At 73.4% G+C, this 56,112-nt stretch carries 50 protein-coding genes, 1 tRNA gene and 3 pseudogenes; 29 read left to right on the top strand and 25 right to left on the bottom strand.

Features of this window, described 5'->3' with window-relative positions; genetic code table 11:
- Nucleotides 1-54: 54 nt before the first annotated feature.
- From FB457_RS36560 to FB457_RS30215, 5 genes and pseudogenes are all read left to right on the top strand, one after another.
- Nucleotides 55-183 (top strand): annotated as a pseudogene (locus FB457_RS36560) (hypothetical protein); the annotation flags it as partial.
- Between the two features lie 271 nt (nt 184-454).
- Nucleotides 455-874: a TCP-1/cpn60 chaperonin family protein gene (locus tag FB457_RS36555; protein WP_486589194.1), complete on the top strand. Its 420-nt coding sequence runs from the start codon at nt 455-457 to the stop codon at nt 872-874.
- 77 nt (nt 875-951) lie between these two features.
- On the top strand, nt 952-2,193 hold the full coding sequence (locus FB457_RS30225; protein WP_145783906.1) for a DNA polymerase III subunit delta': 1,242 nt from the start codon (nt 952-954) through the stop codon (nt 2,191-2,193).
- A gap of 102 nt (nt 2,194-2,295) precedes the next feature.
- Complete coding sequence (locus tag FB457_RS30220; protein ID WP_145783904.1) at nt 2,296-3,894, top strand: alpha/beta hydrolase; 1,599 nt, start codon at nt 2,296-2,298, stop codon at nt 3,892-3,894.
- A gap of 81 nt (nt 3,895-3,975) precedes the next feature.
- A tRNA-Thr gene (locus tag FB457_RS30215) sits at nt 3,976-4,052 on the top strand.
- A gap of 115 nt (nt 4,053-4,167) precedes the next feature.
- Here FB457_RS30215 and FB457_RS30210 read toward each other — a convergent pair.
- Nucleotides 4,168-5,189: pseudogene (locus FB457_RS30210) on the bottom strand (LLM class flavin-dependent oxidoreductase).
- Nucleotides 5,190-5,256: 67 nt separating this feature from the next.
- Nucleotides 5,257-6,003 carry an SDR family oxidoreductase gene (locus FB457_RS30205; protein WP_145783902.1) on the bottom strand — a complete coding sequence of 249 codons (747 nt, stop codon included), beginning with the start codon at nt 6,001-6,003 and terminating at the stop codon, nt 5,257-5,259.
- A 62-nt stretch (nt 6,004-6,065) separates the two neighbouring features.
- Between FB457_RS30205 and FB457_RS30200 the strand changes: the two genes are divergently transcribed.
- Entirely contained in the window at nt 6,066-6,413 is a 348-nt protein-coding gene (locus FB457_RS30200) for a MerR family transcriptional regulator (protein WP_047020045.1), read from the top strand.
- A 57-nt stretch (nt 6,414-6,470) separates the two neighbouring features.
- Here FB457_RS30200 and FB457_RS30195 read toward each other — a convergent pair whose 3' ends face one another.
- The 5 genes from FB457_RS30195 to FB457_RS30175 form a co-directional block, all read right to left on the bottom strand.
- The gene (locus tag FB457_RS30195; RefSeq protein ID WP_145783900.1) at nt 6,471-7,754 is read right to left on the bottom strand and encodes an MFS transporter; all 1,284 of its coding nucleotides are present in this window, start codon (nt 7,752-7,754) and stop codon (nt 6,471-6,473) included.
- Nucleotides 7,751-8,239 carry a MarR family winged helix-turn-helix transcriptional regulator gene (locus FB457_RS30190; RefSeq protein ID WP_047016507.1) on the bottom strand — a complete coding sequence of 163 codons (489 nt, stop codon included), beginning with the start codon at nt 8,237-8,239 and terminating at the stop codon, nt 7,751-7,753. Before FB457_RS30190 ends, FB457_RS30195 begins: the two co-directional genes overlap by 4 nt.
- Complete coding sequence (locus tag FB457_RS30185) at nt 8,236-9,042, bottom strand: Crp/Fnr family transcriptional regulator (protein ID WP_486589186.1); 807 nt, start codon at nt 9,040-9,042, stop codon at nt 8,236-8,238. The genes FB457_RS30190 and FB457_RS30185 overlap by 4 nt, the downstream gene beginning before the upstream one ends.
- A gap of 70 nt (nt 9,043-9,112) precedes the next feature.
- The gene (locus FB457_RS30180; protein WP_186462068.1) at nt 9,113-9,994 is read right to left on the bottom strand and encodes a helix-turn-helix domain-containing protein; all 882 of its coding nucleotides are present in this window, start codon (nt 9,992-9,994) and stop codon (nt 9,113-9,115) included.
- Between the two features lie 111 nt (nt 9,995-10,105).
- The gene (locus FB457_RS30175) at nt 10,106-11,830 is read right to left on the bottom strand and encodes a sigma-70 family RNA polymerase sigma factor (protein WP_186462067.1); all 1,725 of its coding nucleotides are present in this window, start codon (nt 11,828-11,830) and stop codon (nt 10,106-10,108) included.
- A 323-nt stretch (nt 11,831-12,153) separates the two neighbouring features.
- On the opposite strand from FB457_RS30175, the gene FB457_RS30170 reads away from it, so the two are divergent.
- Nucleotides 12,154-14,049, top strand: a complete 1,896-nt coding sequence (locus tag FB457_RS30170) for a collagenase (RefSeq protein ID WP_047020042.1) — start codon at nt 12,154-12,156, stop codon at nt 14,047-14,049.
- Nucleotides 14,050-14,414: 365 nt separating this feature from the next.
- On the top strand, nt 14,415-16,520 hold the full coding sequence (locus FB457_RS30165) for a tetratricopeptide repeat protein (protein ID WP_052770333.1): 2,106 nt from the start codon (nt 14,415-14,417) through the stop codon (nt 16,518-16,520).
- Between the two features lie 3 nt (nt 16,521-16,523).
- On the opposite strand, the gene FB457_RS30160 is transcribed toward FB457_RS30165, so the two are convergent.
- Nucleotides 16,524-17,426 carry a carbohydrate kinase family protein gene (locus tag FB457_RS30160; RefSeq protein WP_164492537.1) on the bottom strand — a complete coding sequence of 301 codons (903 nt, stop codon included), beginning with the start codon at nt 17,424-17,426 and terminating at the stop codon, nt 16,524-16,526.
- A 225-nt stretch (nt 17,427-17,651) separates the two neighbouring features.
- Complete coding sequence (locus FB457_RS30155) at nt 17,652-18,530, bottom strand: LysR family transcriptional regulator (protein ID WP_047016504.1); 879 nt, start codon at nt 18,528-18,530, stop codon at nt 17,652-17,654.
- A gap of 75 nt (nt 18,531-18,605) precedes the next feature.
- On the opposite strand from FB457_RS30155, the gene FB457_RS30150 reads away from it, so the two are divergent.
- Entirely contained in the window at nt 18,606-19,271 is a 666-nt protein-coding gene (locus FB457_RS30150) for a dihydrofolate reductase family protein (protein WP_047016503.1), read from the top strand.
- Here the strand turns inward: FB457_RS30150 and FB457_RS30145 are convergent.
- The 5 genes from FB457_RS30145 to FB457_RS30125 all read right to left on the bottom strand — a co-directional run bounded on the left by FB457_RS30145 (nt 19,247) and on the right by FB457_RS30125 (nt 23,240).
- A complete protein-coding gene (locus FB457_RS30145) occupies nt 19,247-19,969 on the bottom strand; it encodes a YoaK family protein (protein ID WP_145783896.1) in 723 nt (240 codons plus the stop codon). The genes FB457_RS30150 and FB457_RS30145 overlap by 25 nt on opposite strands.
- Nucleotides 19,966-20,340, bottom strand: coding sequence for a GlcG/HbpS family heme-binding protein (locus FB457_RS30140; protein WP_486589193.1), 375 nt, complete (start codon nt 20,338-20,340; stop codon nt 19,966-19,968). The genes FB457_RS30145 and FB457_RS30140 overlap by 4 nt, the downstream gene beginning before the upstream one ends.
- Nucleotides 20,274-20,783 (bottom strand): MFS transporter, encoded by a 510-nt coding sequence (locus FB457_RS30135; protein WP_486589185.1) that lies wholly within the window; start codon nt 20,781-20,783, stop codon nt 20,274-20,276. The genes FB457_RS30140 and FB457_RS30135 overlap by 67 nt, the downstream gene beginning before the upstream one ends.
- A gap of 290 nt (nt 20,784-21,073) precedes the next feature.
- The gene (locus tag FB457_RS30130; protein WP_145783892.1) at nt 21,074-21,484 is read right to left on the bottom strand and encodes a Rid family hydrolase; all 411 of its coding nucleotides are present in this window, start codon (nt 21,482-21,484) and stop codon (nt 21,074-21,076) included.
- 106 nt (nt 21,485-21,590) lie between these two features.
- Nucleotides 21,591-23,240: a gamma-glutamyltransferase family protein gene (locus FB457_RS30125; protein ID WP_047016500.1), complete on the bottom strand. Its 1,650-nt coding sequence runs from the start codon at nt 23,238-23,240 to the stop codon at nt 21,591-21,593.
- Nucleotides 23,241-23,530: 290 nt separating this feature from the next.
- Here FB457_RS30125 and FB457_RS30120 point away from each other — a divergent pair, with 290 nt between their 5' ends.
- The 5 genes from FB457_RS30120 (at nt 23,531) to FB457_RS30105 (ending at nt 27,388) form a co-directional block, all read left to right on the top strand.
- Nucleotides 23,531-24,490, top strand: coding sequence for a hypothetical protein (locus FB457_RS30120; protein ID WP_486589184.1), 960 nt, complete (start codon nt 23,531-23,533; stop codon nt 24,488-24,490).
- The gene (locus tag FB457_RS36550; protein WP_486589183.1) at nt 24,481-25,002 is read left to right on the top strand and encodes a hypothetical protein; all 522 of its coding nucleotides are present in this window, start codon (nt 24,481-24,483) and stop codon (nt 25,000-25,002) included. Before FB457_RS30120 ends, FB457_RS36550 begins: the two co-directional genes overlap by 10 nt.
- A gap of 141 nt (nt 25,003-25,143) precedes the next feature.
- Entirely contained in the window at nt 25,144-25,869 is a 726-nt protein-coding gene (locus FB457_RS30115; protein WP_145783890.1) for an iron-containing redox enzyme family protein, read from the top strand.
- Between the two features lie 92 nt (nt 25,870-25,961).
- Complete coding sequence (locus tag FB457_RS30110) at nt 25,962-27,056, top strand: NAD(P)/FAD-dependent oxidoreductase (RefSeq protein ID WP_486589182.1); 1,095 nt, start codon at nt 25,962-25,964, stop codon at nt 27,054-27,056.
- Nucleotides 27,057-27,058: 2 nt separating this feature from the next.
- A complete protein-coding gene (locus tag FB457_RS30105; protein ID WP_047016498.1) occupies nt 27,059-27,388 on the top strand; it encodes a Rieske (2Fe-2S) protein in 330 nt (109 codons plus the stop codon).
- A gap of 91 nt (nt 27,389-27,479) precedes the next feature.
- Here FB457_RS30105 and FB457_RS30100 read toward each other — a convergent pair whose 3' ends face one another.
- The 3 genes from FB457_RS30100 to FB457_RS30090 form a co-directional block, all read right to left on the bottom strand.
- Nucleotides 27,480-27,932, bottom strand: coding sequence for a protein-tyrosine phosphatase family protein (locus FB457_RS30100; protein ID WP_047016497.1), 453 nt, complete (start codon nt 27,930-27,932; stop codon nt 27,480-27,482).
- 75 nt (nt 27,933-28,007) lie between these two features.
- The gene (locus FB457_RS30095) at nt 28,008-29,807 is read right to left on the bottom strand and encodes a bifunctional metallophosphatase/5'-nucleotidase (protein ID WP_047016496.1); all 1,800 of its coding nucleotides are present in this window, start codon (nt 29,805-29,807) and stop codon (nt 28,008-28,010) included.
- A gap of 213 nt (nt 29,808-30,020) precedes the next feature.
- Nucleotides 30,021-30,965: a sigma-70 family RNA polymerase sigma factor gene (locus tag FB457_RS30090; protein WP_145783889.1), complete on the bottom strand. Its 945-nt coding sequence runs from the start codon at nt 30,963-30,965 to the stop codon at nt 30,021-30,023.
- 104 nt (nt 30,966-31,069) lie between these two features.
- Between FB457_RS30090 and FB457_RS30085 the strand changes: the two genes are divergently transcribed.
- The gene (locus FB457_RS30085) at nt 31,070-31,882 is read left to right on the top strand and encodes an NAD(P)H-binding protein (RefSeq protein ID WP_145783887.1); all 813 of its coding nucleotides are present in this window, start codon (nt 31,070-31,072) and stop codon (nt 31,880-31,882) included.
- Between the two features lie 174 nt (nt 31,883-32,056).
- Nucleotides 32,057-32,887: an SAM-dependent methyltransferase gene (locus FB457_RS30080; RefSeq protein ID WP_173534850.1), complete on the top strand. Its 831-nt coding sequence runs from the start codon at nt 32,057-32,059 to the stop codon at nt 32,885-32,887.
- 251 nt (nt 32,888-33,138) lie between these two features.
- Here FB457_RS30080 and FB457_RS30075 read toward each other — a convergent pair whose 3' ends face one another.
- Nucleotides 33,139-34,392 carry an ROK family transcriptional regulator gene (locus tag FB457_RS30075; protein ID WP_047016493.1) on the bottom strand — a complete coding sequence of 418 codons (1,254 nt, stop codon included), beginning with the start codon at nt 34,390-34,392 and terminating at the stop codon, nt 33,139-33,141.
- Between the two features lie 170 nt (nt 34,393-34,562).
- On the opposite strand from FB457_RS30075, the gene FB457_RS30070 reads away from it, so the two are divergent.
- From FB457_RS30070 to FB457_RS30045, 6 genes are all read left to right on the top strand, one after another.
- On the top strand, nt 34,563-36,056 hold the full coding sequence (locus FB457_RS30070; RefSeq protein ID WP_047016492.1) for a sugar ABC transporter ATP-binding protein: 1,494 nt from the start codon (nt 34,563-34,565) through the stop codon (nt 36,054-36,056).
- Nucleotides 36,053-37,105 (top strand): ABC transporter permease, encoded by a 1,053-nt coding sequence (locus FB457_RS30065; RefSeq protein ID WP_047016491.1) that lies wholly within the window; start codon nt 36,053-36,055, stop codon nt 37,103-37,105. The genes FB457_RS30070 and FB457_RS30065 overlap by 4 nt, the downstream gene beginning before the upstream one ends.
- Nucleotides 37,102-38,154, top strand: a complete 1,053-nt coding sequence (locus tag FB457_RS30060; RefSeq protein ID WP_047016490.1) for an ABC transporter permease — start codon at nt 37,102-37,104, stop codon at nt 38,152-38,154. Before FB457_RS30065 ends, FB457_RS30060 begins: the two co-directional genes overlap by 4 nt.
- Nucleotides 38,151-39,395 (top strand): substrate-binding domain-containing protein, encoded by a 1,245-nt coding sequence (locus tag FB457_RS30055; RefSeq protein ID WP_145783886.1) that lies wholly within the window; start codon nt 38,151-38,153, stop codon nt 39,393-39,395. Before FB457_RS30060 ends, FB457_RS30055 begins: the two co-directional genes overlap by 4 nt.
- Nucleotides 39,395-40,264, top strand: a complete 870-nt coding sequence (locus FB457_RS30050) for a sugar phosphate isomerase/epimerase family protein (protein WP_047020036.1) — start codon at nt 39,395-39,397, stop codon at nt 40,262-40,264. Before FB457_RS30055 ends, FB457_RS30050 begins: the two co-directional genes overlap by 1 nt.
- Nucleotides 40,265-40,466: 202 nt before the next feature.
- Entirely contained in the window at nt 40,467-43,571 is a 3,105-nt protein-coding gene (locus tag FB457_RS30045) for a ThuA domain-containing protein (RefSeq protein ID WP_186462066.1), read from the top strand.
- A gap of 70 nt (nt 43,572-43,641) precedes the next feature.
- On the opposite strand, the gene FB457_RS30040 is transcribed toward FB457_RS30045, so the two are convergent.
- Nucleotides 43,642-44,454 (bottom strand): LysM peptidoglycan-binding domain-containing M23 family metallopeptidase, encoded by an 813-nt coding sequence (locus FB457_RS30040; protein WP_486589181.1) that lies wholly within the window; start codon nt 44,452-44,454, stop codon nt 43,642-43,644.
- Between the two features lie 51 nt (nt 44,455-44,505).
- The gene (locus FB457_RS30035) at nt 44,506-44,919 is read right to left on the bottom strand and encodes an Ohr family peroxiredoxin (RefSeq protein WP_145783884.1); all 414 of its coding nucleotides are present in this window, start codon (nt 44,917-44,919) and stop codon (nt 44,506-44,508) included.
- Between the two features lie 90 nt (nt 44,920-45,009).
- Between FB457_RS30035 and FB457_RS30030 the strand changes: the two genes are divergently transcribed.
- The gene (locus tag FB457_RS30030) at nt 45,010-45,576 is read left to right on the top strand and encodes a TetR/AcrR family transcriptional regulator (protein ID WP_047016486.1); all 567 of its coding nucleotides are present in this window, start codon (nt 45,010-45,012) and stop codon (nt 45,574-45,576) included.
- A 73-nt stretch (nt 45,577-45,649) separates the two neighbouring features.
- Here FB457_RS30030 and FB457_RS30025 read toward each other — a convergent pair whose 3' ends face one another.
- Nucleotides 45,650-47,101, bottom strand: coding sequence for an MFS transporter (locus tag FB457_RS30025; protein ID WP_145783882.1), 1,452 nt, complete (start codon nt 47,099-47,101; stop codon nt 45,650-45,652).
- A gap of 98 nt (nt 47,102-47,199) precedes the next feature.
- Between FB457_RS30025 and FB457_RS30020 the strand changes: the two genes are divergently transcribed.
- On the top strand, nt 47,200-47,814 hold the full coding sequence (locus FB457_RS30020) for a TetR/AcrR family transcriptional regulator (RefSeq protein ID WP_047016484.1): 615 nt from the start codon (nt 47,200-47,202) through the stop codon (nt 47,812-47,814).
- 25 nt (nt 47,815-47,839) lie between these two features.
- Here the strand turns inward: FB457_RS30020 and FB457_RS30015 are convergent, their stop codons facing one another.
- From FB457_RS30015 to FB457_RS30005, 3 genes are all read right to left on the bottom strand, one after another.
- A complete protein-coding gene (locus FB457_RS30015) occupies nt 47,840-48,721 on the bottom strand; it encodes a phosphatidylinositol-specific phospholipase C/glycerophosphodiester phosphodiesterase family protein (protein WP_047016483.1) in 882 nt (293 codons plus the stop codon).
- Nucleotides 48,722-48,923: 202 nt separating this feature from the next.
- Complete coding sequence (locus FB457_RS30010) at nt 48,924-50,585, bottom strand: acyl-CoA dehydrogenase family protein (RefSeq protein WP_145783880.1); 1,662 nt, start codon at nt 50,583-50,585, stop codon at nt 48,924-48,926.
- Entirely contained in the window at nt 50,569-51,210 is a 642-nt protein-coding gene (locus FB457_RS30005; protein ID WP_145783878.1) for a TetR/AcrR family transcriptional regulator, read from the bottom strand. Before FB457_RS30005 ends, FB457_RS30010 begins: the two co-directional genes overlap by 17 nt.
- A 79-nt stretch (nt 51,211-51,289) precedes the next feature.
- Between FB457_RS30005 and FB457_RS30000 the strand changes: the two genes are divergently transcribed.
- The 4 genes from FB457_RS30000 to FB457_RS29980 all read left to right on the top strand — a co-directional run bounded on the left by FB457_RS30000 (nt 51,290) and on the right by FB457_RS29980 (nt 54,714).
- Nucleotides 51,290-51,760: a GNAT family N-acetyltransferase gene (locus FB457_RS30000; protein ID WP_173534849.1), complete on the top strand. Its 471-nt coding sequence runs from the start codon at nt 51,290-51,292 to the stop codon at nt 51,758-51,760.
- 85 nt (nt 51,761-51,845) lie between these two features.
- Nucleotides 51,846-53,036, top strand: a complete 1,191-nt coding sequence (locus FB457_RS29995; RefSeq protein WP_047016480.1) for a helix-turn-helix domain-containing protein — start codon at nt 51,846-51,848, stop codon at nt 53,034-53,036.
- 124 nt (nt 53,037-53,160) lie between these two features.
- A complete protein-coding gene (locus FB457_RS29990) occupies nt 53,161-53,577 on the top strand; it encodes a recombinase family protein (protein ID WP_047016479.1) in 417 nt (138 codons plus the stop codon).
- 366 nt (nt 53,578-53,943) lie between these two features.
- A complete protein-coding gene (locus tag FB457_RS29980) occupies nt 53,944-54,714 on the top strand; it encodes a hypothetical protein (protein WP_145783876.1) in 771 nt (256 codons plus the stop codon).
- A 7-nt stretch (nt 54,715-54,721) separates the two neighbouring features.
- On the opposite strand, the gene FB457_RS29975 is transcribed toward FB457_RS29980, so the two are convergent.
- A complete protein-coding gene (locus tag FB457_RS29975) occupies nt 54,722-55,465 on the bottom strand; it encodes an SDR family oxidoreductase (RefSeq protein WP_486589180.1) in 744 nt (247 codons plus the stop codon).
- Nucleotides 55,466-55,570: 105 nt separating this feature from the next.
- Here FB457_RS29975 and FB457_RS29970 point away from each other — a divergent pair.
- Nucleotides 55,571-55,926 (top strand): annotated as a pseudogene (locus tag FB457_RS29970) (SAM-dependent methyltransferase).
- Nucleotides 55,927-56,112 lie beyond the last annotated feature (186 nt).

Below are 56,112 nucleotides of genomic sequence, written 5' to 3'. Positions count from 1 at the left end.
CGCGGGGCCGGGGGCGCGGGAGCCGGCGGCGGGGCCGGCGCCGCTTCCGGTCCCGTGGCCACCCGCGACGGCGCCACCGTCGCCGACGCCGTCCGGCTCTCCGACCCGTACGCGAACCTCGGCGCCTCCCTCGTCCGCCGGGCCGCCACCCGCACCCGCCGCGCCGCGGGCGACGGCACGACGACGACCATCGTGCTCACCCGGGCGCTGTTCGAGGCCGGGCTGCGCGCGGTGACCGCCGGGAGCGGGTCGCGGGGGCGGTGGCGGCGGTACGGGCGGCGCTCGCGGAGGGCGTCACGCCGGGCGGCGGCACGGGGCTGGCGGGAGCGCGGGAGGCGGTGGACGCGCTGCTGGACGGTACGGGGCCGGGGAGCCCGGCGCGTACGGAGCCCGCGCGAACCCCGCCCGGCGGGACCGCCGCGCGCGCCCTGTCGCCGACGAGCGGGCGGGGGCCCTGGCCGTACGGGCCGCCCTCACCGCTCCGCTGCGGCAGCTCGCCGACAACGCCGGCGCCGACGGCGTCCGGGTCGTCGCCGAGACGGCCGCGCTCCCGCCGGGCCACGGCTGGAACGCGGACACCGGCACGTACGGCGATCTGCCGGCGGCCGGCGTCCTCGACCCGGTCCGCGTGCCCCGTACCGCGCTGGAGAACGCCGCCTCCGTGGCGGGGCTGATGCTGACCGCCGGCGCCCTGGTGGTCGACCGGGCGCCGCGCGACCCGGACGCGCTCAGCTGGCGCCGCCGGGGCCACGGCCACCACCACGGCACGGGCCACGGCACGGGCCACGGCCACGGCACGGGCCACGGCCACGGCACGGGCCACGGCCACGGCCACGGCCACGGCAAGGGTCACCAGCACGGGCACCATCACTGAGGGACCGGGGAGCGGCCGGCGGCCGGCTGTCAGTGGCGTGCAGCACAATGGTCGGCGGACGACGGAGGGACGGTGCCATGGCGGTGTGGGACGAGCTGGTCGGGCAGCAGCGGGTCGGCGAGCAGTTGGCCGCCGCCGCCCGCGCCGCCGACGCCCGGGTCACGGCGGAAGCCGGCACCGCCGCCCCCGGCGGCCACCCGGCAGCGGCCGCCGGGCCCCACTCCACCTCCGCGATGACGCACGCCTGGCTCTTCACGGGACCGCCGGGCGCCGGCCGGGCGACGGCGGCCCGCGCGTTCGCCGCCGCCCTCCAGTGCGTCAGCCCCGACCGCGTGTCCGCCGGCCCCGGGTGCGGCTTCTGCGACGGCTGCCACACCGCCCTCGTCGGCACCCACGCGGACGTCACCGTCGTCGCCACCGACCTCCTCACCATCGGCGTCAAGGAGACCCGGGAGCTGGTCCGCCGCGCCCAGCTCGCCCCCTCCGGCGGCCGCTGGCAGGTCCTCGTCGTCGAGGACGCCGACCGCCTCACGGAGGGCGCGGGCAACGTCCTGCTGAAGGCCATCGAGGAGCCCGCCCCGCGCACGGTGTGGCTGCTCTGCGCCCCGTCGCTGGAGGACGTGCTGCCCACGATCCGCTCCCGCTGCCGCCACCTCTCCCTCAGCACCCCCGCGGTCGCGGCGGTCGCCGCGGTCCTCGTCCAGCGCGACGGCATCACCCCCGCGGTCGCCGAGTCCGCCGCCCGCGCCGCCGGCGGCCACCTCGACCGGGCCCGCCGGCTGGCCACCGACGACCGCGCCCGCGAACGCCGGGCGGCGGTGCTGCGGATACCGCTCCGCGTCGACGACATCGGCGGCTGCCTGCGCGCGGCGCAGGAGCTGGTCGAGGTCGCGGCGGACGCGGCGAAGGAACGGGCGGAGGAGCTGGACGAGCAGGAGACGGAGGAGATGCGCACGGCGCTCGGCGCGCAGCCCGGCGGCCGGATGCCGCGCGGCACGGCGGGCGTGATGAAGGACCTCCAGGAGCGCCAGAAGCGCCGGGCGACGCGCAGCCAGCGCGACAGCCTCGACCTGGCCCTCACCGACCTCGCGGGCTTCTACCGGGACGTGCTCGCGCTCCAGCTCGGCGCGGTGGCCGACGCCTCGCTGCTGCCGTGCGCGGACGTGGGGGACGGGCTGCGGCGGATCGCGGAGGACAGCAGCGCGGAGATCACGCTGCGGCGGATCGACGCGATCATGGAGTGCCGGGACGCGCTGGAGCGGAACGTGGCGCCGCTGCTGGCTTTGGAGGCGATGACGGTGACGCTGCGCAAGCCGTAGGGAACGCGAAGCAGCGCCCGGACACCCCACGCCCCCGCGTCACTCGTACGGGGAGAGGGTGACCGGGTGGAGGCCCCTCCTCCAGCGGTTACGCTCAGGCGCATGGAATTCCGCAGCCTGTTCCGTACGGCCGCACCCGTCGCCGCGCTGCTGGTGCTGATCACCGCCGCCGGGTGTGACTCCGCCGGATCCGACGACGGCGGCACGGGGACCGGCGGCAGCGGGGCCGACGCCGCCCGCGCCGGCAGCGTCAGCAAGGTGCTCCAGCCGCTCCCCGCGAAGATCCCCGCGGACCTGAGGCCGTACTACGAGCAGAAGCTGCGCTGGACCGAGTGCGACGACGCCCCCGGCTTCGCCTGCACGACGCTGCGCGTACCGATGGACTACGCCGAGCCGGACGGCGGGGACCTGAAGCTGGCGGTGGCCCGCAAGGAGGCCGAGGACCCCGGCGAGCGCCTGGGCTCGCTGCACGTGAACCCGGGCGGCCCGGGCGCCTCGGCGATCGAGTTCATGCAGGACTTCGCGGGCATCGGATATCCGGCCGACGTCCGGGCCCGGTACGACATCGTGGCGATGGACCCGCGCGGCGTGGGCAGCAGCCAGCCGGTGAAGTGCCTGACGGACAAGGAGTTCGAGGCGCACACCCAGGTCGACCAGACGCCCGACGACGAGGGCGAGGTCGAGGCGCTGACCGCGTCCTTCGACCGCTTCGCCCAGGGCTGCGCGAAGCGCGCGGGTGACCTGCTGGGCCATGTCTCGACGGAGGAGGCGGCCCGGGACATGGACGTGTTCCGCGGCGTCCTCGGCGACAGGAAGCTGACGTACGTCGGCGCCTCGTACGGCACGATGCTCGGTGCCACTTACGCGGGCCTCTTCCCGCAGCGCGCCGGCCGCCTGGTCCTCGACGGCGCGATGGACCCGTCCCTCACCTCCCGGCAACTGAACCTCGACCAGAACGCCGGCTTCACGACCGCCTTCGACTCCTTCGCCGAGGACTGCGTCCAGCGCTCCGACTGCCCGCTGGGCACGGGCAGCGCCGAGGAGGCGGGCACGCAGCTCCGCGACTTCCTGGACCGCCTCGACGCGAAGCCGGTGCCGACCGGCGAGCAGCGGGCGCTGGGCGAGCCGCTGGCGACGATGGGCGTGCTGATGGCGATGTACCAGGAGGACTTCTGGCCGCAGCTCCGCGACTCCCTGGCGGACGCGATGGAGCGCAAGGACGGCAGCGGGCTGCTGGCGCTGGCGGACATGTACTTCGAACGCGAGCCGGACGGCTCGTACGGCAGCATGATGTACGGCTTCGCCGCCGTGAACTGCCTCGACCAGCCGCCCCCCTTCGAGACCCCGGCGGACGTCGAGAAGCTGGTCCCGGACTTCGAGGCGGACTCCCCGGTCTTCGGCCGCGACTTCGCCTGGGCCGCCCTGAACTGCGCCGACTGGCCCGTCACCGCCACCGGCGAAGCCAACCGCATCGAGGCCGCGGGCACCGACCCGATCCTGGTCGTCGGCACCACCCGCGACCCGGCGACCCCGTACGTCTGGGCGGAGAGCCTGGCGGCCCAGCTCAAGGAGGGCGTGCTGCTGACGTACGAGGGCGACGGCCACACGGCGTACGCCCGGGGCAACGGCTGCATCGACGAGGCGGTCGGCACCTACCTCCTGGAAGGCACCCCGCCCCAGGACGGCAAGCGCTGCCGGTAGCCCACTCCCCAAACCGCGTGCGGAGGACCCCGGGGAACTGTGTAAACTTGTCGCCGTTGCCAGGGCCCCGGCCCGCAACCTGCCGCCTTAGCTCAGTCGGCCAGAGCGACGCACTCGTAATGCGTAGGTCAAGGGTTCGATTCCCTTAGGCGGCTCCATCGGACCCCAGCTCAGAATCTCTCTGAGCTGGGGTTTTGGCGTGATCGGCGAAGCGGACGCAAGGTTGTCGCGCGGGACCACCGCCCATGCCGCTGTGACCTGGCCTTTTTCTCCTCAGGCGAGGAGCTGGGCGAGTCGGGCCATCTCCGTGGGCGGGTCGATCACCGGCTGGATGAGGAGTTCGTCGACGCCTGCCTGTTCCAGGGACGTGAGGCGGGCGAGGAGGTCGTCGCGGGTGCCGACGAGGGCCAGGGCGTGCATCAGCGAGGGCAGGATCAGGTCCCGGTCCCGCGGTGCGATGCGGCAGAGGTAGCCGGGGTAGAGCCTGGTGTACCGGTCCGGCGCGGTGGCGGTGGTGCCGCGGCGGTGCAGGAGGCGGCGTACCGCCTCGCGTTCGTCCGGGCCGAGGTGTCCGGTGACGTCCGGTGTGTCGGCGGCGAAGGCCAGCAGCGACATGACGAGGTGGCCTGTCGCGTCCCGGGCGGCGGGGCCGGTGGAGTCCTCGTCCTCGTCGAGTACGTGGAGCGCGGTGATCAGGTACGAGTCCCCGGAGGGGCCCGGTTCGCGGGAGGAGGCGTCGCGGCGGGCGGCGTGCAGCGCCTGCCAGGCGGCGGGGTCGAGCAGGCCGAAGGAGATGAGGCCGGTGCCGCGACGGCGGCCGCCCTGGGTCCGCGTAACGCGGCCACGACGAACTCGATCGGGTCGGTGGTGTTCACGTGCGCCCCGGTGTGCAGGAACCGGATGTCGCCGGCCCGGTCTCCTTCGCGGTACGCGGCCGGGCGTCCGGCGCACAGGTCCTGCAGCGCGGCGACGAAGTCCTCCAGCTCCGCCGCTTTGGTGGGCTGCATGCCCAGGGTGCGCCTGGCCGTGTTGCCGGTGCCGACCCCGCAGATGATCCGGCCCGGGGCCAGGGCGTTGAGGCTGGCGAACGCGCTCGCCGCCGCCGGGGCCGAACGCAGCGCCGGCGAGGTGACGCCGATACCGGGCCTGATGCGGCGGGTGGCCCGCGCGCAGAGGCTCAGGGCGACGAAGGGGTCCCCGTGGACCATCGGGGTGTCGTAGACCCAGAAGCTGTCCAGGCCCAGCTCCTCCGCCCGTACGGCGAGATGCTCCACCCCGGGGTGCGCGGCGACCACGACTCCTGCACGCGTCCGGCCTTCAGGACACGGGGATCCGACCGGACGGTTCCTACCCGCGGGCCGGTCAGACGACGCCGGCGCGGATCTCGTCGTAGAGGCGGGTGGGGTCCTCGGCCAGGGATTTTTTGACGTGGGTGCTCCAGGCGTCGGCCAGGACTTCCGCTCCGCCTGCCTCGATGCCGTCCAGGCCGGCGCGGGCGACCGGGGCGGGGTCGCCCTTCGGGCCGGTGTAGGCGGCGCTGAAGTCGGTGTCCACCGCGCCCAGATGGAGGGCGGTGACCAGGGTGTTCTGTGCCGCCAACTCCATGCGGACGGCGTTCGTCAGGGCCCACTGGGCGGCCTTGGAGGCGTGGTAGCCGTTGGTGCCCGGGTAGGCGAACCAGGACTGTGCGGACAGGACGTTGAGGATCGCGCCGCCGCCGTTGGCCGCCAGGGCCGGGGCGAAGGCGCGTACGACGTTGAGGGTGCCCCAGAAGTTCGTCTCCATCTCCGCGCGTACGGCGGCGAGGTCGCCGGTGACGAGATCGGTCCAGTGGCTGACTCCCGCGTTGTTCACGACGAGCGTCACGTCGCCCGCCGCGTCGGCGGCTGCCGCCGCCTGGGCGGGGTCGGTGACATCCAGCCGCAGCGGTACGACGCCGGGGAGGTCGACCGACTCCGGGCGCCTGGCTGCCGCGTAGACGCGGGTGGCGCCGCGCTCCATGAGCTGCTGGGCGAAGAGGCGGCCCAGGCCGCGGTTGGCGCCGGTCACCAGGGGGACCGAGCCGTCGAGGCGGAGGCCGGGGGAGGGGCGGGTGTGTGGTGTGGTCATGCCGGTACGCTAAGACCTACCGTTGACGTCAGGTGCAAGTCCTGTGCCGGAGAGAGGTGCCCGTGCGTATCGGAGAGGTCGCCAGGCGCTCCGGAGTGAGCGTCCGGGCGCTGCGCTACTACGAGGAGCAGGGGCTGCTCACGCCCGCCCGCAGCCCCGGCGGGCAGCGCGAGTACGCCGACGACGCCGTCGACCGGGTCCGCTTCTTCCAGCAGCTCTACGCGGCCGGGCTGCCCAGCCGCCGCATCGCCGAGCTGCTTCCCTGCATCGACACCGGCACCACGACCGGCGAGCAGCGTGCCATGCTCGACGCCGAACGGGCCCGGATCAGGCAGCAGATAGACGAGTACACCGCCGCCCTCGCCCGCCTGGACGAGATCGTCGAGGCCGCCGCGGAGCGCCGCGCCTGAGCACCGTCACGCGCGGCCCGGGCGCGGCGTTCGGTGCCGCCCACGCCTTCTGTGTGGTCAGGAGGCCGGCTGGGTGGCGGCTTCGGGCGCGGCCGGGGGTTGCGCTTCCGCCTGCGGGGTGCGGTAGGCCCTGAGGGGGGTGTTGGCGGCGGCTATCGCCGCTATCGCCGCCACCGCCGCCAGGCCGCCCGTGACCAGGGAGACCGTCGCCGAGGTGGCGGAGGCGACGAGGCCGCCGCGGAAGTTGCCGAGTTCGGGTCCCGCCACGCCGATGACGTGTTCCACCGACGAGACCCGGCCGCGGTAGGCGTCCGGGGTTTCGAGCTGGACCAGGGCGCTGCGGGTGACGACCGAGACCGTGTCGGCGGCGCCCGCCACGGCGAGGCAGGCGAGGGCCGGCCAGAGGGGTCCTGCCAGGCCGAAGCAGGCGAGGGCCGCGCCCCAGACCGCCGCCGCTATCAACTGGACCAGGCCGCCGCGGCGGACGCGGGTGACGGTGCCGGAGAGCAGCCCCGCCGTGATGCCGCCGACCGCGACGGCGGAGAGGAAGAGGCCGAGGGTCTGCGGATCGCCGTCGAAGCGGACCTCGTTGACGAGCGGGAAGAGCGCGACGGGCATCGCGAGGAGCGTGGCCGACAGGTCGGTGGCCAGTGAACCCCAGAGCGTGTGGCGGCGCAGGACGATGCGCCAGCCGCCGCGTTCCGCCCGGCGTCTGCCGCCCTTCTCCCGTACGCCCTCGGGGTGCATCGGGGGCAGGCGGAGGACCGCGGCCGTCGCGACGGCGATCGCTGCGGCCTGGGTGGCGTACGCGGCGGGGAGGCCCCAGCGGGCGATGATCAGCCCGGCCGCCGCCGGTCCCGCGAGCATGGCGAACTGGAAGGAGACGTTGTTCAGCGCCAGGCCCGCCGCGACCTGGTCGGCCGGCAGCAGGCGGACCGGGAAGGTGCGCCGGGCGGGGGCGCCGAGGGCGGCGAAGACGGTGCTGAGGGCGACCAGGGCGAGCAGGAGGACGACGTTCCTGTTGTCCGCCAGCGCCTGGGCGCACAGGGCGCCCGCGGCCAGCAACTGGCCCGCCGTCGTGGCCCGTACGAGCGTGCGGCGGTCCACGGTGTCGGCCAGGGTGCCGCCGAGGAGGCCGAAGAGGATCATCGGGACGCCGGTGGCCAGGCCGATGGCGCCGGTGCCGACGGGGCTGCCCGTCAGGTCCCAGACCTGGGCGAGCACGGCCACGAGGGTGATCTGGGCGCCGAGTTGGGAGGCCGATGTGCCGATCCACAGGGCGCGGTACGGGGGACTGCTGCGCAGCGGGCGGGTGTCGAGGAAGCGGACGCGCCGTCTCATCGGGGTGGCTCGGCGAGGTGGTCCTCGATGCGCTCGCGCATCGAGCGGTCCGCCAGCGCCGCCCGTACGTCCTCGACCACCGCGGTCATCGCGTACGGCAGTGTGTCGTTCAGCTCGGCGACTGCCGCGTGCGTCGCGCGCCACTCCGCCTCCAGGAACGGGACGAGCGACCGGCCGCGTTCGGTCAGCTCGATCCGCCGGGTACGGGCGTCGGGCCCCGGCTCGGAGGTGACCAGGTCCTCCTTGCGCATGGCGGCGATGGTCTGGCTCACCGCGGAGTGGGAGCGGTGCAGCGACTCCGCCAGCTCGCGGATGGTCAGCGGCCCGGTGTGGGCGAGCCGGATGAGCGGATACGCGAAGCGCGGGCGTACGCCCTTGATGCCGCGGTCGGCGTAGACCTGCTCGATCTCGGCGTCGAGGCCGGCGAGGAGCGTGTGCAGGGACTGCCAGGGGTCGGGCAGCTTGGTGGGGTCCGCAGATGTCACAGCGCTAATATAACAGCGCTGTGATAAATGAGGAGTGCCCTCAGAGCAGTGCCGTCGCCGCGATCACCGCTCCTCCCGCCACCAGGCACCCCACCGCCCACCGCATCCAGCGGTACTTCGCCGCCAGGATCGCCCCCAGGTCGTACGACTGCTCCAGCAGCCAGCGACCCGGGTCCCGGGTCCCGGGTCCCGGTACGGACGATGCCCTGCTCGCGCAGGAGCCGCAGCGCCTTCGCGACGGCCTCCCGGGTCGAGCCCACGGAGGCGGCGAGGTCGTGCTGCGGCAGCGGCAGGTCGATGGTCACGCTGCCGTCCGGGTGCCGGCGGCCGGTGCGCCGGGCCAGTTCCAGGAGCCGTACGGCCAGCCGCTGGAGCACGTTCTCCGAGGCCAGCGACCGCCGTTCGCCGTCGGAGCTGCGCAGCCTGGAGCTGAGCTGTCTGAGCACCAGCGCGCTGACCGCGGGGCTGGCGCCGCGGAACCGGTCGCCGGGAATCACCGCGGTGTCCACGGCCCCCAGCGCCGTCACCGTGGCGCTGCGCGGCCTGCGGTCGACTGCCGCCAGATCGCCGACCAGCCCGCCCGCGCCGCGCAGCGCGAGGATGGGCCGGTGGCCGCGCTCGGTCGCCACCGAGACGACCGTCCAGCCGCGGAGGAGGGCGACGACGTACGAGGTGGGGGCGCGCTCGGGGAGGAGCACGTCGCCGCTCGCGTAGCTCCGCGGTACGCCGAGTGCCAGCAGCGCCGCCCGCTCGTCCGGCCGTAACCCATCGAGCAGGGGCTGTTCCCGTTCGATGAGACTCAAGCCGACCGCCTTGGACCCATGAATTCCCCGCCCCGAAACGACAGCACGCCAGGGAACGGGCAGGCGCACGTCAATGCGGCACGGGCGGGTACCCGGCGCGGAAGGCGCCCGGCGGCATGCCCACGCGGCGGGTGAAGAGCCGGGTGAAGTGCCCGGGGTCGGCGTAGCCGATGCGGCGGGCGATGGCGGCCACCTTGAGGTCCGTGGTGGCGAGCAGGTCCTTGGCCGTGTTCAGCCGGGCGCCGAGGACGAAGTCCTTCGGGCTGCACCCGGTCGTGTACTGGACCTCCTCGCGCAGTTCGGGCAGCGGCAGCGCCAGCCGGCGGGCGTGCTCGGCCACGGAGACCGGCAGGTGGGCGGCGCGGGCGAGTTCCTCGACGACCCCCGGTGGCCCGGGCGGCGGTTCGGTGCGGGAGCGGCGCAGGACGGCGAGGAGTTCGTGGAGTCCGGCGGCGGAGGTGGCGTCGTAGGCGGGCTCGGACTCGTTGCAGACGGTGGCGAGTTTGCGGATCGTACGGTGCGCGGGGGCGCCCGTGGCGAGGGGGACGACGGCGTCGGCCGGGGCGGGGACGAGGCCGCGCTGGGCGCAGGCGGCGAGTGCCGGGCCGCCGAAGCCGGCGAAGGCCACCGTCCACCCGGGCTTGCCGGGCCCGTAGCAGTGCGGGACGCCGGGCAGCAGCCAGAGCAGCGCCGGCGCCCCGATGCGGATCCGCTCCCGCCCGCCCCAGGAGAACCAGCCGGAGCCCGCGAGCAGGACCAGCGCGACGTGGTGCTCCACCACCCGCGGGCCGACGCCGCGCGGCGGCAGGTCCTGGACGCCGAGGGCGGTGCAACTCACGCCCGCGTACCGCTGTATCGCCGTCAGCACCGGCCGCCGCCGCCACCGCTCCCGGCGCTCGTATCCCGGGGCCCAGTCGGCGCTCCCGGCGTCGCGCCGCGCAACGCTGCTCATGCCTCTCCCGTACGGACTCGGTGATCGGGTTCCTGGAGGGGAGGAGTGCGTACGGGCCCGGGCGTCCCGCGACTTTGCCCGCGCTTTACCAAGGGTCCTCGTGGCCGCCGGTCAGTAGCCGAAGGCGGGGCCCCGGTAGCGGAAGCGGAGCGAGGGAGTCGCCTCATAGTTCGCGGTCGTGCCGATGTCCGGGGCGTGCGGGCGGCCTTCGGCGGCGGCGCGCCAGTCGTCGAGGCCGAGGAACTGCCCGGAGGAGTCCCGCTGGGTGAAGACCACCTTGTCGTCGTCCTCCAGGAAGTACTTCCAGTGGGCGGTGGACGCGTCGGACAGGCAGGCGCCCGGCCGCTGGCTGACCGGGGCGCCGTCGGCATCGGTGCCGGAGTGGGTGAGGCACATGCCGGTGGCGTGGTTGCGGATGCGTACCTCCTGGACGGGGGGCAGGGAGACGAGGAGTTCCCACTGCTGGCTGCGGCCGCCGTCGCAGTCGGCCTCGTACGGCTGGTCGCCGGCGGCGGCGCCGATGTCCATGCAGCGGCCGGTGGCGGCGACGGGCAGGGCGGTGCGGTCGTCGGCGGGCGGGGACCAGTCGGGCGGGGGGCCGGTGTCGTCGCCTGCGGGGGGCCGGCCGTCGGAGGCGGTCGGCTTGCGGGCCGGATCGCCGTCTCCGCCGCGGTTCTCGGCGGCGTCGGGTCCCTCGGTGCGGTCGGCAGAGGCGGTGGGCGGGCCGGCGTCGTTCTCCCCGGGCTCGGATCTGCTGCGCTCCCCGGTGGGGGTGGGGGCGGCGGTCGTCAGGGTGGGGGCGGGCGGTGGCGGCGGGGGGTCACCGCCGCCGGGGAAGGTGGTGGAGCCGGTGACGACGATGGCGAGGACGGCGGCGCCGACGGCGGCGGTCTTGACGGCCGCGGCGAGCCCGGTGGAGGCGGAGGCAGCGGTGGCGGTGGCAGCGGTGGCGGTGGCGGCGCCGCCGGTGGCGGAGGCGGTGGCGCCGAGGGTGGCCGTACCGCCCGCACCATCCGCCCCGTACGACGCCCCCGTCCACAGCAGCAGCCCCGCCGGAAGCGCCGCGCTCAGCGAGCTGTTCAGCTCCCGCAGCTCCGCGCTCGTCCGGCGGCACCGGCGGCAGACCGCCAGGTGGTGCTCGAGTCCGCGCTGCCCGCGGCGCCGCCGTCCCCCGCGCCGTACCGACGCGGCCAGCAGCCCGGTGTAGTGCCGGCACTCCGCCGGCGCCCCGGCGGCCCCCGCGCGCTCCGCCAGATACGCCTCGCGCAGCCCCTCCCGCGCCCGCGCCGTGAGCGACGTGACGCCGCTCGCCGTCAGGCCCAGCAGCGGCGCGATGCGGTCCGGCGACTCGCCCTCGACCGCCGAGTGCCACAGCGCCGTCTGCCACCGCTCCGGCAGGCTGCGGAACGCGCGCAGCACCAGGTTCGCGTCCTCCCTGCGCAGCGTCCCCTCCTCGCTGCTCTCCACCGTCGGCGCCCGCGTCAGCCAGCCCTCGAAGTCGGCGGACAGCTCGGTGCGCCGGGCCGTACGGGACCACGCGGCCGCGGTCCGCCTGACGGCCGTCAGCAGGTACGGCCGCCACGGCCCGTCGGGACCGCCGCCGCCGCGCAGGGCCCGTAGCGCGCCCGCGAAAGCCTCCGACGTCAGGTCCTCCGCGGTGTGCGGGTCCCGCGTGCAACTGCGCGCGTACGCCAGCACCGCGGCGCGGTGCCGCCGGTACAGCTCGTCGAGCGCCGCGTCGGCGGCGCCGGGGAGCGCGTCGCGTATCAGGGCGGTCAGGTCGGCGTCGCCGGGGGCGGCGCCGGACGCGGGGAAGGCGGTGGGGCTGTCGGACATGGCGGTCATTCCATGAGGGAGGAGAGGGCGAAAGAACGCTTGCCGGGGAGAGAGCGGGCCGCGGGCCGCCCGTCCCGCGACGATGCGAATCCGTTATGCGGCGGGGGTGTTCACGCATCAAAAGTGCAAGTGCCCGCGGTGACAGGGGCCTTGGCGCGCCATGTGACGTGTGTAATTTTACATGGCACCAAGCCTCGTGTGCATGACAGCCAGTCGCTTCCGGCCGTCCCGCGCACGCGGAACGTACGAACTCGGAGGCTCACTTGACAGCCAAACCCCCCATGTCGAGAACGGGGTTCTTCCTCCTGGTGGTCGCCCTGGTGATGTGTCTGGGGGCGGGGTACGCACGGCTCGCCCCCGCCGCCGGAGCCACCGCCGCGCCGGGCGGGGCGCCCGCGCCGGCGTCGGCCCCCGCCCCGAAGCAGTCCACCCCCGACGCACTCGCGGCCGCCCTCGCGCCGGCCGACCCGATGACGACCGCCGAACTGAAGGCGGACGCCGCCCTCCTCCCGCCGCGGGAGGCCGGCACGGACGCCGCCGCGCGCAGGCTGGCCCGTACGGCAGCGGACCCCGGGGCGGCCGCGTGCGATGTCGCGGACTTCGCGTCCAAGACCGGCGGCGCGCTGGTCGACCAGATCAAGGCGTCGGAGACGGCCTGCGTCAACACGCTGTTCGGCGTCACCGGCGCCGACGCCCGCGCGCTCTTCCAGGAGTCGCAGATGGTCACGGTCGCGAACGCCTACCGTGACACCGCCGCCTCGTACCAGGGCGACAACAGCGCGTCGATCACGCAGATCGTGCTGTACCTGCGCGCCGGCTACTACGTGCAGTACGGCGACCCCGAGGGCGTCGGCGAGTACGGCCCGGCGCTCAAGACCGCCGTCCAGGCCGGCCTGGACGCCTTCTTCGGCTCCTCCCGCGCGTACGACGTGACGGAGGCCAACGGCCAGACGCTCTCCGAGTCGGTCATCCTGATCGACAGCGCCACGGAGAACGCCCGCTACCTGAACGTCGTCAAGAAGCTGCTGACGGACTACGACTCCTCGTACGACGCGTTCTACTGGATGGTCAACGCCGTCAACAGCGCCTACACCGTGATCTTCCGCGGCAACTGGGTGCCGGAGTTCGTCGACGCGGTGGCCGCCGACCAGAGCCTGCTGACCCTCCTGCGGGACTTCGCGACGAACCACAAGGACTTGATCGGCACCGACAAGCAGTTCCTGACCACCAACGCGGGCCGCGAACTGGGCCGGTTCCTCCAGCACGACAAGCTCCGCGGGGCGGTCCGCCCGCTGGCGAAGGAACTCCTCGGCGCCACCTCCCTCGACGACCCGGCCACCGCGGCGCTGTGGGTCGGCGTCGCGGAGATGACGGACGCGTACGACAAGGAGAACTGTGACTTCTTCGGCACGTGCGACCTTCAGGAGCGCGTACGTGAGGCGGTGCTGCCGGTCGCGCACGCGTGTGCCGGCAGCCTGGAGATCGTGGCGCAGAAGCTGACCGACGAGCAGCTTGAACAGTCCTGCACGAGCATGCTCGGGCAGGACGAGTTCTTCCACGGCGTGGCCAAGGACAACGGGCCCGTGGCGGACGACAACAACATCAAGCTGGAAGTCGTCGCCTTCGATTCCAGCCTCGACTACCAGACCTATGCCGGGGTCGTCTTCGGCATCGACACGAACAACGGCGGCATGTACCTGGAAGGCGACCCGGCGAAGGAGGGGAACCTGCCGCGGTTCATCGCCTACCGCGCGGAATGGGCCGACGAGTTCGAGATCTGGAACCTCAACCACGAATACACGCACTACCTCGACGGCCGCTTCAACATGTACGGCGACTTCGAGGAGAACATGAAGACGCCGACGGTCATGTGGGTCGAGGGCTTCGCGGAGTACATCAGCTACGCGTACCGCGACCTGCCCAACGAGAAGGCGATCGAGGAGGCGGGCAAGAACACCTACGCCCTCAGCACGCTCTTCGACACCACCTACGAGAACAGCGACACGACCCGCACCTACCAGTGGGGCTACCTGGCGGTCCGCTATCTCCTCGAATCCCACCCGGAGGACGTGGCGACGCTGCTGGGCCACTACCGCACGGGCGACTGGGAGTCGGCACGCACGCTGCTGACCACCACGATAGGCAACCGCTACGACGCGGACTTCGCGGACTGGCTGAAGAAGTGCACCACCGGCGCCTGCACTACCCCGACGCCCTGACGCGCACCCCCCCCCACCCCCGGTGCTCCGCCCGCGACAAACGGGCGGGGCACCGCTCAGGGCGGCTGACAATCCCCTGGTTGCGGGCGGTGCTCTGTGCGACAGTCGCACAGGAGTCGTAAGCCGTGTATGCGACGTATGCCTGAGATGGTGAGCGTGCCAGTCACTCATTCGAGTGTTGGCAGTTGCCAGAGGGATATGCCAGCCCAGGTGTGGCTACAGTCGGATTCGATCTTGACGACCCTGGGGGTATCCGGATGCCACCGTCCGACGGTCATGCGCCATGGGGGCGGAGTGACACGCGCAACGAGCTGTCCGGGACCGTCCACGGGCCCAGTCTTCAGGCGGCCACCATCCGCGGGGACGTGTACCTCGGTGCCGCGCAGCGGCAGCGGCCGCCCGTTCCCCGGCAGCTTCCGCCGCGGCCCCGGTACTTCACCAACCGCGAGGCGGGGCTGGAGGTGCTCGACCTCGCGCTCGCGCGGGCGCGCAGCGAGGACTCCTCCGCGCTCGTCTCCATCAGCGGGCTGCCCGGGGTGGGGAAGACGTCTCTCGCGCTGTCGTGGCTGCACCGCCACAGCGACGACTTCGCCGACGGCCAGCTCTACGCCGGGCTGGAGGGGCACCGGGCAGGCGAGCCGACCAGTCCCGCCCACGTGCTGCCCCGGTTTCTGCAGGCGCTCGGCGTGGCTCCCGAGCACGTCCCCGTCGACCTCGCCGGGCAGATGGCCCACTTCCGTACGGTCACGGCGGACAGACGTGTCGCCGTCCTCTGCGACAACGCCCTGTCGGCCGCCCAGATCCGCCCCCTGATGCCCGCGTCCGCGGGCAGTGTCTGCGTGGTGACCAGCCGGTGGCATCTGCGGCCCCTGGTGCTGGACGGCGCGGAGTTCGTGCGGCTCGATCCGCTGGACACGGATTCGGCCATAGAACTGCTGGGCAACATGGCCGGGCACGATCGCGTCGCGGCCGATGCCGCCGCCGCCCGCGAGCTGGTCCTCTCCTGCGGCCGCTTCCCGCTCGCGGTCTGCGTCAGCGCGGCGCTGCTCGTCGCGCGGCCCGGCTGGAGCGTGGCGACGGCGGTGACGGGCCCCGCCGTCGGGTCTCATCTCACGGAAGCAGACGAGGAGGTATCCATGAAGACCAGACTCGACGAGGTGTACACGGCGCTCCCCGGCGACGCCGCGCGGCTCTACCGCCGGATGGGCCTGCACCCCGGCAGTGAGTTCGACGTGGGCGTCGCCGAGGCCGCCGCCGCCGTACGTCCCGAGATCCCCGCGCCTGCCGACAGCCTGGCGACCCTGGTGCACGCGAACCTCCTCGGCATGGACCACCCCGGCCGGTACCACTTCCACGACCTCATCCACGAGCACGCCAGGCACCGGGGCGAAGCGGACGACGACCTCGACCTGCGTGCGATGACCGAACGGCGGATCATCGACCACTATCTCGCCACCGCGGACAGCGCCGATCACGTCGTCTATCCCCAGCGCCGGCGCCCGGCGCCGGAATACCGGTTCCCGCCTGAGGAGAGCCGTACGTTCGCGGACTTCGCCACCGCACTCGGGTGGTTCGAGACGGAACTCGGCAACCTCATGGCCGTCCTGCGGCTCGCCTCGGCGCGCGGTCACGACGCAGCCGCCTGGCAGATCGTGGACGCCATGTGGGGTGTGTTCATCTACGCGCGCTACCACCGCGACTGGATCGCCAGCCACCGGATCGGCGCCGAGGCCGCCCGTGCGTGCGGTCACCGCCTCGGCGAGGCGAGGCTGCGGACCGGCCTCGGAGTGGCCCTGCGGGACACCGGCCGGTACGAAGACGCGCTCGTCGCCTTCGGCCAGGCGCTGGAGCTCCGCCGCGAGATCGGCGACCGCAGGGGTGAGGCGCTGGTCCTGCACAACGTGGGCCTCGTCCACCTGCAACAAGAGGAACTCGGCCGGGCGGGCGAGCTGTTCCGTACCGCACTCGCCATCCGGGAGGATGTGGGGGACACCCGCGGAACCGCGCGGGAGCACTCCGCCATCGGCGAGGTGGAAAGCCTCCTCGGGCACCATGACGACGCCGTCCGTCACCTCACGCAGGCTATGGACCTGATCGAGGGGACGGCGGACCTCAACTCCGAGATCCCCGCGCGCCGCCGCCTCGGGCAGGCGTATCTGCGCGCCGGTGACCGCCCGGCCGCGCGCGCCCAACTCGAAACCGCGCTGGCCGAACTCCGCGGCGCCGGCGCGGTCTTCGACGAGGGCACCCTGCGCGAAACCCTCGGAGAGATCGCCGAGCAGGAGGGGAATCCCCTTTCGGCCCGGGGCCACTACGCCCGGGCCGAAGAGGTCTACCGCAAGCTCGGCGCCCTCCCGCACGCGGAGCGCGCCGCCGGACACCGGCGCCGCCTTGATCCCGACGCCGATCCCGACGCCGATCCCGGCGCCGGGCCGGACGGACCCGCGGATCCCGCGCCGGCGCCGCACTGACGCCTAGCGCCAGGTGCCGACGCGCGTACGCAGCGGGTAGACCCGGCGCAGAGCGGCCAGTTCCCTGTCGGTGAGGAAACCCTCCGCCGCCGAGCCGGCCCCGACCTTCCAGCCGGCGAAGAGAACGGCCGACTCCAGCGCCTCCACCGGCTTGCCCGAGGTGAGCCAGCCGTGCAGGAAGGAGGCGAACAGCGCGTCCCCGGCGCCGTCCGTGTCGCGGACCGGCCGTGGCGTGACGGCGCCGATCTCCACCAGCCGCCCGTCCTGGAGCCCCATGACGCAGCCGTCCTCGCCGCGTCCCACCGCGGCGATCCGGCATCCCGGGTAACGGCGGAAGACCTCCCCGATCCACTCGGCGCACGTGCCCGGCAGCCGCTCGTGGCTGCAGAAGAGCACGTCGGCCACCTCCAGCCACGGCCGGTGGCTCTCGTCGTCCAGATCGGCCGACACATGCAGGTCCACGGCCACCGGCAGCCCCAGCAGTTCCTTCGCCGGCCGCAGGAAGGGCTCGCCGAACGGCCGGTTGGTGATCACCGCCAGATCCGCGTCCACCCCCTGCTCGATGAAGCGCTCCATCGGATAGTCGCCCGAACCGCCCACGGCCCAGGCATTGCGTGCCACGCGGCCGCTCGGGTCGGTGAGGATCATGGTCTTGGCCGTCTCCGCCACGTCGACGACTCCCCGTCCCTTCAGTCCCCGCCGCTCCATGGCCTCCCGGATCACGGCTCCGGCTTCGTCGGTTCCCACGAGCGTGCAGACGTGTGCCTCACTCCCCAGCTTCCGTAACGCGCCGGCGACGTTGTACGCACCTCCCACGACGGTGCAGCGCATCCATGAAGCGCTGCGGTACGCGCTGTATTGCAGCGGAAATTCCTCGACGGGCGCAGTCATCGCCAGCCTCGTCATTCCCACGATGACAAACCGCGGCATAATCGATCTCTTCTCCCCCAGATTGCGGCATCGGGCCGGGTATCCGGCCCGCGCATCCGAGTCTGCGGGAGATGACCAGAGTGTTTCCTTGCAGCCCGCTTGCAGAATTGCTGCAGGCCCGCCGTGACGCCCGTAGAACTCCCTCGCGAGAGGAGGGAGTTCGCCGCCGAGGCGGTGATATGGAAGACGTTCGTGTCGAGACTACTGTGCCGTGAGTTCCGCCGCTGCCATGTGAAGCGCTTCCACGAGCGTCGTCGCCCCCGGCGGGTCCGGCGGGTCGCCGTACGTCGCCGCGTAGATCCGGCGCTCCGCCCCCGGGATCTCCGTCGCGTGGATTCCCTCCCCCCGGTGGGCCGCAAGGGCCAGGCCCGGGAGGGTGGTCACGCCGATGCCCGCCGCGACGAGGGCCTGGACCACGACCATGTCGTCGCAGAACGAGTCGATCCGCGGGGTGAAGCCGTGGGTCGCGCATATGGCGGTCAGTTCGTGCCGGCAGCGTTCGCAGCCGCCGATCCACGGCGAGCCGCGGTGATCGGCCACGCTGTCGTCCGGGCGCCGGCTGATCAGGTGGACCGGGTCGTCCGCCACGTGGACGAGGCGGAAGCCGTCGTCCTCCAGCGGGGCGTGGGCGTAGCGGAAGACGAGGGCCACGTCGGCGTCTCCCCGGCGGAGCATCTGCAGTGCCTCGACCGGGTGGCGGTCGGTGATGCTCAGTGCCATGCCCGGGTGGGCTTCGGCCAGCGTGCGGGCCGCCCTCGGGACGATCGTGCTGAGTACGGAGGCGTTGGCGGCCAGGCGTACGCGACCGGCGCGCAGGCCCACCTGGGCGGCGAGTTCGCCGGCCGCCGCGTCGACGCGGCCGACGATCTCGGTGGCGCGGCGGGCCAGCAGTGCGCCTTCCGGGGTGAGGCGGATGCCACGGCCCGTGCGCTGGACGAGCTTCGCGCCCGTCGCCGCCTCCAGCCGGGAGAGGTGGTGGCTCACCGACGGCTGCGAGTAGTGGAGTTCACGTGCGGCTTCGGTCACCGAGCCGTGGCGTGCCACCGCCGCGAGCACTTTCAGATGGACGAGGTTCAGCACTCATCAAGAATATTGATGTGATCTTCGATGTTCTGGCATTGGACGTCATCCCCCGGTCCCGGACATGCTCGCCCCATGGCCAACCTCAGATGTCACATCTCCCTCTCCCTCGACGGCTACGTCGCCGGACCGGACCAGAGCGTCGAGAACCCCCTGGGCGTGGGCGGAGAGGCCCTGCACGACTGGGTCGTGCCGCTCGCCGGCTGGCGCGAGGCGCACGGCGGCGAAGGCGGTGAGGTCAACGCCAGTTCGCAGGTCTTCGCGGAGACCGTCGAGAACATCGGCGCCGCCGTCATGGGCCGCGGCATGTTCGGGCCGATCGGCGGCGGGCCCTGGGCCGAGGACGAGCAGTGGAACGGCTGGTGGGGCGACGAGCCGCCGTACCACTACCCGGTGTTCGTCGTCACCCACCACCCGCGCCCGGCCGTCGAGATGGCCGGCGGGACCACGTTCCACTTCGTCACCGACGGCATCGAGTCCGCGCTCGCGCAGGCGAAGGAGGCGGCGGGCGGCAAGGACGTGATGCTGTGGGGCGGCGGCCGGATCGCCGGGCAGTATCTTTCGGCCGGCCTGCTCGACGTGCTCGAACTGCACGTCGTCCCCGTCCTCCTCGGCGGCGGCTCCCGCCTCCTCGACGGCGTGGACGTCAGCCGCGTCCGTCTGGAGCAGGTCCGCGCCGTCGAGGGGGAGGGGGTCACCCACCTCAAGTACCTGGTTCATCCCGTACGTACCGGCGGCTGACCCGGCCGTACGCACAGCGCCGTCGCCACCGGCAGCGGCACCGCCGCCGCCTTCGGCGCGTAGGCCAGGAGCACCCCGCCGAGCAGGCCCCCCACGAGCAGCGCCGCCAGGACCGCGGTGCGCAGGGCGGCGTGCCGGCGGTCGCCCTGCGTCAGGCCGGAGATGAGCGACGTCAGGGTGCCGGTGACGAACGTCGTCGTGATGCCCGCCCGGTCGAGCCCCCGGGCCGCCGCCGTCTGTACGCCCATCGCCGTCGCCGACGCGGCGATCAGCCCGGCGCCGGCGGCGGTGCCGGGGGCGGCGTCCGTCGCGACCCAGCCGGCGAGGAACACCGCGTGCAGCGCCAGCCCCGCGCCGAGCACCCGCGCGGAGCCGGCGGGGCGGGTGCGCAGCAGGCGGAAGCCCGCGAGCATGCCGAGGGCGAAGCCCGCGAACGAGGCGGTGCAGCGCAGGACGTCGCCGCGCAGCACCTCCTGCCACGACTCGTCGGACGTGGCCGCCATGCCGACGAGCACCAGGTTGCCCGTCATGTTCGCCGTGAACACCCCGCCCAGGCCCAGGAACGAGATCGCGTCCGTGATGCCCGCCGTGACGGTGAGCAGGATCAGGGCCGTGTCCGTGCGGAGGGTGGCTCCGCGCCCGCGGGAGACGGCCGCCGGGCGGGCCGCCGCCGTCGTTGTCGCCGCTGTCGTCGTCACGCCGCCCCGGTCGCCACCTTCCGCTCGAACGCCGCCAGCGCCGCCGCGCCGACCGCCTTGTCCTGGTCGCCGTTGCCGCCGCTCACCCCCACCGCGCCGACGACCTCGCCCTCGTACGCGATCGGGAACCCGCCCACGAACGCCGCGAAACGTCCCGGGTGCATGTGCTGGATCCCGAACGCCTCGTTCCCGGGCAGCGCCGGGCCCTTCGGCTCCTCGTTGAAGAGGTGCGTCGCCCGCTGGTGTCCCGCGGCCGTGAACGCCTTGGCGATGGCGATCTCCACGCCCGTGAGCCGCGCGCCCGTCATGCGGTGCAGGGCGATCGGGTGGGCGCCGTCGTCGGCGATGCAGATGGTCTGCCTGACGCCGATCCGCGCGGCCTCCGCCTCGGCGGCTTCCAGAGCAGCCCGCCGGTCGTCGGCCCGAGCGCCTGCCCGGCGCCGTTGGCCGCCGCCCACAGCGACAGCGCCCGCCCGCGCCGCCCCTCCCCGAGCACCTGCACCACCAGCACCATCACCACGGGCAGCACGGGCGCTGCGGCGAGTCCCTGGAGCATCCGGAAGGCCACGAGTACCGGCAGGCTCGGCGCCAGCGCGGCCCCGGCGGAGCCGGCCAGCACGCCGGTCATCGCCCAGCACAGGACGCGGCGGTGCCCGAACCGGTCGCCGAGCCAGCCGGAGACGGGCATGAGGGCGGCGAGGGTCACGGGGAAGGCGGTGGCGACGAGCACACCGCGGCTGAGGGGGGCGTCGAGGTCGGCGAGGATGGAGGTCATCGGGACGTTGACGACGGTGTTGGCCATCGTGGTGGTCACGGTGGCGGTCAGTAGGGGCAGCAGCCCCCACCGGCCGGCCCGCGAGCGGGCGGGCGCGGCCGTGGCGGCCGATACGGATCCGGGGGCGGACGCGGGCCCGGACACGGCGCCGGTCGCGGGTGCCGCCCCGGGTTCCGGGGCGGTCGCGGGGCCGGGCCCGGACGGGCCTCCGGGGACGGACTCGGGCCCGGCGGCCGACTCGGGGCCGCCTGCGGCCTCCGGCGCGTTCGCCGGCGTCGCCCCCGCGGGGCGCTTCCGTCCTTCCGCCCGGCGCCACGCGCGGACGGGCTTCATGGGCGTACGGCCGCCGTCAGTTCGACCTCCACCGGCGCCCCCGACGGCAGCGACCTGACCCCGATCGCCGACCGCACCGGCAGCCCCGCCGCGGGCGCGGCCCCGCGGAGCCCCGCGGTGGCGCCGTCCGCGACGGCCGACAGGTCGGTGAACCCGTCGGCGCACGCCACGTACACCGTCATCCGCAACAGCCGCCGCAGCCGCCCCACGTTGCCGTCCAGCGCGGCGACGATCGCCGCGACGGCGTTGCGCGCCGCGAGCCCGGCGGCGTCGAAGGCCACCGCGGGCGCGACGTCGCCGCCGACGAGGCCGGTGACGGTCAGCCGGCCGCCGACCCGCGGCGTCATCCCCGCGCTGAGCGCGAGCCCGCCGTCGACGACGGCGGCGCGGTAGTCCCCCTGCGGCACGGGCGCGGCGGTTCCGTTCCCGGTCCCGCCCGGCGCCCCCGATCCCGTACGACCCGACTCGCCGGCCTCCGGCGCCGCACCAGCGGCTCCCGGAACCGCATCCCCCTCAGACACCGAGCGCCACCCCGTCCTGCCGCGGGTCCGCGCCGCCCAGCAGGCAGCCCCGTTCCCGGTCCGCCGTGATCACCATCGCGCTGCCGCCCCCGCCCCACGGCCCCGCGTCGGTCACCGCGTGCCCGCGCTCCCGCAGCCCCGCCAGCACCTCCGCGCCCAGCCGCGACTCGCACCGCAGCTCCTCCGGCTGCCCGAGGACGTCCGCGTCGCTGCCCGGGTGGATGAAGAACCGCGGTGCCTCCACCGCCGCCTGCGGGTCCCTCCCGTGGTCCACCAGGTGCGAGATGAGCTGGGTGTTCCACTGCACCTGGCCGTCGCCGCCCGGGGTGTTCCCGACGTGCTCCAGTCCTCCCGCCGCGTCCGTGACGATCCACGCGTTCAGCGTGTGCAGCGGCCGGCGGCGCGGCCGGACCGCGTTGGGGTGGCCGGGTATGAGGTACGCGCCGCGGCCCAGGCGGTTGTTGAGCAGCACGCCGGTGCCGGGGAGCGTGACCTTGGAGCCGAAGGTGAACGCCAGCGAGTGGATGTAGCTCACCGCCCGCCCGTCCGCGTCCACGGCGGCCATCGACGTCGTGTCGCCGTCCGCGGGGCCCGCCGCGCCCGGCGGCGCCCCGCCGCGCGCGAGGCGTTCGCGCGCCGCCGCGACCGCGGCGGGCGTCAGCGTCTCCCGCCACACCTCGGTGTCGCTCGCGCAGCGCTCGACGCGGTCCGCGAAGGACAGCCGGGCCGCCGACGCCAGCAGGTGCACGGCGTCGGCGCCGAGCGGGGCGAGGGCGCCGAGGGTGCCGTCGCAGAGGGCGAGTTGCTGGAGGGCCATCCAGCCGGGGCTGGGGGGCGGGGTCTGGTGCACGGTACGGCCGCGGTAGGCGGTGCTGATCGCCGGCTGCGGTGCCACATCGCCGCAGAGCGCCCATTCCTCGCCGCTGAACGGCGCGCCCGCCGCGCGCAGGGCGGCCACCGCCCGCTCCGCGAACGCGCCGGTGTAGAAGGCGGCGGGGTCCGCGGCGAGGGTGCGTATCGTCGCGGCCAGGTCGGGCTGTGCGAGCCGGTGGCCGACGGCGGGCAGGCGACCGGCGGGCAGCAGGTTCCGCAGCGCGTCGGGGTCGGCGGCGAGGAACTGCCGGACCTCCGCGATGTCGCCCCGGGTCTTCGCGGTGCAGGGCAGGCCGCCCTCGGCGGCGCGGGCGGCGGGGTCCCACAACTCGGCGAGTTCGCGGGTGGCGCCGGTGGCGTGCAGGGCGGCGAGGGCGGCGGGCGCGCCGGGTACGGCGACGGAGAGCGGTCCGGCGAGCGGCACGGCGTCGTGGCCCTGGGCGGCGTAGAAGTCGAGGTCCCCGCCGTCCGGACCGTAGCCGCTGCCGCAGACCGTCCACACCCGGCCGTCCGGCTCCCGTACGACGGCGAAGGCGTCGCCGCCGACGCCGCACTGGCCGGGCAGCGCGAGCCACGACATGGCGGCCATCGCCAGCGCCGCGTCCACGGCGTTGCCCCCGTCGCGCAGCACGGCGGCGCCGGCGAAGGTCACGGCGGGGTGCGCGCTCGCGGCCATGCCGCCGGCGGAGAGCACGGGGGTACGCGGCGGGCGCCGCTGCTCAGGCTGCTGCTGGACGGACGGCTGCTGCGACTCGTACGACTCGGCCATACGGCGAGTATCCGCCCGGCCGATCCGAAGATCCATGTGCAATCTGCCCCCGGATCCGGCGACCGCCTTGTGCGTACCGCACATGCGGGACCCCCGGCAACGGCCGGGACCCCGCCGGGAAACGACGCGGAAACTCCGGGGTCTTCCCGCCCGCACAGTGCACAAATAATGTGCCGGACAATGTGCACCCTCCCCCTGTGGCCTGGCAGAAACGGTCGCCAGAGTGCCGCACAACCATCGGACTTCGGTAGTCCGGCAGCAGTGCCGGGCGCCGGGTAGGGAGTGCGGACGTGGAGCTCACTGCTGCGCACTGGACGTATCTCGCGGGGGTTGTCGTCATCATCGGCGTGATGGTCGCGCGGCGGAATGTCGTCGTTCCCGCGGTCGTCGCGACCTTTTTCACGGCCTGGTTCTACAGCGGCAGCCTCGTCAAAGGGCTGGCCGCGATCTTCTCCGCGAGCCTCACCGCGGCCGGGGAGCTTTTCAGCATCTTCCTCATCATCGCCCTCATCACCGCGCTGCTCGGCGCGATGCGCGCGATGGGTGCGGAGCGGCGCATGGTGGTGCCGTTCCGGGCGCTGATGCGCAACGGGCGGATGGCGTTCGTGGCCCTCGCCGGCGTCACGTACGTCATCAGCCTCTTCTTCTGGCCGACGCCCGCCGTGCCGCTGATCGGCGCGATCCTGCTGCCCGCGGCGATCCGGGCCGGGCTGCCCGCGATCAGCGCGGCGGCGGCCATCGCCATCGCGGGGCAGGGCATGGCGCTCTCCAGCGACTACGTGATCCAGGTGGCGCCGGGGCTGTCCGCGAAGGCGGCGGGCGTGGAGACCTCCGCGGTCGCGGACCGGGCGATGGTGCTGTCGGTGATCACCGGGGTGGTGGCGCTGACGCTGGTGTACCTGAAGGGGCGGCGCTCCTTCGGCACGGTCAGCGAGGAGCACCGAGTGCGCTGGGAGGCCGAGGCGGAGGCGCTGTCGGCGGACGGCGGGGGAGTGTCCCTCGGCGGTACGGAGGCGGGGCGCACGGCGCGTACGGCGGCGGCGTCCGGCGGTTCCGCGGGGGCGGCGACGAAGCTGCTCAGCCCGCCGGGGGCGCGGGCCCGGGCGGCAGCGGAACCGATTCTGCTACGGACCCGGGCGCCGCCTCGGGCCCCGGCAGCGGCGCCGGCTCAGGCCCCGACGCCGACTCCGGCGGCACCCCCGGCGAACCCGTACGCCGCTCCCGCGCGTTCGCCCTCATCGTGCCGCTGACCTTCGCCGCGGACCACGTCGTCGACGGGCTGGTCTTCGCGTTCAAGGCGATGGGCGTCGTCGTCCCCATCGCCGGCTTCTTCTTCCTCGGCAACGTCGACTTCATCACCGAGATCACCGGCGTGCAGGACGACAAGCCGCCGGCACTCCTCTTCGACCTCGTCACCGCCGTCGACCAGTACATCCCCGATATCGGCTTCATCGTGGCGTTCGCCATCCTCATCATCGGCATGATCACAGGACTGGAGGGGTCGGGCTTCGCCGGCCTGCCGCTGACCGGCTCGCTCTCCGGCTCCCTCGGCCCGGCCGCGGACGTCGACCCGGCGACGCTCGCCGCCGTGGGGCAGACGGGCTCGGTGTGGACCGGCGGCGGCGTGCTCATCGCGTGGTCGTCGCTGCTGGCGGTCGCGGGGGTGGCGCGGGTGCCGGTGCAGGAGGTCGTCCGGCACTGCTTCGTGCCGGTCGTCGCCGGCCTGGTGACGGCCACGGCGCTGGCGACCGTCCTCTTCTGACGCCCGCCCGCACCCGCACCCGCACCCGTACCCGGCACTGTGCACAGAGATTCCGCACACGCCTGTGCACAAACACCATCCTCGACTCCCCCGCACGCTCCCTACTTTGGTGACACACGGACCGCGGAAAGGACGCAGCAGATGACGGAACTGCTCTCTAGAGACGAATTCCGCAGCGCGCTCGAAGAGGCCATCAAGGGCCGCGAGGCGAAGAACGCCTCCTTCAGCACCGCGTGGGCGGAAGGGCAGCTCAAGCGCGAGCACTTCGCCCGCTGGGCGGAGAACCACTACCACTACGTCGGCCCGTTCGCCGACTACCTGGGGTACATCTACGGAAACACCCCGGACGAATTCACGGGCGCCAAGGACTTCACGCTCCAGAACATGTACGAGGAGGAGCTGGCGGACATCCGCCACACCGACCTCCTCATCCGCTTCGCGGAGGCGTGCGGCACCACCAAGGAGCGCATCGAGGACCCCTCGAACATGAACCCCGTCACCCGCGGCCTGCAGTCCTGGTGCTACGCGGTCGCCATGCGCGAGCACTTCGTGGTCGCCACCGCCGCGCTCGTCGTGGGCCTGGAGTCGCAGGTGTCGAGCATCTACAAGAAGCAGATCGTGCCGCTGCGGGAATCGTACGGATTCACCGAGGACGAGATCGAGTTCTTCGATCTGCACATCACCTCGGACGTGGTGCACGGCGAGCGCGGATACCAGATCGTGCTCGACCACGCCGACACCCCGCGGCTCCAGCAGCGGTGTCTGCAATTCGTCCGCTGGGGCGCGGAGATGCGTTACTCGTACACCCAGGCGCTCTACGACCACTACGTCAGGCCGGACCTGGAGCGGGCCGCGGCCGCCGCCTGAAAGGACCGCGGGCCGGCAGACGGCGGCGGCCGGACGCGACATTCCGGCCGCCGCCGTCTCTTCATATCCGGAGGAGCACAGCACATGTCCGAATGGACGCGGGTCGCCGACCTCACCGACGTGAGCCGGCGCAGAAAGAAGCTGGTGCCGTCGAACTGCGCCTCGGCACCGCCGCCTGCCGCATCGACACCGCCGCCGGCGCCGTGGAGCTGGCCGACGGCACGGCCGTCCCGGGCGACCGGTTCCTCCTCGCCACCGGCGCGAGCGCCCGGCGGCTGCCGGGCGTGGCGGAGGACGACGAGCGGATCATCCACCTCCGCGGGCTGTGCGACGCGCTGCGGCTGCGCTCGCTGCTGCGCCCCGGCGGCCGGCTGGTGATCGTCGGCGCGGGCTTCGTCGGCTCGGAGGTGGCCTCGACGGCGCTGGCGCGCGGGGTGCGGCCGGTCGTCATCGAGCAGGCCGCGGTGGTGCAGGCGCGGGTCCTGGGCGAGGAGATGGGCCGCTTCTGCGCGGACGTCCAGCGCGCCGCGGGAGTGGAACTGCACACCGGCGAGACCGTCGCGTCGGTACGGACCGGGCCGCAGGGCGTCGTCGTCACCACGGAGTCCGGGCTGCGGGTCGAGGGGGACGCGGTGGTCGTCGCGGTCGGCGCGGTCCCCAACACGGCGGTCGCGCGGGCCTCGGGGGTCGCGGTGGAGAACGGCGTCCTCGTCGACGAGCACTGCCGCACCAGCGTCCCGGGCATCTTCGCCGCGGGCGACGTGGCCAACCACCGGCACCCGCTGTACGGGCGGTGGGTGCGGGTCGAGCACTTCGACAACGCGAACAGGCAGGGGATGGTGGCCGCGAAGAACATCCTGGGCCGCACGGCGGTGCACGGGGAGCCGCACTGGTTCTGGTCGGACCAGTTCGGCCTCAACCTCCAGCACGCGGGGCACGCGCGGGCGTGGGACCGGCTGGTGGTCCGCGGCTCGGTGGCCGAGCGCGACTTCACGGCGTTCTACCTCGAAGAGGGCGTGCTGCGGGCGGTGTTCGCGGCGGAGCGCGGCGGGGACGTGATGGCGGCGAAGGAGCTGATCGCCCGCGAGGCCGCGCCGGACCCGGCGAAGCTGGCGGACGAGGACGTGGACCTGGCGGAGCTGGCGGAAGAGGCGGCGGCGGAGCCGGCGCCGGCGGGAGGGAACTGACGATGCCCGACACCGGGAACACGACGTACGTCCGGGTCGCCCGCTCCGGCCAGGTCCCGGAGGGAGTGGTGCGCCGCTTCTTCGTCGGCGACACCGAACTGGCGGTCTCCCGCTTCGAGGGCGAGGTCTACGCGAGCGCCAACTACTGCACGCACCTCGCCTGCCACCTGTCCTCCGGCAAGGTCACGGAGGACGGGCTGCTGTGCTCGTGCCACGGCAGCGTCTTCGACTTCGCCACGGGGGAGCCGCTCTCGCCGCCGGCGGTGAAGCCGATCAAGGTGTACGAGGTACGGGAGGAGAACGGGGAGATCCTGGTGGCGGGGCTGGAGTAGGAGGAGCGGCGGCGGCCGGTCCGGGCGGAGCCGCGGACGCGGGCGGGCCGGAGGCGACCGTGCGCCGCTGTCCGGCCGGCGTGCCGCGGCGCTAACGGGCCGACGCGCCGCGGCCCTCCGGGAAGCGGCTGACGTAGCGGCGCTGCCACGGGGTCTCCACGGCGCGGCGGTTGTAGTGCTCCCGTACGTACGCCACCGCGCGGCCCGCCGGGACGCCGTCCAGCACCGCGAGGCAGGCCAGCGCCGTTCCCGTACGGCCCACCCCGCCGCCGCAGGCGACCTCCACCCGCTCCCGCTCCGCCCGCTCCCACGCCTCCCGCAGCGCCGCCTCCGCCGCGCCGCGGTCGGCCGGCAGCCGGAAGTCGGGCCACCGGACCCAGCGGCTCTCCCAGGCCGTCTCCGGCGCGGGACGGCCCAGCAGGTACACCCCCAGGTCCGGGTCCGGGCCCGCCGGCGCGGGCTTGCGCAGCCCGCGCCCGCGCACGTACCGGCCGGAGGGCAGCCGCATCACTCCGGCCCCGGTGGGCTCCCACGTCTCGCTCATACCGCCGAGCGTAGCCGCGGGAGCCCGTCCGCCAGGGGCGTACGCCCTGCCGACCGGCCCTTACCGCCCGGCTCCTTACTGCCTCACGGCGATGCGCGCCGGCGACGGCGGCGCCAGCGGGGCCTCGGGCGAGCTGGCGTTCTGCAGGTGCGTGACGAGGGACGCGGTGTCCGTCATGTCGCCGCCCTGCCGGTCCGTACCGTCCTTGAACGCCGTGAACCCGTCGCCGCCCTCGCCGAGGAACTCGCTGACGGTGACCCGGTATTCCCGGTCGGCCACGACCGGTTCGCCCCCGACCCGTACGCTCGCCGCGTCGAGCCGTGCCCCGCCCTCGCGGCGCAGATCCACCGCGTACGACAGCTCCGCCGACGGCTGGAGGAACCGGGGGCTCCTCTCGTTGGCGCCGGAGAAGCCGTTCCGCAGCGCCTCGACCACCTGCTCGCCGGTGAGCGTCATCGTCACGATCGCGGACTCGAACGGCGAGACGCGGAACGCCTCGGCGTACGTCACCACCCCGTCGCCCTCGTCGCCGGACGACCGGTACGTGAGGTCCCCGCGGATCCCGCCCGGCTGGACGAAGCCGATCTCCGCGCCGTTGCCGCGGGTGGCTTCCGCCAGCCCGTCGGCGATCACGCCGCCGAGCGGCCGTTCCGGCGCGGACGAGCCGCGGCCCGGCAGGTCGGCCGTGAGGTAGCCGACGGGCTTGTTCTCCAGCTCGGCGGAGCGCTCGCGCCAGGTGCTGATGAGCTTCGCCATCGCCGGGTCCTGCGGGGCGGAGGTGAGGACGGGGTGGTTGGCGGCCTCCACGGTGCCGCGGAGCACGTCGCCGGTCCCGGGGTCGAGGGCGAAGCGCAGGTCGGTGTACGTACGGCCGAAGGACGCGGCCTGCGTGACGACGCGCGGATTGCCGGCGGGGTCGGCGACGGTGCACACGTACGGCTCGTGCGAGTGCCCGCTGAGGACCACGTCGACGTCCGGCGCGAACGACTCGGCGAGCTTCCGGATCGGCTGCCCCGGCTTCGCGGCGGGCCCGCCCTCGTCGCAGTCCTCGTTGTACGGGATGCTCCCGCCGTGGTCGCCGCCCTCGTGGAGGACGACGGTCTGGGCGGTGACGCCCTTGTCGGTCAGCTCGCGGGAGTAGCGGTCGACGGTCTCGACCTCGTCGTGGAACTCCACGTCGCGGATGCGCGCGGCGGAGATCGCGTCGGGCGCGTTCTCGGTGATCAGCCCGATGAAGCCGATGCGCTGGCCGCCGGGCAGGGTCTTGATCGAGTACGGCGGCAGCAGCGGCTCGGTGCTGCCCTTGCGGGTGACGTTGGCGGCGAGGTACGGGAAGTCCGCGCCGTCGTACGGCTCGTTCGGCACGGCGCAGCCGTCGGCGGGGTGGCAGCCGCCGTGCGCGATGCGGAGGAGTTCCCGGGGGCCCTCGTCGAACTCGTGGTTGCCGACGGACGCGACGTCGAGGCCGAGTTCCTCCAGGGCGTCGATGGTCGGCTCGTCGTGGAAGTTGGCGGAGAGCAGCGGGCTGCCGCCGATGAGGTCGCCGGCGCCCACGGTGAGGGAGTTGGGCTGCCCCTCGCGGGCGTCCTTGAGGAGCGCGGCGAGCCCGGCGACGCCGCCGGCCTGGGTGCGTACCACGTCGCCGGAGTCGGTGACCCGGGAGACGGTGCCGGCGGGGCCGTCGACGGGGTCGAGGTTGCCGTGCAGGTCGTTGAGGGCGAGGAGTTGGACGGGCACGGGGCGCTGCCGGGCGGCCGGCTCGGTGGCTGCGGAAGGCCCGGTCCAGGAGAGCAGGGAGAGCCCCAGGACCGCGGCGGCGCCGGCGGCCAGCGTGCGGCGGCGCGGGACCGCCGGGCGGGCTTTCATGATCAACATGGCGCACACCGTAGGGCGGTGCCGAGTGCCGGCGGGGCCGGTGGGCGGGCTGCCACCCGGGGGAGGGGCGAGCTTCACCCGTTGGGGGGGCGGGTGTGGGGGCGGGCCGCGGGCGCGCGCCGGGAGTGACGCGGCTCCGCCCCCCGCCGGGGGTGGTGCGGCCTCCCGCCCCGCGCGCCGGTGGCGACCCCGGAGGCAACCCGCGGCCCGCGCTCACCCCTCCAGCACGCCCAGCTCCACGTCCCGCAGCCGGTCCGCGTCCGCGATGACGTCTATCTCCGTGATCAGCCCGTCCGCCACCGTGAAGCGCAGCAGCAGCCGCATCCGCCCCAGCGGCGCCATGACGAGGCCCACGCCGCCGTCGATCAGCGCGGGACCGGTGAACTGAGCCCGGCCCGCGGCGGCCATCGCACCCTGCGCCACCGGCGTCGCGCCGCGCACCTCGACCGGCTCCGGCGTGGGGATCGCCGCGCGGTCGGCCCGTAGGACCACGTCGGGGTGGAGCAGGGACACGAGCGCCTCGAAGTCCCCGCCGCGCGTCGCGGCCAGGAACGCGTCCACGACCCGCCGCCTGCGCCGCAGGTCCTCCCCCGGCGCGGCGGGGGGCGCCGCCCTGCCCCGTACGCGCCGGCGGGCGCGGCTCGCGAGCTGGCGGGCGGCGGCGGGGGTGCGCTCCAGCATCGGCCCGATCTCGTCGAAGGGGACGGCGAACATGTCGTGCAGCACGAACGCGAGCCGCTCCGCGGGCGCCAGCGTGTCCAGGACGACGAGCAGCGCGACGCCCACGGAGTCGGCGAGCAGCGCCTCCTCCTCGGGGTCGCGGGGTCCGGGGGCGCGCTCGGAGGCGGGGTCCCGGGTTTCCGGGGCGGCGGCGCCCTCGTACGCGTACTCCAGCGGCTCCTCCCGCCGGAACCTGCGCGACCGCAGCATGTTCAGGCAGATGCGCGACACGACGGTGACGAGCCAGGCGGCCAGGTCCTCGATCGCGTCGGCGTCGGACCGGCTCAGTCGCAGCCAGGTCTCCTGCACGGCGTCGTCGGCCTCCGCGGCCGACCCCAGCATCCGGTACGCCACGGCCCGCAGCCGGCTCCGCTCCGCCTCGAAGCGCTCGGCCAGACGCTCGGCCGGATGCCCCTCGGGACACTTCTGCTCGTCCATCCGTCACATCCCTCACTCGCGGGGGGTCCCTGCAGTAGACCCCATCCGACCTGCGGGTTGTGATCGGGGGGCACGCGTACGACAGCGAACCACCTGGAGTGATCATGACGTCAGCCATTCTGCTCACCGGCGGCACCGGCACCCTCGGCCGGCTCGTCGCACCCCGGCTGCTCGCCTCGGGCGCCACGCTGCGGATCCTGAGCCGGCAGCCGCAGCCGGCCGGTGCCGCGGCCGGTGGCGCGCCCGGTGAGGGCGTCGAGTACGTCACGGGCGACCTCACCACCGGGGAGGGCGCGGCGGCGGCGGTCGCGGGCGCGGACGTGATCGTCCACTGCGCGGGCACCTCCAAGGGCGACGACGTGAAGACCCGGCACCTGGTCGACGCCGCCGCCGCCGCGGGGAACGCGCACCTCGTCTACATCTCCGTCGTCGGCGCCGACCGCACCCCGGTCGTCAGCGGCCTCGACCGCGCGATGTTCGGCTACGTGGCCGCGAAGCGGGCTTCCGAGGAGATCGTCGCCGGTTCCGGCCTGCCGTGGACGACGCTGCGCGCCACCCAGTTCCACGAGCTGACGCTGACGACGGCCCGTGCGCTGGCCCGTATGCCGGTGCTCCCGGCCCCCTCCGGCTTCCGCATCCAGCCGATCGCCGCGGTGGAGGTCGCCGGCCGCCTGGCGGAACTGGCGCTCGCGGAGCCCGCGGGGCTGGTGGCGGAGATGGGCGGCCCGCGCACGTACGACATGAAGGACCTCCTCCGCGGCTACCTGAAGGCCACGGGCAGGCGCCGCCCGGTCATGCCGATGCGCATCCCGGGGGAGGCGGCGGCGGCGTTCCGCGCGGGCGCCAACCTGACTCCCGGCCACGCGGTGGGGCAGCAGACGTGGGAGGAGTTCCTGGCGGCGACGGCGGTGGGCTGACGGGGAGCCGGGACGACGTGTCTGTCGTCGGGAAGGAGCAGAGAAGGAGCCGAGGAGCAACGGGACACGCGGACTTCAGCCGCACGGCGGATTGTCGCCCGGGGCCGCCACTATCTTGGGCGGCTACCGGTGACACTGGTGAGGTGGGTAGCACCGGCGGCTAGGAGGCGGTTCATGTACCGAGGCGAGGACCCTCGTCAGGTGATCGACAACACGGTCCCGCACTCCGCGAGAGTGTGGAACTACCTCCTCGGCGGCAAGGACCACTACGAGGCCGACCGCAGAGCGGCCGACGCGTACAAGGAGACCTTCCCCCAGATCACCGACATCGCGCGCACCGACCGCGCGTTCCTGGGCCGCGCCGTGCACTACCTGGCCGCGGAGGCCGGCATCCGCCAGTTCCTCGACATCGGTACCGGGCTGCCGACGATGAACAACACGCACGAGGTCGCGCAGCGGGCGGCGCCGAGCGCGCGCATCGTCTACGTGGACAACGACCCGATGGTCCTCACCCACGCCCGCGCCCTGCTCACCTCCACCCCGGAGGGCTCCTGCGACTACATCCACGCCGACCTCCGCAACCCCGAGGCGATCGTCGCGGGCGCGGCGGACACCCTGGACTTCACCCGCCCGGTGGCGCTCACGCTGCTGGGCATCCTGCACTTCCTGCGCGACTACGACGAGGCCCGGAGGGTCGTCCGCCGGTTGCTGGAAGCGGTCCCGCAGGGCAGCTACCTGGCCGTCACCCACGCGACGCTGGACCCGTCACTGGGCGGCACGGAGGTGGCCGCCATGAACCGGCGGGCCCAGGACCAGTACAACGCGTCGGCGGCGGTACCGCTGACGCCGCGGACGCGGGAGGAGATCGAGGGGTTCTTCGAGGGGCTGGAGCTGATCGGGCCCGGGGTGGTGTCGATGAGCAGGTGGCGGCCGGAACCGGAGGAGACCGCGGAGGGAACACCGCCGCCGGTGTTCGGGTATTGCGGGGTGGGCCGGAAGGGGTAGGGGGTGGCTCCCCTCACGCCCGCCCAAGGGTATGCGCCCGGTGTGACAACGCGGGGGCGGCAGGGCGCTGAGCTGGTACGTCGTGTCTGTGCGGGCCCGGTGCGGGGGTACGGTGTCGGGCCGGCCGCGCTTCGCCAGGGGAGCCGGCGTACGGGGTACGGCGTCGGGGAGTGCGGCGAGTTCGTCTCACCGGCCTCGTCGGCGGCGGAGCCCGCGCCCGCGTCCGTACGCCGCGATCGGCGACCCGGTGCTCAACCCCCCACCCCCGCCAGCGCCATGTCCACCTGCCTCGGCGACAGCGCATGCTCGATCGCCAGAATCCCGGCCCCGATCGCCGCCGCGTTCTCCCCCGTCCTGCTCGGCTCGATCCGCAGCACATGCGTCGCCAGCGGGTGCGACCTCCGGTACACCGCCTCCCTCACCCCCGCGAGCAACTGGTCGTGCACCGCCGCCAGGGCGCCGCCCACCACCACCGTCTCCGGGTTGAAGAAGTTCACGAGACCCGCGAGGACCTCCCCGACCGCGCGGCCCGCCTCGCGGACCATGCGGACCGCCTCGCGGTTGCCCTCCTTCACCAGGCGGACCACGTCCAGGCCCGCCGACGCCTCCAGGCCCAGCTCCCGGAGGCGGACCGCCAGGGCCGCGCCGCCCGCGATGGCCTCCAGACACCCCGAGTTGCCGCAGCGGCACAGCTCCTCGCGTTCGCCTACGCGGATGTGGCCGATGTCGCCCGCCGAGCCCTGCGCGCCCCGGTGCAGCCGGCCGTCGGCGATGATGCCGCAGCCGATGCCCGTGCCCACCTTCAGGTACAGCAGGTACGACGTGTCCGGGAAGGCGCGGCGCTGTTCCGCCAGGGCCATGACGTTCACGTCGTTGTCCACCAGCGCGCGGACGCCGAAGCGCTCGTCGAAGAACTCCGGGATCGGGAACTGGTGCCACCCCGGCATGATCGGCGGGTCCACCGGGCGCCCGGTGGAGAACTCCACCGGGCCCGGCACGCCCGCGCCGATGGAGCGGAGCGTCTTGGGGTCCCGGCCGGCCTCCTCCAGGAGCCGCTGCATGGTCCGTTCGACGTGGCCGAGAACGGCCTCCGGGCCGTCCGCGATCGTCAGCGGGTCCTCGCGGACCGCGAGCAGCGTGCCGCCGATGTCCAGCAGCGCGACCCGGCAGTGCGAGGCGCCCAGGTCGACGCCGGCGACGGCGTGTTCTCGCGTGCGCAGGGAGAGGCGGCGCGGGGGGCGGCCGCCGGTGGAGCCGGCTTCCGCGTCCTCGTCGACGAAGCCGTGCGCGATCAGCGCGTCGACCCGCTGGGAGACGGTGGAGCGGGCGAGGCCCGTGAGCCGGGCTATCTCGGCGCGGGTGGCGGCGGCGCCGGAGCTGATCAGTGCCAGCACCTCGCCGGGGGACTGGCCCGCGGGCGGGCTGTACGGCGGGGCGCCGGGCGGCGTCCCGGGCGTGCCGGGGGGCGGCGTGCCGGAGGCCGACGGCCGCGGCGGTGGCGGCATCGGCGAGGAAGACGAAGAAGCGGCTGTCACATCGACCACCTTAGAGACCGCCAAGAGCACCAACAAGACCTTCTTTGTTCGACATTCGGCCAAAGTCTTTGCCAACTCATCAGCGAAAGCCCTTGCTTAGGCTCTTGACAGTCCAAAGAAGCCTGGGGACTCTGCCTTTCATGCTGACGATGCAGGACGTGTCCAAGAGCTTTCTCGGGGTGCGGGTGCTGCACGGGGTGTCGCTCGACCTCGAACCGGGTGAAGTCCACGCCCTGGTGGGGGAGAACGGCGCGGGCAAGTCGACGCTGATGAAGGTGCTCGCCGGGGAGTACGCCCCCGACGAGGGCACCATCACGCTCGACGGCACGGTGCACGCCTTCTCGCACCCCGTACAGGCCCAGGCCGCCGGGATCGGTCTCATCCATCAGGAGTTCGCGCTGCTCCCGCACCGCACCGTCGCGGAGAACGTCTTCCTCGGCCGCGAGCCGGTACGCCGCGGGCTCGTCGACCGGCGCGCCATGGAGCGCCGCACCGCCGAGCTCCTCGCCGAGCTGGACGAGACCGGAATCGCCCCCCACACCCAGGTCAAGGACCTCTCGGTGGCCCGCCAGCAGACGGTGGAGATCGTCAAGGCGCTGGCGGCGTCCGATGTCCGTGTGCTTGTCATGGACGAGCCGACCGCACCCCTCGCCGACCACGAGGTCGAACTCCTCTACGCGCTCATCCGCCGCCTCGCCGCCCGCGGCATCGGCATCCTCTACATCAGCCACCGCCTCCGCGAGGTCTTCGACCTCTCCCGCCGCATCACCGTCCTCAAGGACGGCCGCAAGGTCGCCACCCTCACCACCGCGGAGACCACCCCCGACGACGTCGTCCGGGCCATGGTCGGCCGCGAGCTGGGGTCCTACTACCCGCCCCGCGCCCGCGCCGGGGAGATCGGCGAGCCGCTGCTGACCACGGCGGGCGCCGGCAACGAGCGCCTCGCCGGCATCGACCTCACCCTCAGGGCCGGCGAAGTCACCGGTGTCGCCGGGCTCCAGGGTTCGGGCCGGACTTCCCTCGTACGGGCCCTCTTCGGCGCCGCGCCCTTCACCCGCGGCAGCATGACCGTCGCCGGCCGCCCGCTGCGCCCCGGCAGTCCCCGGCAGGCCATCCGCGGCGGCGTCGCGCTGGTCACCGAGGACCGCAAGGGCGAGGGCCTGGTCCTCCACCAGTCCGTACGGGACAACGCCCTCCTCGTCACCCGCGCCGTGCACGGCGGCGGTGTGCAGGCCGGGGAGGTCTCCGGGCTGCTCGACCGCGTCAACCTCCGCTCCCGCGGCCACGACCAGGAGGTCCAGTACCTCTCCGGCGGCAACCAGCAGAAGGTCGTCATCGCCAAGTGGCTCGCCGCCAGACCTCGGGTGCTGCTCTTCGACGAGCCGACCCGCGGCGTCGACGTCGGTGCCAAGGCCGCCATCCACACCCTCGTCCGCGAACTCGCCCGCGACGGCATGGCCGTCCTCATCGTCTCCTCCGAACTGCCCGAGCTGATCGGCATGAGCGACCGCATCCTCGTCATGGCCGACGGCACCTTCGCCGGCGAACTGCCCGCCGGGGCGGGCGAAGAGGACATCATGCGGCTCGCCACCCGGGACGCGGCGGGCACGGCTCCCGAGGGGAGTGCCGCATGACCGCCTTACGCACCGAGGCCCCGGCCCCGGCGGCCCCGCGCCGGCTGCCCGGGGCCGGCCGGCTCAAGATCACCGACCCCGTCGTCGGCGTCTGGCTGGCCGCCGCCGCGGTCACGCTCATCGGCTGGATCGTCGTCACCATCGACGGCGGCCAGTTCATGACCCAGTCCAACTTCACCGGCATCCTGCAGAACTCCGTCGCCCTCGGCCTGGTCGCCGTCGGCCAGTCCGCGGTGATCCTCACCGGCTCGCTCGACCTGTCCGTCGCGTACCTCATCAGCCTGGGCACACTGGTCGCCGCCGAGACGATGGAGGGCGGCAGCGTCGTCACGGCGGTGCTCGCCGTGCTCGCGCTCTCCGCCGCGGTCGGGCTCGCCAACGGCCTCATCGTCACGGGACTGAAGGTCAACGCCTTCATCGCCACCCTCGGCATGGCGTTCATCCTGCGCGGCTACATCGAGGACAACTACACCGGACCCGCGGGCGACGTGCCTGCGTCCTTCCAGCGCCTCGGCTACGACCGGGTCGGCTTCATCCCGGTCTCCGTCTTCCTCCTGATCGCCGTGGCCGCATTGCTCTGGCTGATCACCAAACGCACGCGCCTGGGCCACCACATGTACGCCACCGGCGGCGACGAGCACGCCGCCCGCCTCTCCGGCGTACGGACCAAGCGCACCGTCATCTACGCGCACGTGCTCTGCGCCCTGTGCGTCGGCGCCGCCGCCCTCTTCCTCGCCTCCCGGCTCGGCGCCGGCGCCCCCTGGGCGGGCACCGAGGCGCGCTACGACCTCGACTCCATCGCCGCCGTCGTGCTCGGCGGCACCGCGCTGGCCGGCGGCCGCGGCGGCGTGGCCGGGACCCTCGGCGGGGTGCTGCTGCTCTCCGTGCTGGACAGCATCTTCAACCAGCTCTCCGTCGACCCGTTCTTCAAGAACGTCGTCCGCGGCGTCGTCATCATCGCCGCCGTCGCCCTCTATGCCCGCCCGTTCCGGCGCCGGGCCAAGGAGCGGGACGCGGCGCGGGCCGAGGAGAAGGGAGCGCTCGCATGACGACGACCACCCCGTCCGCGACGACGAGCGTGTTCGCCAACGCCGGCCGCCGCCTCGGTACCGGTGCCCCCGTCTACGTCCTCCTCGCCGTCCTGCTCGCCGCGCTGGCGATCACCGACCCCGGGTTCTACGAACCCGACTCCTTCCTCGCGTTCGTCAAGCGCGCCGCCCCGCTGGTGATCCTCGCCGCGGGCCAGTACATGGTCATCGTCTCCGGCGGCTTCGACCTCTCCGTCGGCGCGGTGGTCACGGCGGGCGTCGTCGCCGGGGCCGAGTTCTACGGCTCGTACCCGGACGCGCCCTGGCTGCTGGTCACCGCCGGGCTGCTGCTCGCCGGAGCGCTCGTCGGCCTGGTCAACGGGCTCATCACCACCGTGCTGCTGGTGCCGTCGTTCATCACCACGCTCGGCATGATGCTCATCCTCGAAGGTGCCGTCTTCTACTGGACCGGCGGCTCCCCCCAGGGCGTACTGCCGGAGAGCTTCCGCACCTTCGGCCGCGGCGAGGCCGGGGGCTGGCTGCCGTGGGCGGTGCTCGCGTGCCTCGCGGTCGGCGCGATCGCCGTGTGGCTGATGCGCTCCGACTTCGGCCGTACGCTCCTGGCCACCGGCGACAACGAGCGCGCCGCCGCGCTCGCGGGCGTGCGCGTACCCCGCGCGCGCACCCTCGCGTTCGTGCTCTCCGGCACCGCCGCGGCGCTCGCCGCGGTCCTCGTCGCCGGCTTCTCCGGGGTCTCCGCGCAGGCCGGCCGGGGTCTGGAGTTCGAGGCGATCACCGCCGTCGTGCTCGGCGGGGTCATCCTCGGCGGCGGCCGCGGCTCGGTCGTCGCCGCCATGGCCGGGGCGTTCTCGCTCCAGGCGCTCTTCACGTTCCTCAACCTCCAGGGCGTCTCCGGCGCGCTGGAGTCCACGGTCCAGGGATTCATCGTCATCGCGGCCGTCGGCCTCGGCGCCACCGGTATCTCGGGCTTCTCCCGGCTGCGCCCGCGCCGTACCGCACCACCACCCTCCGCTCCTACCACGCCCTCGGAAGGGAAGTCCTCCTCATGAGCCGTACGCGCCGCACGACCCGCCCCGGCGCTCGCCACCGCTTGGCCGCACCGGCCGCCGCGCTGCTGGCCGCAGCGCTGCTCGCCTCCTGCTCGTCGGACGCGCCGAAGGACGACCTGGCCGACGACCCCGCCGCCTCCGAGCAGGCGGAGGACGGCGGCAAGCAGTCGGAGTTCTTCGACAAGGCGGACTACGACCGGCAGTTGGAGCTCACCAAGGCGACCCCCGAGGGTCCCGAGGGCAAGCCCTGGGAGCAGATGCTCGATCCGCAGTCGGGCGGGATGGTCGACACCTCCGAGTACGCCATGAAGGGCGGCGTCGAGGGGGCGAAGCTGTGCTTCTCCAACGCCGGCGTCTTCAACCCCTGGCGGCAGGTGGGCCTGAAGACGATGAAGGCGGAGGTCGCGCAGCACGACGAGATCGCCGACTTCACGGTCCTGGACGCGCAGGGCAAGGACGACAAGCAGATCTCCGACATCCAGGAGCTGTCGGGGCAGAACTGCGACGCGCTGATCGTCTCGCCGAACACCACCGCCACCCTCACCCCCGCGGTCGAGGAGGCGTGCGGCAAGATCCCGGTGATCGTCTTCGACCGCGGCGTGGAGACCGACTGCGCCGTCACGTTCATCAGCCCCATCGGCGGCTACGCCTACGGTGCCGCCGCCGCGGACTTCCTGGTGGACGAGGTGGACAAGGGCGGCAAGATCGTGGCGCTGCGCATCTCGCCCGGCGTGGACGTGCTGGAGACCCGCTGGTCGGCCGCGGAGATCGCGTTCGAGAAGGCCGGACTCGACGTGGTCGAGGTGAAGTTCACCGACGGCGACCCGTCGAAGGCCAAGTCGATCGTCTCCGACGCCATCGCGCGCCACGGCCAGATCGACGGCGTGTGGATGGACTCCGGCGCCACCTCGGTCGCGGCCGTCGAGGCGTTCGAGGACGCGGGCGAGGACATCCCGCCGATCACCGGCGAGGACCAGCAGGACTTCCTCCAGGCGTGGAAGGACAAGGACCTCACCGCCATCGCGCCCGCGTACCCGACGTTCCAGTGGCGTACGCCCGTGATCGCCGCGCTCAAGATCCTCGCCGGCGAGGAGGTTCCCAAGGAGTGGACCCTGCCGCAGCCGGTGGTCACCGAGGAGAACTTCGACGAGTACTACAAGGAGGGCATGCCCCCGCTGCACTACGGCGCCTGCGGCTGCGAGGACCTGCCCGGCTACCCCGGCGACTGGGGCGGTGAGTGATGCCGGCCGGAAGACGGCTGATCGGCGCCAACCCGTGGATCTGGCACTCCCCGGTGACCGAGCGCGCCCTGGCCGGGGTGCTGCCGCGGCTGGCGGACTGGGGGTTCGACTGCGCGGAACTGCCGCTGGAGCAGGCGAGCGACTGGCAGCCGGCCGCCGCGGCGAAGCTGCTCGACGGCAACGGCCTGGCCGCGGCCGCGGTGCTCGCCGTGATGCCGCCGGAGCGCGGGCTCGTCCGCGCCGAGCCGCTGGCGGTCCGTACGACGCAGGACTACCTGCGCCGCTGCGTGGACGCCGCGCGGGAGATCGGCGCGCCGGTGGTCGCCGGGCCGATGTACGCCGCGGTGGGCAGGACCTGGCGGATGGACGCGGACGAGCGGACGGCGGCGTACGCCGAGTGGCGGGACAACATCGCGCCGGTCGTCGCGCACGCCGCGGCCGCCGGGGTGCTGCTGGCCGTCGAGCCGCTCAACCGGTACGAGACGAGCCTGCTCAACACCGTCGCGCAGACCGTGACGGCGCTGGACGGGCTGCCCGGCGAGACGATCGGGGTCGCCCTCGACACGTACCACCAGAACATCGAGGAGCGCTCCCTGCCCGGCGCCGTGCGCGCGGCGGCGGGGCGGATCGCGCACGTCCAGGTGTGTGCCAACGACCGGGGCGCGCCCGGGGCGGACCACCTGGACTGGCCCGGCTTCCTCGGTGCGCTGGACGAGGCGGGCTACCGCGGGCCGCTGTGCATCGAGTCGTTCACGGCGCACAACGCGACCATCGCGGTGGCCGCGTCGGTGTGGCGGGCGCTGGCACCGAGCCAGGACGCCATCGCCGTCGAAGGACTCGCCTTCCTGCGCCGCGCCTTACGCACCTGACGCACCCGCACCGTCCTTCCTCCCGTACGCGCCCTGACCGCGTACGCAACGCACCCCCCGCGCCACACGCCGCCGGGCCCGGAGCTCCGGGACGCAGAGCCGGGCCCGGCGGACCACGCCTGCGCGCCCGGCGCCCCACGAACCCCTCTCACCGACCGGTACGCCCATTCCATTTCCGCACACCGAAGGAGAGGACCGATTCATGAGCTGTCATGCTCGTGACATAGGCAGGTCGTTGGTCACCTTGCTGGCCGCCGTCCTGCTCGCGCTCACCGCGCTGCCGTCAGCTGCGGCGGAGAAGGCGCCCGCCTTCAAGGCGCTGCTCTTCACCAAGGCCGTGGGCTACGTCCACGGCTCCATCCCCGCGGGCATCCAGATGGTCAAGGAGGAGGCGGAGGAGAACGGGTTCGAGGTCGACCAGACCGACGACTCGACCGTCTTCAACGACGCCGCGCTCGCCGAGTACGACGTGATCATCATGCTGCAGAACTCCGGCATGGTCTGGGACACGGACGAGCAGCGCGCCGCCATGCAGAAGTACGTGCAGTCCGGCGGCGGCGTCGCGGCCATCCACAACACGCTCGACATGGGGATCGAGAACGAGTTCCCGTGGTGGGACGAGCTGATCAACGGCGGCGCCCACATGCCGAGCCACTCGCCCGGCGTGCTCCAGGGCACCGCGAAGGTCGCCGACAAGGTGCACCCCTCGACCAAGGGCCTGCCCGAGCGCTGGGAGCGCCCCGAGGAGTGGTACAACTTCGACGTCAACCCGCGCGGCGACGTGCACGTCCTGGTCACCGCCGACGAGACGACGTACAACCCGGGCGGCGACGCCATGGGCGCCGACCACCCCATCTCCTGGTGCCGTAACGCCGAGGGCGGCAAGGTCTGGGCCACCGCCATGGGCCACGACACCCCCGCGTACAGCGAGGAGGAGTTCCGCGACCACGTCATCGGCGGCGTGAAGTGGGCCGCGGGCGCCGAGCCCGGCGACTGCGGCGGCACGGTCTGGAACGGCTACGAGAAGGTCACCCTCGACGACGACACCGCCGACCCGATGGAGCTGGACGTGGCCAAGGACGGCCGCGTCTACTACGTCCAGCGCGCCGGCGAGGTCCAGGTCTTCGACCCGGCCACCCACCAGACCACCACCGCGGGCAAGCTCGACGTCTACACCGGCGGCGAGGACGGCCTGGTCGGCATGGAGCTGGATCCGGACTTCGCCAAGAACGGCTGGATCTACCTCTACTACGCCCCGGCCGGCAGCGCCGAGGACGTGAACAGGCTGTCGCGCTTCACGCTCAAGAACGGCAAGCTCGACACCGCCAGCGAGAAGAAGCTCCTCGACGTGCCCGCGTACCGGGACCGCACCTTCCCCGAGCCCGGCCACACCGGCGGCGCCGTCGAGTTCGGCCCCGACGGCACGCTGTACCTGGGCACCGGCGACGACGTGCCGCCGAACCTCAGCCCCGACTGGCAGGGGTACGCGCCGATCGACTGGCGCGAGGGCCAGGAGATGCTGGACGCCGCCAGGACCGCGGGCAACACCAACGACCTGCGGGGCAAGATCCTGCGGATCAAGCCCACCCAGAAGGGCACCTACACCATCCCCAAGGGCAACCTCTTCGCGGCGGGTACGTCGAAGACACGTCCCGAGATCTACGCGATGGGCTTCCGCAACCCGTTCCGCTTCACCGTCGACCAGGAGACGGGCTACGTCCACGCCGCCGACTACGGTCCCGACCGCGGGCTGCCGACGACGGACCGCGGCCCGGAGGGCATGGTCGAGTACAACGTCATCAAGGAGCCCGGTAACTTCGGCTGGCCCTTCTGCCACGGTGACAACCAGCCCTACGCCCCGTACAACCCGGACACCGGCGAGGTCGGCGCGAAGTTCGACTGCGACAACCTGACGAACCCCTCGCCGAACAACACCGGTCTGACCGAGCTGCCGAAGGTCCAGAAGCCCGACATCTGGTACGGCTACGGCCCCTCCGAGAACTTCCCCGAGCTGGGCCAGGGCGGCTCCGGCCCCATGGGCGGCCCGGTCTACAACTACGACCCGGACAACCCCTCCGAGACGAAGTTCCCCGAGTACTTCGACGGCGCCGGCTTCCTCTACGAGTGGACCCGCAACTACGTCAAGGAGGTCCGCTGGGACGAGAACGAGGAGCTGCTGAAGATCAACGACTTCCTCTCCTCGGCGAAGTTCAACAAGCCGATGGACATGACCTTCGGCCCTGACGGCTCGCTCTACGTCCTGGAGTGGGGCAGCGCGTTCGGCGGCGGCAACAGCGACTCGGGGCTGTACCGCATCGACTACAGCCAGGGCAAGCGCTCCCCGGTCGCCAAGGCCACCGCCTCGGCGACCAACGGGCCCGTGCCGCTGGCGGTCGACTTCTCCAGCGAGGGTTCCCGGGACCCCGACGGCGACTCGCTCTCCTTCGAGTGGGACTTCGACGGCGACGGCACCTTCGACTCCACCGAGGCCGACCCCAGCCACACCTACGAGAACAAGGGCGACTTCACCGCCCAGCTCAAGGTCACCGACTCCTCCGGCAAGACCGGCTACGCGAACATCCCCATCACCGCGGGCAACACCGCGCCCGAGGTGAAGATCGAGACCCCGGTCAACGGCAAGCTGATCGAGTTCGGGGACGAGATTCCGTACAAGGTCACCGTCACCGACCCGGAGGACGGCCAGATCGACTGCTCCAAGGTCTTCGTCAACCCGGCGCTCGGGCACGACGACCACGAGCACTCGACGACCGACCTGCCGGGCTGCGAGGGCACCGTCGACACCGGTGACCTCGGCGGCCACCCGGAGGGCGCGGACCTGACGTACGTGCTGAACGCCCGCTACCAGGACGGCGGCGGCGACGGCGCCTCCTCGCTCACCGGGTACGACAAGTCGGTCCTGCAGCCCAAGCACAAGCAGGCCGAGTACTACGACGACCAGTCCGGCACCCGGATCGTCAGCCAGGCGGGGGCCGAGAACGGCAAGCGCATCGGCGACATCTCGAACGGCGACTGGATCGCCTTCGAGCCGATGTCCGTCGAGGGCATGAGCCAGGTCGCGTACAAGCTGTCGTCGCCGTACGGCGTGGGCGCGATCGAACTGCGCGCCGACGGCCCGGACGGGCAACTGCTCGCGACGACGCCGGTGCAGAACACCGGGGGCTGGGACAACTACCAGGCCACGGCTGCCGTGCCGGTCGAGGCGCTGGAAGGGTCGCACAAGCTCTATCTGAAGTTCACGTCGCCGCAGAACAACTCGTTCGACGTCGACTCGGTGACCTTCAGCTAGCGATCGGGAGGTGAAAGGGCGGCGGCGCCCCGGGCGATGAGCCCGGGGCGCCGCTGTGCGTGCGGGTGTCTCAGATGTCGATGCCGTACCCGGCGAGGTAGGCGACGGGGTCGATGTCCGTGCCGTAGTCGGTGCCGGTGCGCACCTCGACGTGCAGGTGCGGTCCGGTGGTGTTGCCGGTGTTGCCGGAGTCACCGATGCGGGTGCCGCCCTCGACGCGGTCGCCCGGGGCGACGGACATCCGGTCAAGGTGGGCGTAGAGGACGTAGTGGTCGTCGGCCATGCGGATCAGGATGTGATTGCCGTACGCGCCCTCGGCGGAGGTGCTGTGGACCTCGCCGGGGCCGACGGAGTACACCGGGGTGCCCGTGGGGACGGCGAGGTCGACGCCGGTGTGGTGGCCGGCGATCCAGCCGTCGCCGGGGAGGCCGTAGGGCGCGGAGATCCGGTATTCGGCATCGACCGGGGCGGTCCAGCCGGGTGCGGGCGCGCGCAGGATCTGGCCGGGCCGCAGCAGGTCCGGGTCCGGGCCGATCACGGACCTGTTGACCTCGTACAGCCGGTCCAGCGGGACCCCCAGCCGGTGGGCGATCGCCGTGAGGGTGTCGCCTTTGCGTACGCGGTACGAGGGCGGCGCCGGCTCCGCGGGCGCGGCGCGGGCGGCGGGGGCGTGCCGGGCGTGCGCGGCGGGGGGTCCCGCGGCGGTGGCGAACGCGGAGGGCGCGGCGAACGCGGCGGACACGAAGGGCGCGGAGGGCGCGGAGGGCGCGGCGCTCGCCGCGCCCGCCGTGCTCGCTCCGGCGAGGGCCGCGAGCAGGGCGGCGAGGACAACGGCGACGGCGGTGCGCCGCTTTCGGGGGGAGAGGTAGCGTTTAGTTGACACGGCGTCACGCTAGGTGTGCGCCCACCCCGATGTGGCGACGGCGCGCCGGGATCACTCCACGACGAGCCGTACCGGAATGTTGCCCCGGGTCGCGTTCGAGTACGGGCACACCTGGTGCGTCGCCTCCAGCAGCTCCTTGCCCCGCTCGGCGGGGATGTCGTCCGGCATCTCCACCCGCAGCGTCACCTCCAGCGCGAAGCCGCCCGAGTCGTTCGGGCCGATCCCGACCTCGGCGGTGGTCGAGACGTCGGAGACGTCGAGGTCCATGCGCTTGGCGACGACGCCCATGGCGCTGGTGAAGCAGGCCGCGTAGCCGACGGCGAAGAGCTGCTCGGGGTTGGTGCCCTCGCCGGTCCCGCCCAGCTCCGGCGGCGGCGCGAGCGTGACGTCGAGCTTGCCGTCGGAGCTGACGCCGCGGCCGTCGCGGCCGTTGGCGGTGCCGACCGCGGTGTAGAGAACGCTCATGGGAGGTGCCTCTCCGGGAGTCCATATCGAACAGACAGGTCTGTCTGATCGCCGCTCAGACTAGACAGACCTGTCTGCTACCGTCAACACGTGACCGCACCGCCGAAACCCCCCGCCCGCGGCCGCGTCCTCGACGCCGCGACGCGGCTCTTCTACGCCGAGGGCGTGCACGCGGTGGGCGTGGACCGGATCATCGCCGAGGCCGGGGTGGCGAAGGCGACCTTCTACCACCACTTCCGTACGAAGGACGACCTGGTCGCGGCGTACGTGACCGACCAGTGCCGGCGCCAGCAGGAGGCCGCCGCGGCCCTCGCGGGCACCGCCCCGCGGGCCACGGTGCTGGCCGTCTACGACTTCATCGGCGAGGCCGGCGCGGGCCCCGGCTACCGCGGCTGCCCCTTCATCAACGCCGCCGCCGAGTACCCCGACCCGGACCACCCGGTGCGCCGCGCGGTGACGGACTACCGGCGCTGGTTCCGCGACCTGATGCGGGACCTGCTGGCCGCGGACGGCCACCCGGACGCCGAGCGCACGGCGGACCTCCTGCTGGTGCTGCGCGACGGCCTCGTCGTGGGCAACGACCTGGACGACGCGGCGGCGCTGCGGAAGCTGACGCGGGACGCGGTGGAGCGGGTGCTGACCCCGCGGGCGGCCTGATCCGGGCGCGTACGCCTACGGCCTGATCCGGGCGCGTACGCGTACGGACCGGCCGCCCGCCCGTGTACGCGACTCATCGCCCCGGAGTCCCCGGCGCCGCCCGCCGCCGGCGGCCGAGCAGCGCCCCCGCGGCCAGCGCTCCGGCGAGGACGAGCGCGGCGTTGACGCCGACCGCGGTCCTGACCCCGTCGAGCACGGCCTCGGGGCCGGTGCCGTCGGCGGCGGTGATGCGGGCGGTGGCGATGGCGCTCATCACCGGGATGCCCATGGTGATGCCGACCTGCTGGGTCATCGTGGCGAGGCCCGTGGCCAGGCCCTGTTCGGAGTCGGGCAGCCCCGACGTGGCGGTGACCATGAAGCCGACGATCATCAGCATGTTGCCGACGCCCCCGGCGAACGTCGCCGCGAGCAGCAGCCAGATCCAGCCGCCCGAGGTGCCGAGCGCGAGCAGCGCCGCGGTGGCGGCGGCCTGGGCCGCGCCGCCGTAGACGATCGCCGCGCGGCTGCCGACGCGGCCGACGACCCGGCCGCCGAGGGTGCCGCCGAGGACGGTGCCCAGGCCCAGGACGCCGAAGGCGAGGCCGGTGGCGAGCGGGGTGTAGCCGAGGACTTCCTGGAGGTAGAGGGTGAGGAGGAAGACCAGGGAGGTCTCGGTGAGGAAGGCGACGAGCCCGGCGGCGTTGCCCCACACGACGGTGGGCCGGCGCAGGATGCGTACCGGCACCAGCGGCTTCTCCGCCCGCTTCTCCACGAACCAGAACGCGGTGAGGAGCGCGGCGCCCGCGCCGAGCGCGGCGAGGGTGACCGGCTCGGTCCAGCCGGCCTCGCCGGCGTGGGTGAGCCCGTAGACGACGGCGAGCAGCCCGCCGGTGACGGTGACCGCGCCGGGGAGGTCGAGCCGGGGCCGGCCCGCGGGCCGGGAGTCGGCGATGACGGCGGGGGCGACGGCGAGGATCGCGGCGGTCACGGGCACGTTGACGAGGAACGCCCAGCGCCAGGAGAGCAGGTCGGTGAGGAACCCGCCGAGCACGGCGCCCGCGGTGAAGCCGGCGGACATCAGGGCCCCGTTGAGCCCGAGCGCGCGCTGCCGCAGCGGGCCCTCGGGGAACGCGGTGGTGAGCAGCGAGAGCCCGGCCGGGGTGACGGCGGCGGTGGCCAGGCCCTGGAGTACCCGGGCGACGAGCAGCATCCCGGGGGAGGTGGCGAGGCCGCCGAGCACGGAGGAGAGGCCGAGCAGGGCCATGCCGCCGAGGAAGAGCCGCTTGCGGCCGAAGAGGTCGGCGATCCGGCCGAAGAGGAGGGTGAAGCCGGCGGCGGCGAGGGCGAAGGCGGTGGCGATCCACTGGAGGTGCGCGAGCGGGAAGCCGAGCCCCGCGCCGATGACGGGGAGGGCGACGTTGAGGATGGAGAAGTCCACCGCGACCATGAACTGGGCGCCGAGGAGAAGGGTGAGCACGAGCTTCTGCCGCCCGGTCATGCGGAGGGCGGGGGCCGGGGGTGCGGCGGCCTTGTCGAGCACGGACATGGAGGTTCCCTTCGGGCGGGCTAACAGGACTCGTGTCCCGTTAAGCTGAAGCCGAAGGTAGCAGAGAATGCGGCACTAACGAAACTGGAGACCCGTTAATGAAGCCCGAGCCTGATCCCGATCCCGGCACCCTCCGGCCCGGGGGCCGCACCGCCCGGGTCCGCGCGGCGGTCCTCCGGGCCACCGGGGACGCCCTGGCGGAACAGGGCTTCGCCCACCTCGACCTCGCCGACGTCGCCCGCCGCGCCGAGGTCGGCAAGACCACCGTCTACCGCCGCTGGGGCTCCGCCACCGGGCTCGTCGCCGACCTGCTCGCGGAGATGGCGGAGCAGTCCGTACCGCGTACCGAGACCGGCACCCTCCTCGGGGACCTGCGCGCCAACGCCCGTCTCGTGCTCGGCACCCTCACCGACCCGCGGCAGGGCGCGCTGTTCCGCGCCGTGATCGCGGCGGCCACCTGCGACGACCGCGCGGCGGCGGCCTTGCACCGGTTCTACGCGATCCGCATCGCCGAATGGGCCCCCTGCGTCGAGCAGGCGGTGGCCCGCGGCGAACTCCCCGCGGGCACCGACCCGCACGAGGTGATCCGCGCCGTCTCCGCCCCCCTGTACTACCGCCTCCTCGCCAGCGGCGACCCCCTCGACCCCGCCGCCGCCGACCGCGCCGCCGAGGCGGCGGCGGTGGCGGCGCGGGAGGGGGCGTACGTCGTGTGAGACCGCGGCCCGGCCGGGCGGGGCGTCAGGCGTCGTGCTTGCGGAGGAACGTCTGCAGGCCCGCGAGGTCGTCGGTGTTGATCCAGTCCACGTTCGCGTCGAGCAGCGTGCGCCATATGTTGTCGCGCGCCTCGCCCGCGGCGTCGGGCGTGGCCCAGAAGCGGATGGTCTGGCCCTGCCGGTGGGCGGTGTGGACGATCAGGTTCAGCCAGTTGCGCTCGGCGGCCGGCATCGTGCCGGTGCCCTGCCAGGTGAAGCTGGAGTTCCAGTTGCCGCTGATGAGCGGGATGAACGACGCGGGGACACCGGAGTTGATGTCGTCGTGGCGGCCGTCGTAGAAGGCGTAGCGGAGCTTCTCGGCCTCCATCGGCGCGCGGGCGCCGCGGTCGCCGGAGATGACGGCGGTCACCGCGCGGCGGCGGACCTTGCCGCCGGTGGCGGAGCTGAAGATGGAGCCGTAGCCGCGCAGCACCTCGGAGAGCGCGCGGTACGTGGGGTCGCCGGCGGTCTTGAGGTCGATGAGCAGTTGCAGGGTGAGCTGGTGGCCCTGGTAGACGCGGCCGCCGTTGGCCCGTATGCGGCGGGCCAGCGGGTCGAGGTAGAGCGCCTGGAGCGTACGGGCAGGATCGAGCTGCGCCTCGTCGTGGGCGACGAGGAGCTGCCCGTCGACCAGCCAGATGTCCGACTCGACGCTGGCGAAGCCGTGGTCGAGCGCGTCGAGGAGCGGGCGTTCGTGGAGGTAGTCGTTGTGCGCGTGCGCCCGCTTGAGCGGCGCGGGCCCGCGCCCCCGGCCGCCGGCACCGCGCTCGGCGGCCTGGGCGTACGCGGGAAGCCCCCCGGCGAGCGCACCGCCGGCGACGGCGGCGGACAACGTGGCGACGGCGCGGCGTCTGGAGTAGGCGGACAAGGGTCCCTCCCCTGGTGCGGCGTACAGGATGGACCGAAGTATCGACCGGGCAGGACGACTTGCACAGGGTGCCCGCGGTGAACGGCAGTTGACCCGCACGGGCCAGGCGGCGGCCGGTCCCGTACGCGTACGAGGAGCGCCCGCCCGGTCCGTACCGTACGAACCGGCAAGGGCGCGCCTCGTGCCGTGCGGGCTCCCCGCCTCAGCTCCTGCCGTACGCGCCGCCCGTCGGGCGGGCCCGCTTGAGGATCGTGTCCGTGTCCGCCCCCGGTGGCAGCGTGCCGAACGCCAGGCCGCCGTCGCCGGCGAGGCGGCTCGCGCAGAAGGCGTCCGCCACCGCCACGTCGCCGTGCCGGTGCAACAGCGCGCCCTGGAGCACCAGTGCCATCGACTCGACCACCCGCCGCGCCCGGTACTCCACCGCCGTCACGTCCGCCAGGTCCTTGCGCAGCCGCCCGATCGCCGCGTCCAGCCGCGCGTCGGCGCCCGCCGCGGCGCCGACCTCGGCGAAGAACGCCGTCACCGTCTCCGGCCTGCGGGCCATCGCGCGCAGCGCGTCGAGCGCGGCGACGTTGCCCGAGCCCTCCCAGATCGACGGCAGCGGCGCCTCCCGGTACAGCCGCGGCATGCCGGACTCCTCGACGTACCCGTTGCCGCCCAGGCACTCCAGCGCCTCCGCGGCGTGCGCCGGACCGCGCTTGCACACCCAGTACTTGGTGACGGCGAGCCCGATCCGCCGGAACAGGGCCTCCTGCTCGTCGGCCCGGCCCGTCTCGCCGCGGTCGACGGCGCCCGCGAGACGCATCCCCGCCACCGTCGCCGCCTCGGCCTCCACGGCGAGGTCGGCGAGCACGTTCGCCATCAGCGGCTGGTCCGCGAGCCGCGCGCCGAACGCCCGCCTGTGCTCGGCGTGGTGCAGCGCCTGGACGACGCCGAGGCGCATCCCGCCCGCGGTGGCGAGGGCGCAGTCGAGCCGCGTCATGTTCACCATCTTGATGATGGTCTTCACACCCTCCCCTTCCTCGCCGACGAGATGGCCGACCGCCCCTTCGTACTCGATCTCCGCGGAGGCGTTGGAGCGGTTGCCGAGCTTGTCCTTCAGGCGCATGAGCCGGATGGCGTTGCGGGTGCCGTCCGGCAGCACGCGCGGGACGAGGAAGCAGGACAGCCCGCCGGGCGCCTGGGCGAGGGTGAGGAAGACGTCGGACATGGGTGCGGAGGTGAACCACTTGTGCCCGGTGAGCGCGTAGAGCCCGTCGCCGTCGCCTGCCGGTACGGCGCGGGTGGTGTTGGCGCGTACGTCGGAGCCGCCCTGCTTCTCCGTCATCGACATGCCCGCGATGAGGCCGGACTTGGTGGTGGGCGGGCGAAGCCCGAAGTCGTACGCGGCGGAGGTCAGCAGCGGCTCGTACGCGGCGGCGAGGTCCGGCGAGGTGCGCAGGGCGGGCACGGCGGCGTACGTCATGGAGACCGGGCACAGGTGCCCGGCGTCGGTCTGGCCCCAGACGAAGAGCTTCGCGGCGCGCGCGACGTGCGCGCCGGGGGTGCGCGCCCGCCAGGGCGCGGCGTGCAGGCCGTGGCCGACGGCGGTACGCATCAGGTCGTGCCAGTGCGGAGAGAACTCGACCTCGTCGATCCGGTGCCCGTAGCGGTCGTGGGTACGCAGCACGGGCGGGTGCTCCTCGACGCTGCGGGCCCACTCCTGGGCCTGCGGCCCGCCGGCGAGGAGCCCGAGTTCGCGCACCTCGTCCTCGGCCCAGGAGGCGCCGTGGGCGCGGAGGGACTCCAGGAGGGCGGGGTAGGCGGAGACGTCGTAGGAGGTGAGGGGCGGGGGCTGGTTGGTGACCTCATGGGTGGTTGGCATGGGGGACTCCCAGGGCTCGCAGGGTGAAGGCGACGAGGTGCGCGGGGGTGTGGGGCCCGGGCCCTTCCGTGCGGCCGGTCGCCGCGCTTCCGGCTGCGCCGGACAGCGGCCCGATGAGGGCTTCCGCACACGCCCCGACGAGACCGGCGGCGGTCAGCAGCGGATCCTGCCGCGGCAGCCGCCCGCTGCCGGTGCCCTCGGCGATACGCGCCGCGAACACGTCGCGGAACGCCCGCCGGAAGACGAGCCGTTCGGCCTCGACGGCGGTGTCGACGGGCTCGGCGAGCAGCGCGTACGCCAGCCGCGGACTGGCCAGCGCCCGGCGCGCGAACGTCTCCACGGCGGCGGCGACCCCCTCGGCGGGGTCTTCGGGCCTGCGGGCCGCGGCGGACACGGCGTCGACCTCGGCGGTGACGACGCTGCGGAACAGCTCGACGGCGAGCACGGACTTGCTGGGGAAGTGCCGGTAGACGCTGCCGGTGGCGATACGGGCCCGCGCGGCGACGGCGGCGACGGTGCACCCGGCGTACCCCTCGTCGGCGAGCAGCGCGCGGGCGGCGCCGAGGACGGCGTCCCGCCGGCCGTCCATCCGCGCCTGGACGGCGGGGGTGCGACGGTAGGGCATAGGAAGGATTGAAGCAGTGATTCATGGCTTCAGCAAGGGCGGGGCGGTGATGTCAGTGGGGGGTGCGAGACTCGGCGGCATGACGGAGAAGATCCTGCTGAGAGATGTGGCGGAGGAGGACCTGGAGGTCTTCTTCGCGCACGAGCACGACCCGGAGAACGTGCGCCGGTCCCACTTCCCGCCGCGCGAGCGGGAGCGCTTCATGACGCACTGGCGGGAGCGGATCCTGGGGGACCCGACGGGCCTGGTGCAGACGGTGGAGGTCGACGGGAAGGTCGCGGGCGGTGTGGTGGCCTGGTGGGACGGCGACCGCCGGTTCCTGGGCTATGTCTTCGGCCGGGAGTTCTGGGGCCGCGGCATAGGCACCCGGGCGGTGGCCGCGTTCCTGGAACTGGAACGCAACCGCCCCCTGCACGCGGACCCGTACGTGGGCAACGAGGGCTCGGTGCGCTTGCTGAAGCGGCTGGGCTTCCAGCAAACGGGCTCGGAGTGGAACGGGGAGGACGAGCACGTGATGCTGGTCCTGGGTGAGGCAGGTGCGGTGGCGTAACCGTCCGCGGGCGGGGGCGTTTGTGTGGTACCTGCGGGGTGTCCCGTGGGTACGGTTCTGGTGTCGTCTCAGAACGGGAGTCAGCATGCCCGACCATCCCGAAGAGCACATCGGCGACCGCCTGCGATCGGTACGGAAGCGCCGTGGACTGACGCAGCGGGAGCTAGCCGCAGCCGCTGGCCTGTCCGTCTCTCTGGTCCGTAAGCTGGAGCAGGGCGAACTCACCGACACGCGGCTGGAGACCGCCCGGAGATTCGCCGTCGCACTGCGCGTCCCTACCAGCAGTCTCATCCGCAGCCGTACCGATGAAGTCGCCGACCCGCCGACGTTCGACCGGTGGGCGTCCGTGCGGCAGGCCCTTTCCTCTCCACCACCGGACGACATCACTGAGCCTCCCACCGCTGGGGGCGTGCGGTCCGCTCTAGAGGACATGCTGAGGCTCCGTGCCCGGCACCAGTTCGTCGAGATCGCGGACGTGTTGCCGCGCCTGCTCCGAGACGCCGAGATCCTGGCCGCCCACACGCGGGAAGGGCGTCACCTGCGGTTCCGGGTGATGCTTCTGACCGGATGGTTGCTCACCCAGACTCGTCAGTTCGACGCCGCCGAGGAGCTGATGTCCCGGCACTTGCAGGACGCCGGGGATCACGTCCAGGGCATTGCGATGGTCAACTCTCTGTGCTGGCTGCTACTTCGGCAGGGGCGACTCGGAGAAGCGCATGAGTATGCAGTGCGCTGGGCGGATGATGCGGAGCCAGCCCGGTTGTCCCGCGCAACAGCGGACGAACTGGCCGCGTGGGGTTGGATGCTGCTCCGCGTCTCCAACTCGTCGGTGCGGGATGCCCGGGACGGCGCAGCAGCGGATGCGCTGCGGATGGCGCAGGCAGCAGCCGTCGTGATCGGTCACGAGCAGCAGTCTGGCGCGGACCCGATTCGCATGTTCGGCCCCACGACGGTCGCACTCAAGGAGTGCGAGAACGCGATGATCCTGGATCAGCCCGATCATGTGCTGGCCCTGGCGGAGCCGTTGGCGGCTGGAGGGATGCGCACGACATTGGCGAACTGGAGTCGGCACCGCTTGGACGTGGCGAACGCGCAGGTGCGGTTGCGCCGTTATTCGGACGCAATGACGACGCTGCGTCAGGTACGCGCGGCGGCGCCGCAATGGCTTCCGCATCAGCGGTATGCGCGGGACATCGTGGGCCGGGTGGTCGAACGTCGACGGACGCTCACCCCGGAGATGCGCGAGCTGGCAGACACCGTACGACTGCCCCTGTGACCTGCACGTCGTCCTCACGCTCATTAGCACCTTCGATCGGCCCCAAGGAATAGTGCCATGGTGGCCACGCTCGCGTTGGCCTTACGGTCGGTGACGATCTGATCACCGACGACAGGTGAGCGTCATGGACACCCCAGCCCCACCCACCCGGCCCACACTCGCGTTCCTCTACGACCGGCACGCCACGCTGGCGACGGCCGCTCTGGACGAGCGCATAGCGCGTTGCCGCCGGTATGCCGCCGAGCGGGGCTGGGTGGTCGCCGGGGAGTGGGTCGACCGGGGGGATCACGCGCTGACGAACTGGCCGCGGCCGCAGTGGGACGCGATGACGTACGCCATGCGGCAGGCCGCCGCCCGTGCCGTGTGCCTGGTCGACTCGTGGGACCGGATCAGCCGGGACCGGGAGGGCAGCGCCATTCTGCGGCTCGGAGTCCACCAGGCCGGTGGGTACTGCATGACCACCGGCGGCGAGGACGATCTCGGACCCGGCCGCGGGCGGATCACCGTGACCGCGCCGCTGCCGCGGAGGGCGCGGCCGTGAGCGACGGGCCGTGGACGCGGATGGCGGATCCGGTGCACCTGCCCGACGCGTGGCCGCTCGTGGAGCCCGAGCCCGTCGCCGGATGCGGGCGGTGTGCCGAGTTGGCCGCGGGGCGGACCGCGTCCCGCGCGTCGGGGGACCTGTCCGCCGTCAGTGACGCCAACGTCCTCCTCCGCCGACACCCCGGGCACTGAACTCCCGCCCCCTGGTCCCCGGTACTCGCGCCAGGGGGCGGGCCCCCGGCCCGGCACGTACCGCCCGGGACGGGCCCCGGACATGCGGCGGTACGCTGCGCGCCATGGTCCGCGTGAGCCATCACGACATCTGCCCGGCTGCCGCCACGGCGCCGGGCGGTGGGGCATAGAGGTGGTCCGCGAGCACAAGGACGGCGGGCCGACGCTCACGTTCGCCGAACCCCTTCCGACGTCAGGGGAAGGGTCGGCCGCCTCCGCCGTCGGTCGCCTCGTCCACGGCATCCGGCGCCTCTGGCCGCTGGTCCGGCCCCTCAGCGCCGAGGCCGTCGTGGGCTGCCTCGACCGCGAGACCGGCTATCCGGACATCGGTGTCCAACCGCTGCGCCCGCACTGGTTCATCCACGACCGCGCGGCGGCCCGGCCCACAGACGGGCGGGCACTCGATGTCGTCGGCCCCTGGCACGTCGACCCGGTCGTCGAGCCGGTCCCGGACCTCTCCGCCGCCGCGATCGAGTCCTGGCTGGCACGCGCACAGGCGCAGGCTTCTCCCGCGCCCGGCACCCACGACGTCGGCTGGACGGACCTGTGGTTCAACGCCACGCGCGCCCTGGTCCCCGGCCCGTACGCACCGGATGCGACCGCACATGTCGCCCTGGACGTCGCCGAGGCGCGATGGGTCGCGCACGTGCCCCTCCGGTGGCGGGAGGGAACCGCCTGGGTCGCCGGGCCGACCCGCGAGATGCGGCAACTCGGGGCGCGCGCGCCGATCACGCTGCACGCCTCGGACTACGGCCGGGTGGAACTGGCGGTCTCCGCGAACTGGTCACTGTGGAGCGAGGACGGATCGCCGGGACGCACGGTGCTGATCGACGTCGCCCGCGACCTCGTCGCCGACGGGTGGTGCGTCACCTACGGCACGGAGTTCTTTCACGAACTCGCGTAGCCGGGCGTCACCGCGTGGTGAAGGCTCCGCCGTTGACGTGAATGGTCTGGCCGGTGAGGTGCCGGGCGCCCGGGGAGGCAAGGAAGTACGCCGTCTCGGCGATGTCCTCGACCGTGCCCGGGCGCTTGTCGTGTGTCTCCTGAACGAGCGCGTCGTGGCGCTCGTCGGTCATCTGGCCCTGGAAGAAGTTGGTGCCCGCGATGTAGCCCGCGGAGATGACGTTGCTGGTGACGCCGTGCGGGCCGAGTTCGCCGGAGAGGGCGGCGTTCCAGGCGGCCAGTGCTGCTTTCGCCGCACCGTACGAGCCGCCGCGGCGTTCGGCGCCGATCGAGCCGATGCTGATGACCGAGCTGCCCGAGGTGAGCTTGTCCCGCACCGCGGTGGTGGTCAGGACCGCGCCGAGCAGGTTCTGGGCCAGGCTGGAGTGCCACTGGGCCAGCACCGCCTCCAGGGCCGGTACGCCCTCGGGGGCCGCCTGGGGCAGGCCGCCGGCGGCGTTGACCAGGACGTCCAGTTCGCCGAACCCGGCGGCGAGTGCCGCGACCTGCCCGGGGTCGGTCGCATCGCACGTCACGCCGTGCACGCCCAGCTCTTCTGCGGCCTGTTCGACGGCCCCGGGATGGCGTCCGGTGAGGAAGACTCGGTCCTGGTCGGCGGCGAACCGTGCGGCGATGGCGCGGCCGATGCCGCTGGTGCCTCCGGTGACAAGCACGGTGCGGGGGGCCTGGGGGGTGGGGACGGTGCGGGTCAAGGGTCCTCCTCGCTGGTACGTGATGATCGAGGCCGATCTGCGCCGGCCGGCGGACATCCTCGCCGGGCGGCGAAGACGCTGGACTCCGGAGAGCCCGTCGCCGTCATGGTCCTCGGCATCCTGCACATCGTCCCCGATTTCGACGAGGCGTACGGCATCGTCGCCCGGCTGCTCGACGCCGTGCCCTCGGCAGTTTCCTGGTCGCCACGCACGCCACCATGGATCCCTCGCTCGCCGGCGAGAGCGAAGTGAGGGCGAACGCCCAGACCCGGGAGGACTGGGACGAGAGGGCGGCGACTCCGCTGTTCCCGCGTGGTCGGGAGGAGTTCGGCCGTTTCTTCGACGGACTCGAACTCCAGGAGCCGGGGTTGGTGTCCATGAGCCGCTGGCGCCCGGAGCCCACGGTGTTCGGCGAGCCGCCGAAGGTCCTGGGACTGGCCGGAGTGGGCCGCAAGCCGTAACGCAGCGCGGGCGGGGGCTGCGCGGGCCCACGCCTTGTGCAGCAGGTTGGTGTGGTGTGCGCGGGCCCCGTTTCCCCGTTTAACCGTTTCCCCGTTTCCCCGTTTCCCCTCACGCCCGCCCAAGGGTATGCGGCTGGTCTGACAGTGCGGGGGGAGCGGGGTTCTGAGCTGGTACGTCGTGTCTGT

The organism is Streptomyces sp. CNZ287, assembly GCF_007827615.1.
This window is presented reverse-complemented; position numbering and strand designations above follow the sequence as displayed.

Bases quoted from the DNA above. Each gene is read 5' to 3' on its own strand.
- FB457_RS30205 (WP_145783902.1), bottom strand. From the start codon at position 6,003: ATGACCACACCACACACCCGCCCCTCCCCCGGCCTCCGCCTCGACGGC.
- FB457_RS30105 (WP_047016498.1), top strand. From the start codon at position 27,059: ATGCCCGACACCGGGAACACGACGTACGTCCGGGTCGCCCGCTCCGGC.
- FB457_RS30060 (WP_047016490.1), top strand. From the start codon at position 37,102: ATGACGACGACCACCCCGTCCGCGACGACGAGCGTGTTCGCCAACGCC.
- FB457_RS30035 (WP_145783884.1), bottom strand. From the start codon at position 44,919: ATGAGCGTTCTCTACACCGCGGTCGGCACCGCCAACGGCCGCGACGGC.
- FB457_RS30180 (WP_186462068.1), bottom strand. From the start codon at position 9,994: ATGAGCAGCGTTGCGCGGCGCGACGCCGGGAGCGCCGACTGGGCCCCG.
- FB457_RS30080 (WP_173534850.1), top strand. From the start codon at position 32,057: ATGTACCGAGGCGAGGACCCTCGTCAGGTGATCGACAACACGGTCCCG.
- FB457_RS30005 (WP_145783878.1), bottom strand. From the start codon at position 51,210: ATGCCCTACCGTCGCACCCCCGCCGTCCAGGCGCGGATGGACGGCCGG.
- FB457_RS30070 (WP_047016492.1), top strand. From the start codon at position 34,563: ATGCTGACGATGCAGGACGTGTCCAAGAGCTTTCTCGGGGTGCGGGTG.
- FB457_RS30020 (WP_047016484.1), top strand. From the start codon at position 47,200: ATGAAGCCCGAGCCTGATCCCGATCCCGGCACCCTCCGGCCCGGGGGC.
- FB457_RS30160 (WP_164492537.1), bottom strand. From the start codon at position 17,426: ATGACGAGGCTGGCGATGACTGCGCCCGTCGAGGAATTTCCGCTGCAA.
- FB457_RS29990 (WP_047016479.1), top strand. From the start codon at position 53,161: ATGGACACCCCAGCCCCACCCACCCGGCCCACACTCGCGTTCCTCTAC.
- FB457_RS30050 (WP_047020036.1), top strand. From the start codon at position 39,395: ATGCCGGCCGGAAGACGGCTGATCGGCGCCAACCCGTGGATCTGGCAC.
- FB457_RS30220 (WP_145783904.1), top strand. From the start codon at position 2,296: ATGGAATTCCGCAGCCTGTTCCGTACGGCCGCACCCGTCGCCGCGCTG.
- FB457_RS30100 (WP_047016497.1), bottom strand. From the start codon at position 27,932: ATGAGCGAGACGTGGGAGCCCACCGGGGCCGGAGTGATGCGGCTGCCC.
- FB457_RS30090 (WP_145783889.1), bottom strand. From the start codon at position 30,965: ATGGACGAGCAGAAGTGTCCCGAGGGGCATCCGGCCGAGCGTCTGGCC.
- FB457_RS30170 (WP_047020042.1), top strand. From the start codon at position 12,154: ATGTGTCTGGGGGCGGGGTACGCACGGCTCGCCCCCGCCGCCGGAGCC.
- FB457_RS30025 (WP_145783882.1), bottom strand. From the start codon at position 47,101: ATGTCCGTGCTCGACAAGGCCGCCGCACCCCCGGCCCCCGCCCTCCGC.
- FB457_RS30150 (WP_047016503.1), top strand. From the start codon at position 18,606: ATGGCCAACCTCAGATGTCACATCTCCCTCTCCCTCGACGGCTACGTC.
- FB457_RS30225 (WP_145783906.1), top strand. From the start codon at position 952: ATGGCGGTGTGGGACGAGCTGGTCGGGCAGCAGCGGGTCGGCGAGCAG.
- FB457_RS30085 (WP_145783887.1), top strand. From the start codon at position 31,070: ATGACGTCAGCCATTCTGCTCACCGGCGGCACCGGCACCCTCGGCCGG.
- FB457_RS30095 (WP_047016496.1), bottom strand. From the start codon at position 29,807: ATGTTGATCATGAAAGCCCGCCCGGCGGTCCCGCGCCGCCGCACGCTG.
- FB457_RS30075 (WP_047016493.1), bottom strand. From the start codon at position 34,392: ATGCCGCCACCGCCGCGGCCGTCGGCCTCCGGCACGCCGCCCCCCGGC.
- FB457_RS30065 (WP_047016491.1), top strand. From the start codon at position 36,053: ATGACCGCCTTACGCACCGAGGCCCCGGCCCCGGCGGCCCCGCGCCGG.
- FB457_RS30175 (WP_186462067.1), bottom strand. From the start codon at position 11,830: ATGTCCGACAGCCCCACCGCCTTCCCCGCGTCCGGCGCCGCCCCCGGC.
- FB457_RS30125 (WP_047016500.1), bottom strand. From the start codon at position 23,240: ATGGCCGAGTCGTACGAGTCGCAGCAGCCGTCCGTCCAGCAGCAGCCT.
- FB457_RS30045 (WP_186462066.1), top strand. From the start codon at position 40,467: ATGAGCTGTCATGCTCGTGACATAGGCAGGTCGTTGGTCACCTTGCTG.
- FB457_RS30195 (WP_145783900.1), bottom strand. From the start codon at position 7,754: ATGAGACGGCGCGTCCGCTTCCTCGACACCCGCCCGCTGCGCAGCAGT.
- FB457_RS30115 (WP_145783890.1), top strand. From the start codon at position 25,144: ATGACGGAACTGCTCTCTAGAGACGAATTCCGCAGCGCGCTCGAAGAG.
- FB457_RS29995 (WP_047016480.1), top strand. From the start codon at position 51,846: ATGCCCGACCATCCCGAAGAGCACATCGGCGACCGCCTGCGATCGGTA.
- FB457_RS30055 (WP_145783886.1), top strand. From the start codon at position 38,151: ATGAGCCGTACGCGCCGCACGACCCGCCCCGGCGCTCGCCACCGCTTG.
- FB457_RS30000 (WP_173534849.1), top strand. From the start codon at position 51,290: ATGACGGAGAAGATCCTGCTGAGAGATGTGGCGGAGGAGGACCTGGAG.
- FB457_RS30010 (WP_145783880.1), bottom strand. From the start codon at position 50,585: ATGCCAACCACCCATGAGGTCACCAACCAGCCCCCGCCCCTCACCTCC.
- FB457_RS30110 (WP_486589182.1), top strand. From the start codon at position 25,962: ATGGACGCGGGTCGCCGACCTCACCGACGTGAGCCGGCGCAGAAAGAA.